This is a genomic window from Haladaptatus pallidirubidus (genome assembly GCF_020700235.1).
In the GTDB taxonomy this organism is placed as follows: Archaea; Halobacteriota; Halobacteria; order Halobacteriales; family Haladaptataceae; genus Haladaptatus; species Haladaptatus pallidirubidus.
Map to the genome: position 1 here is coordinate 288,358 of NZ_CP085303.1, position 57,671 is coordinate 346,028.

General features: G+C 48.5%; 42 protein-coding genes, 1 tRNA gene and 1 pseudogene (2 of these 44 only partly in view). 25 read left to right on the forward strand and 19 right to left on the reverse strand.

Annotated features, from left to right (window positions below; translation table 11 throughout):
* Nucleotides 1-1,604: the 5' portion of a S8 family peptidase gene (locus LIX15_RS25065; protein ID WP_227777628.1), read on the reverse strand. It extends 370 nt beyond the left edge of the window; the window shows 1,604 of its 1,974 coding nt (coding positions 1-1,604); the start codon lies at nt 1,602-1,604; its stop codon lies off the left edge, out of view.
* A gap of 3,359 nt (nt 1,605-4,963) precedes the next feature.
* Here LIX15_RS25065 and LIX15_RS25070 point away from each other — a divergent pair.
* Both LIX15_RS25070 and LIX15_RS25075 read left to right on the forward strand, forming a co-directional pair.
* A complete protein-coding gene (locus LIX15_RS25070; protein ID WP_227777629.1) occupies nt 4,964-6,637 on the forward strand; it encodes an outer membrane protein assembly factor BamB family protein in 1,674 nt (557 codons plus the stop codon).
* A gap of 147 nt (nt 6,638-6,784) precedes the next feature.
* Nucleotides 6,785-6,931: a DUF1328 domain-containing protein gene (locus LIX15_RS25075; RefSeq protein WP_227777834.1), complete on the forward strand. Its 147-nt coding sequence runs from the start codon at nt 6,785-6,787 to the stop codon at nt 6,929-6,931.
* 172 nt (nt 6,932-7,103) lie between these two features.
* On the opposite strand, the gene LIX15_RS25080 is transcribed toward LIX15_RS25075, so the two are convergent.
* The 4 genes from LIX15_RS25080 to LIX15_RS25095 all read right to left on the reverse strand — a co-directional run bounded on the left by LIX15_RS25080 (nt 7,104) and on the right by LIX15_RS25095 (nt 12,199).
* Nucleotides 7,104-8,027: an NAD-dependent epimerase/dehydratase family protein gene (locus tag LIX15_RS25080; protein ID WP_227777630.1), complete on the reverse strand. Its 924-nt coding sequence runs from the start codon at nt 8,025-8,027 to the stop codon at nt 7,104-7,106.
* Between the two features lie 362 nt (nt 8,028-8,389).
* Nucleotides 8,390-9,820, reverse strand: coding sequence for a sugar transferase (locus LIX15_RS25085; RefSeq protein WP_227777631.1), 1,431 nt, complete (start codon nt 9,818-9,820; stop codon nt 8,390-8,392).
* Between the two features lie 436 nt (nt 9,821-10,256).
* Nucleotides 10,257-11,081 (reverse strand): undecaprenyl-diphosphate phosphatase, encoded by an 825-nt coding sequence (locus LIX15_RS25090; protein WP_227777632.1) that lies wholly within the window; start codon nt 11,079-11,081, stop codon nt 10,257-10,259.
* A gap of 155 nt (nt 11,082-11,236) precedes the next feature.
* Nucleotides 11,237-12,199 carry an O-antigen ligase family protein gene (locus LIX15_RS25095; protein WP_227777633.1) on the reverse strand — a complete coding sequence of 321 codons (963 nt, stop codon included), beginning with the start codon at nt 12,197-12,199 and terminating at the stop codon, nt 11,237-11,239.
* A 699-nt stretch (nt 12,200-12,898) separates the two neighbouring features.
* Between LIX15_RS25095 and glmU the strand changes: the two genes are divergently transcribed.
* From glmU to LIX15_RS25110, 3 genes are all read left to right on the forward strand, one after another.
* Complete coding sequence (gene glmU / locus LIX15_RS25100) at nt 12,899-14,074, forward strand: bifunctional sugar-1-phosphate nucleotidylyltransferase/acetyltransferase (RefSeq protein ID WP_227777634.1); 1,176 nt, start codon at nt 12,899-12,901, stop codon at nt 14,072-14,074.
* Nucleotides 14,075-14,077: 3 nt separating this feature from the next.
* Nucleotides 14,078-15,880, forward strand: coding sequence for a glutamine--fructose-6-phosphate transaminase (isomerizing) (gene glmS, locus LIX15_RS25105; RefSeq protein ID WP_227777635.1), 1,803 nt, complete (start codon nt 14,078-14,080; stop codon nt 15,878-15,880).
* A gap of 114 nt (nt 15,881-15,994) precedes the next feature.
* Nucleotides 15,995-16,068, forward strand: a tRNA-Thr gene (locus LIX15_RS25110).
* A 464-nt stretch (nt 16,069-16,532) separates the two neighbouring features.
* Here the strand turns inward: LIX15_RS25110 and LIX15_RS25115 are convergent.
* Together LIX15_RS25115 and LIX15_RS25120 are read right to left on the reverse strand one after the other, a co-directional pair.
* Nucleotides 16,533-17,801, reverse strand: coding sequence for a hypothetical protein (locus LIX15_RS25115; protein WP_227777636.1), 1,269 nt, complete (start codon nt 17,799-17,801; stop codon nt 16,533-16,535).
* Nucleotides 17,802-18,889: 1,088 nt separating this feature from the next.
* Entirely contained in the window at nt 18,890-19,459 is a 570-nt protein-coding gene (locus LIX15_RS25120; protein WP_227777637.1) for a TATA-box-binding protein, read from the reverse strand.
* Nucleotides 19,460-19,704: 245 nt separating this feature from the next.
* Here LIX15_RS25120 and LIX15_RS25125 point away from each other — a divergent pair, with 245 nt between their 5' ends.
* Nucleotides 19,705-20,460: a DUF7260 family protein gene (locus LIX15_RS25125; RefSeq protein WP_227777638.1), complete on the forward strand. Its 756-nt coding sequence runs from the start codon at nt 19,705-19,707 to the stop codon at nt 20,458-20,460.
* Nucleotides 20,461-20,485: 25 nt separating this feature from the next.
* Nucleotides 20,486-21,466 carry a M14 family metallopeptidase gene (locus LIX15_RS25130; protein ID WP_227777639.1) on the forward strand — a complete coding sequence of 327 codons (981 nt, stop codon included), beginning with the start codon at nt 20,486-20,488 and terminating at the stop codon, nt 21,464-21,466.
* Between the two features lie 260 nt (nt 21,467-21,726).
* Here the strand turns inward: LIX15_RS25130 and LIX15_RS25135 are convergent, their stop codons facing one another.
* Entirely contained in the window at nt 21,727-22,827 is a 1,101-nt protein-coding gene (locus LIX15_RS25135) for a thioredoxin domain-containing protein (protein ID WP_227777640.1), read from the reverse strand.
* 297 nt (nt 22,828-23,124) lie between these two features.
* Between LIX15_RS25135 and LIX15_RS25140 the strand changes: the two genes are divergently transcribed.
* A complete protein-coding gene (locus tag LIX15_RS25140) occupies nt 23,125-23,988 on the forward strand; it encodes a DsbA family protein (RefSeq protein WP_227777641.1) in 864 nt (287 codons plus the stop codon).
* A gap of 121 nt (nt 23,989-24,109) precedes the next feature.
* On the opposite strand, the gene LIX15_RS25145 is transcribed toward LIX15_RS25140, so the two are convergent.
* From LIX15_RS25145 to LIX15_RS25160, 5 genes are all read right to left on the reverse strand, one after another.
* A complete protein-coding gene (locus tag LIX15_RS25145) occupies nt 24,110-25,345 on the reverse strand; it encodes an RNA-guided endonuclease InsQ/TnpB family protein (protein ID WP_227777642.1) in 1,236 nt (411 codons plus the stop codon).
* Between the two features lie 3 nt (nt 25,346-25,348).
* Nucleotides 25,349-25,477, reverse strand: a complete 129-nt coding sequence (locus LIX15_RS32995; protein WP_265338445.1) for a hypothetical protein — start codon at nt 25,475-25,477, stop codon at nt 25,349-25,351.
* A gap of 150 nt (nt 25,478-25,627) precedes the next feature.
* On the reverse strand, nt 25,628-26,413 hold the full coding sequence (locus LIX15_RS25150) for a M14 family metallopeptidase (protein ID WP_227777643.1): 786 nt from the start codon (nt 26,411-26,413) through the stop codon (nt 25,628-25,630).
* Between the two features lie 275 nt (nt 26,414-26,688).
* Nucleotides 26,689-27,096, reverse strand: coding sequence for a hypothetical protein (locus LIX15_RS25155; RefSeq protein ID WP_227777644.1), 408 nt, complete (start codon nt 27,094-27,096; stop codon nt 26,689-26,691).
* Nucleotides 27,097-27,939: 843 nt separating this feature from the next.
* The gene (locus LIX15_RS25160) at nt 27,940-28,347 is read right to left on the reverse strand and encodes a hypothetical protein (RefSeq protein WP_227777645.1); all 408 of its coding nucleotides are present in this window, start codon (nt 28,345-28,347) and stop codon (nt 27,940-27,942) included.
* 604 nt (nt 28,348-28,951) lie between these two features.
* Between LIX15_RS25160 and LIX15_RS25165 the strand changes: the two genes are divergently transcribed.
* Complete coding sequence (locus LIX15_RS25165; RefSeq protein WP_227777646.1) at nt 28,952-30,532, forward strand: outer membrane protein assembly factor BamB family protein; 1,581 nt, start codon at nt 28,952-28,954, stop codon at nt 30,530-30,532.
* 59 nt (nt 30,533-30,591) lie between these two features.
* On the opposite strand, the gene LIX15_RS25170 is transcribed toward LIX15_RS25165, so the two are convergent.
* Nucleotides 30,592-30,855: a hypothetical protein gene (locus LIX15_RS25170; protein ID WP_227777647.1), complete on the reverse strand. Its 264-nt coding sequence runs from the start codon at nt 30,853-30,855 to the stop codon at nt 30,592-30,594.
* A gap of 507 nt (nt 30,856-31,362) precedes the next feature.
* Here LIX15_RS25170 and LIX15_RS25175 point away from each other — a divergent pair.
* From LIX15_RS25175 to LIX15_RS25190, 4 genes are all read left to right on the forward strand, one after another.
* The gene (locus LIX15_RS25175) at nt 31,363-33,195 is read left to right on the forward strand and encodes a DUF8186 domain-containing protein (RefSeq protein WP_227777648.1); all 1,833 of its coding nucleotides are present in this window, start codon (nt 31,363-31,365) and stop codon (nt 33,193-33,195) included.
* Nucleotides 33,196-33,267: 72 nt separating this feature from the next.
* A complete protein-coding gene (locus LIX15_RS25180; protein WP_227777649.1) occupies nt 33,268-34,758 on the forward strand; it encodes a TrbL/VirB6 family protein in 1,491 nt (496 codons plus the stop codon).
* A 52-nt stretch (nt 34,759-34,810) separates the two neighbouring features.
* A complete protein-coding gene (locus LIX15_RS25185) occupies nt 34,811-36,205 on the forward strand; it encodes an ATP-binding protein (RefSeq protein ID WP_227777650.1) in 1,395 nt (464 codons plus the stop codon).
* Nucleotides 36,206-36,436: 231 nt separating this feature from the next.
* A complete protein-coding gene (locus LIX15_RS25190; protein WP_227777651.1) occupies nt 36,437-36,838 on the forward strand; it encodes a RidA family protein in 402 nt (133 codons plus the stop codon).
* 353 nt (nt 36,839-37,191) lie between these two features.
* On the opposite strand, the gene LIX15_RS25195 is transcribed toward LIX15_RS25190, so the two are convergent.
* Nucleotides 37,192-38,214, reverse strand: coding sequence for a threonine ammonia-lyase (locus tag LIX15_RS25195; protein WP_227777652.1), 1,023 nt, complete (start codon nt 38,212-38,214; stop codon nt 37,192-37,194).
* A 740-nt stretch (nt 38,215-38,954) separates the two neighbouring features.
* Here LIX15_RS25195 and LIX15_RS25200 point away from each other — a divergent pair.
* The 6 genes and pseudogenes from LIX15_RS25200 (at nt 38,955) to LIX15_RS25225 (ending at nt 49,251) form a co-directional block, all read left to right on the forward strand.
* Complete coding sequence (locus LIX15_RS25200) at nt 38,955-39,344, forward strand: PrgI-related protein (RefSeq protein WP_227777653.1); 390 nt, start codon at nt 38,955-38,957, stop codon at nt 39,342-39,344.
* Nucleotides 39,345-39,350: 6 nt separating this feature from the next.
* Nucleotides 39,351-40,400 carry a TraC-like domain-containing protein gene (locus tag LIX15_RS25205; protein WP_227777654.1) on the forward strand — a complete coding sequence of 350 codons (1,050 nt, stop codon included), beginning with the start codon at nt 39,351-39,353 and terminating at the stop codon, nt 40,398-40,400.
* Nucleotides 40,401-40,402: 2 nt separating this feature from the next.
* Nucleotides 40,403-42,622, forward strand: coding sequence for a VirB4 family type IV secretion system protein (locus tag LIX15_RS25210; protein ID WP_227777655.1), 2,220 nt, complete (start codon nt 40,403-40,405; stop codon nt 42,620-42,622).
* A 32-nt stretch (nt 42,623-42,654) separates the two neighbouring features.
* Complete coding sequence (locus LIX15_RS25215; RefSeq protein ID WP_227777656.1) at nt 42,655-46,851, forward strand: ATP-binding protein; 4,197 nt, start codon at nt 42,655-42,657, stop codon at nt 46,849-46,851.
* Between the two features lie 2 nt (nt 46,852-46,853).
* Nucleotides 46,854-47,749, forward strand: a pseudogene (locus LIX15_RS25220) (bifunctional DNA primase/polymerase).
* Nucleotides 47,746-49,251, forward strand: a complete 1,506-nt coding sequence (locus LIX15_RS25225) for a primase-associated protein (protein ID WP_227777657.1) — start codon at nt 47,746-47,748, stop codon at nt 49,249-49,251. The pseudogene LIX15_RS25220 and the gene LIX15_RS25225 overlap by 4 nt, the downstream one beginning before the upstream one ends.
* 808 nt (nt 49,252-50,059) lie before the next feature.
* On the opposite strand, the gene LIX15_RS25230 is transcribed toward LIX15_RS25225, so the two are convergent.
* A complete protein-coding gene (locus tag LIX15_RS25230; RefSeq protein WP_227777658.1) occupies nt 50,060-50,464 on the reverse strand; it encodes a CBS domain-containing protein in 405 nt (134 codons plus the stop codon).
* 194 nt (nt 50,465-50,658) lie between these two features.
* Here LIX15_RS25230 and LIX15_RS25235 point away from each other — a divergent pair, with 194 nt between their 5' ends.
* On the forward strand, nt 50,659-51,522 hold the full coding sequence (locus LIX15_RS25235; protein ID WP_227777659.1) for a glycerophosphodiester phosphodiesterase: 864 nt from the start codon (nt 50,659-50,661) through the stop codon (nt 51,520-51,522).
* A gap of 653 nt (nt 51,523-52,175) precedes the next feature.
* Here LIX15_RS25235 and LIX15_RS25240 read toward each other — a convergent pair.
* Complete coding sequence (locus LIX15_RS25240) at nt 52,176-52,553, reverse strand: hypothetical protein (protein ID WP_227777660.1); 378 nt, start codon at nt 52,551-52,553, stop codon at nt 52,176-52,178.
* A gap of 350 nt (nt 52,554-52,903) precedes the next feature.
* Here LIX15_RS25240 and LIX15_RS25245 point away from each other — a divergent pair, with 350 nt between their 5' ends.
* The gene (locus LIX15_RS25245) at nt 52,904-53,311 is read left to right on the forward strand and encodes a hypothetical protein (RefSeq protein ID WP_227777661.1); all 408 of its coding nucleotides are present in this window, start codon (nt 52,904-52,906) and stop codon (nt 53,309-53,311) included.
* A gap of 337 nt (nt 53,312-53,648) precedes the next feature.
* Here the strand turns inward: LIX15_RS25245 and LIX15_RS33000 are convergent, their stop codons facing one another.
* Nucleotides 53,649-53,783 (reverse strand): hypothetical protein, encoded by a 135-nt coding sequence (locus LIX15_RS33000; RefSeq protein WP_265338446.1) that lies wholly within the window; start codon nt 53,781-53,783, stop codon nt 53,649-53,651.
* 295 nt (nt 53,784-54,078) lie between these two features.
* Here LIX15_RS33000 and LIX15_RS25250 point away from each other — a divergent pair, with 295 nt between their 5' ends.
* Together LIX15_RS25250 and LIX15_RS25255 are read left to right on the forward strand one after the other, a co-directional pair.
* The gene (locus tag LIX15_RS25250) at nt 54,079-54,936 is read left to right on the forward strand and encodes a DNA-binding protein (protein ID WP_227777662.1); all 858 of its coding nucleotides are present in this window, start codon (nt 54,079-54,081) and stop codon (nt 54,934-54,936) included.
* A 168-nt stretch (nt 54,937-55,104) separates the two neighbouring features.
* Entirely contained in the window at nt 55,105-56,316 is a 1,212-nt protein-coding gene (locus LIX15_RS25255) for an aminotransferase class V-fold PLP-dependent enzyme (RefSeq protein ID WP_227777663.1), read from the forward strand.
* Here LIX15_RS25255 and LIX15_RS25260 read toward each other — a convergent pair whose 3' ends face one another.
* Nucleotides 56,317-56,568, reverse strand: coding sequence for a RidA family protein (locus LIX15_RS25260; RefSeq protein WP_227777664.1), 252 nt, complete (start codon nt 56,566-56,568; stop codon nt 56,317-56,319). It lies immediately after the preceding gene.
* A 101-nt stretch (nt 56,569-56,669) separates the two neighbouring features.
* Here LIX15_RS25260 and LIX15_RS25270 point away from each other — a divergent pair, with 101 nt between their 5' ends.
* A complete protein-coding gene (locus LIX15_RS25270; protein WP_303657541.1) occupies nt 56,670-57,248 on the forward strand; it encodes an NUDIX hydrolase N-terminal domain-containing protein in 579 nt (192 codons plus the stop codon).
* A 61-nt stretch (nt 57,249-57,309) separates the two neighbouring features.
* Nucleotides 57,310-57,671: the beginning of a sugar phosphate isomerase/epimerase family protein gene (locus tag LIX15_RS25275; protein ID WP_227777665.1), read on the forward strand. The gene runs 394 nt beyond the window's last position; only the first 362 of its 756 coding nucleotides appear in the window; its start codon is at nt 57,310-57,312; its stop codon lies beyond the right edge, outside the window.

Consider the following 57,671-nt stretch of genomic DNA (forward strand, 5'->3'; position numbering starts at 1 on the left):
CTCGAGACGTGCCGGTTGCGAGTGACGATCGGAGCAGCTTCATTGACCGTTTGGGCTTGGGAGATCACAACCGGTGTTGTGGTAAACGTCTGGAAGAAATTCTGGCGTGAGAATGTATTGTCTGTTTGAATATCTCCGACTTCAACTCGCATACCTGCAGGCATTGTGTACGCACCAGCATCCATGAACAAGTAGTGAGCAGTTTCAGCGGTATGACTACCATCTAGATAAGCCCATTCTTCAAGTTGATACTCAAAGCTCTCATTTGTGACTCCACGAACCCGCATGTGACTGGGTTGACCGCCATTCGTTGACGGTGGCCCCATGAGTGTGACTGGGTTTGTGAATGAGCCCTCCGACGTGATTGATTCCCATGTAGTGCGATTGGGTTGATTCGTTGAAATGCTGCCACGCTGGCCGATTGCAATGGCCGCTTCAGCATCAACGAGCCCGTATCCTTGTTGGTTTGCGGTGAGACCAATATCCTCAGCTGTTGTGCGCAGTTTGCCGCGGACACCACCTGGGTCGTCATAGCTCTCTTGCGTGAGCGATCCGCTGGCGTCGTATGCGATGTTGGTTGCGTTGAGGTAACCATTCGCCATAAGCAAGGCCGCTGTGGCGCTGACATGTGGTGCGGCTGCCGAGGTTCCCGTTACAACAGCAGGATTATTAGCAGAAAATGATCGAACGTATCGGCCAGGGGCAGTGAGTTCGACTTCGGGACCAGTTGACGAAATATCCGCGAGTGTATCGTTGCTGGCGCTTGCCGTAACCGCGATTACTTCTGGATATGCTGCGGGGTAGCTCACGCAACCTTCACACCCTCGATTACCAGTAGCGCCAACGAGGAGAACACCTTTTTGGTAGGCATATTTACATGCATCGCGCACTACTTCTATCTCTATTCCAGCGAAACTCATATTCGCGACGTCCCATCCCTGATCTGCAGTATATACAATAGCTTCAGCTGTCGCTAAATAATCTCCAACTCCTCGACAATCGAGAACCTTGAGCGCATGTAATGTTACCTCTGGAGCAACACCGACAACGTGGCTGTCATTGTTTATCGCGCCAGCAATCGCAGCAACAATAGTGCCATGATCTCTGTCATCATCCCAAGAATAATGACAAGTGTTTCCATTTGTATCCGTTTCTGAGCAGGATCTCCCATCGAAGAGTGTGTTACATGAATGATAGAATGCCTTGCCCTCGCCAAGATTTGCTTGGAGATCAGGATGGTCACTATCGATGCCACTATCAAGAATTGCGATGTGTGCGCCCTTTCCAGTGTATCCCTTATGATTTGCCTGTTCCGAGTTGATTCGATCTGCCCTCCATGAAAGCGTTTGGAGGCCGGTTGTACCGTGATTAATCGCTGTCATTAACCCGTTTTCTTCGACATATCGAACATCTTTACGACGGCGAAGGGCATCACGTGCCGGTGGAGGAAAGCGTCCTGCAACCGCCTGCCCAATGTCTCCAAAGTCTAAGACGCGTCCAACTGCTGTTGCATGTGATTTGGCTGCATTGACTGCGGCCGGCGATGCAGTGCCCACAATATACTCCGCCATTGGTTGCACAGAACTTTGTCCACGGCCCGTCATCGTCAGTGCTCCAAGGCTTCCAGCGGTACTACTCAGAATTTGTCGTCGAGTTAAATTTTGCTGCGCAGTAGATATATATTATTTGAATCAATGTATTTATCTAGTTTAATAGTAATAAATTAAAATTTGGATGGGATACCGATCGAAGTCCAAGAAGATGTGACCGTTATGTTTTAGGCAACACGTCCTGCCCAAGTGTGAACGTTACCGTGCGATCCTTATTCAGGTTAACTTGTTGGTGCTGGTTTTGGACATAGACATCGTATTTCCCCCGCGGCAGTTCGACAGCGATCTGCCCAGCACTATCGGTGTATCCAGTAAAGACTGTCTCTCCGTTTCATTATCCAATGGATCGCCAGCATTGTTCTGCACAACGGCAGTCAACGTGTGTATACCCACACAACGGTCAGCAGGGCTGAACTTGGTTATATTAGAGAGAGCTATGCGCGTGTCTACGTCAGGGCGAAGAGCACCAATATTCGGTGCTGTATCAGTATCATGGGAAGCAATATCGATCGCGGTTGCCCCACTGACGCCTATTGTAGCGAGGATTACGCTCACTAAGACGATGGATAGTATTCGTCCTACTTTTCTACTCGATCTCATCCATATAGTTTCACTTGCTCCAGTATATTTATAAATAATCATTATTATATATATTAAAGATAAAATGAGTAATTAAGAGGTGCCTACTGTAATTATTTACTATTTAGAACGCCATATTTATCTAGTAATAATATGCGAATCAAAACCAAATATCACGTTCAGTATCATATACTCACACCAGTCTAGCGATGGTATGGTTCCTTTGGTTCGTCTTTATTGCCTTCGTCACCCACTCCCTGAGTAAGGTACTTAAAACGAGAATCACTTCCCTCGCTCCATTTTCTCTCGCAAATGTTCAATCCGAGTGATTGCACTTTCTGCGTCGTTCCCAAAGCCAAATTCGACTTCATGATACTGTTTACTAGCGCGAAGGACTTTGCGAACAGTATGCCGTGAGAGGCGAGTCTGTTGGCAAACATCATAGAGGGTTGTTGCATCTTTTGCAATGCTGATGAGTTCTTCAACTGTAATATCACATGTTGGCGGAAGATATTCGTGTGGGGATTTGGGCATATTCTGCCTTGATCGGCTCATAGGCTGTTCTCTCATTCCAATTATTAAAATGTTTTCCGCCTAACTAGATCATTTCAGAGAAAAAAAACAAGATGAAGCATTCTGTCATTACAATCTTTTTTGTGCAGTCTTCGTATTCACCGTTGGAAAGTGATACCGTTGCCTGCCCAATATGCGGCCATCTTACCAACCATTGGGGGTCTAACAATCTATTTCGAGAATGTTTCCGATGTCCTGTTCGATTCCAAGCAGGGCTACAATGCAATTGTCATTGGGCCATAACTCGACTAATTCTTTGAGTACAAGTTTAGCAAATTTTGAAGGTAGGTACCGTATCTCCCTCGTTTTTAAACACGCCTATCTACCCCGTATTCATATGATATTAAGATATGAATCAAAACAATGTGTTCTTCTATGGGGCTCAATACCTGTAATCGAAATACGCGCAGTTATCGCAATTTATGGGTTATACGATTGGCCGTTCACCGTCCACCTTGCCGGTCCGCTTCCTGACGTCGAAGTGATTCCACCGGTAACGTAGAATGCATGTATTTGCCCAGCTGGGACAGTTCCTGTAGCGCGAGTCGAATTAGGCGGTCGCTTTGCCGAAACGGATGACGCCCATACCATTGTCAATGTGGCACCCCCGCCACCTGCTGGACCAATAAAGTTCCCCGCTCGGATATCATAGGATGACGCCGGACTATTCCCCTTATTGTTAATGCGAACGAGCTGAGCTGATTGAAGAGGTACCGATCCGAGTGCTGGTGGACTTGGGAGCGGTGGGTTTGTATTCGGGGCTGTAGGAGAACCGTTGGTTGTCATTCGTCCACGAACGTAAGATGAGTCGGTCTGAAGTCCGCTTCCTCCAATCGTCCCAGAGACCGTTCCCCAGGTGTCCGGTGTTTGCTCGATCGAAATTCCATACACGGTTCTGTGGTCGTTTCTGACCTGTACGTTCTGGAGCTGGAGATACGCCAAATTGGCAGATGACCCGTTAGACATCCGGCCATTTCGCATGTAGATTGCATCTTCGTTCAATTTGGTCGAACTATAACTGATCCGGGTATTTCGAACATCAATTCGCTCACACGGGATGCTTCCACCAATCGGAGCGCGACAGCTTGGATCCTGATAGCGGTGTAAAAAGTCGCTTTCGTTGATCGTGAGTGTTCCATTGTAACTATTGACACCAGTTGCAGAACTTTCAGTAGCTTCTACGCTCACACCCTTTTGGAGCGACCCATTCGACCATGCCGACCTCGGATGCTGAGCGTTCTTAATTGAAACGCAGTTACGAACTTCGGTATTTCCACCCAAGCGCATGCCGTTCTGCGTGTTGCGGAGGAAACAGTTGTATATATTTACCTTCCCCACGGGATTCTTAGCGTAAATTGTGTTTTCACCCCACAGCTCGAACCAACATCGATTGAGTGTGAGTGCCCCGCTTGATGAGTCGATCAGGATCGCTCGACGATTACTCGCCTCAGTTGGTGCACACGATCCTTCATGGAAATAACAGTCCTGTAAAAGACCATGTGTCCCCGATGCTGAAGAGAGCCGGAAGTACGTCCGTGCATCGCTTGAATTGTTGGAGCCGATCTTGGAATCAGTGTTTGCACGAACCTTTCCACGGGTGACGAGCCGTTTTAGCTCCCACCCTCCCGAATTAGAGTTCATCCGAACGAAGGGAGGAACTGTTACGTTGCGCATGTCGAGTTCAAAGCCATCAAGTATGAACCCCCGTGAAGACACACCGATCCATTGAACGTCGCCGGATCGACCGGGAACGAGCCGCGCTCCATTGGGAGCGGTCAGCTTGAGATTATCAATGCCGGACGGGACAACAAGATCGTTGAGTTTGTAGGTACCCGATGGGAAGACGATGGTTGTATTGTCTCCAATAAGTTGATCAAGAACTGAGTCGATAGCCGTGCCCCCAGTGTTGCTTGCACCTTCGGTGACGATGTTGTAGGTCGGCATTCACCGTCCCTCCAGAAACGCTTGTTTTATGCGCTGGCATGTAATGAGCTTCTGCGGTGTTTTTCTCTGATCTAGTCTCATTTTGATACCAATAGGGCCAACGTATTTGTTACTGGTTGTCATGGTTTATGGAATATTTTATTCTTCATGATAGGCTATAAAAACATGGTATAACCTTAGTAATTGCATCCTAAGAACAAGTGAATATGTAGTAATGAACGGTTAACTAATATGTATCGCGTAGTAATTAAATTACAATGGATAAAAAAGATTACTTAAATAAAACTGAAAACAATAGACGAACATTTCTAAAAACAGTAGGAATTGGAATAACAGCAGCCGGACTCGGAGGTACTCCTACGATTGCGCAACAGACGGACGAAGAGGATGAACAACCTGTTGGATGGACAACGCACCGAGCTAATCCAGAGCGAACTGGAACTATCGACGCGACTGGTCCAACTCCGTACCCAACAACGGACTGGACACTCGACCCAGATGGGACGTTATTCGGTGTCGAGCCGATTGTTACTGATGGAACAGTGTATCTTGCCACGACAACAAACAACACCCCATCAAAGTATGATGGCTACGTTGGTGCATTTGACGCACAAACGGGCGAACAGCAGTGGATTCAATCCGAAATTCCTGCACCCACAACCCCAACGATCGCTGATGAAATGGTGTATATTACGACAAAGAGAGTAAGGGGGACTAATTCTAGTAGAAGCGGTCTCTACGCGCTCGATGCCGAAAGTGGTGATATTGCATGGAAACAAACACAGCAGGATCAATGGACGGTTCCACTCATTGCGGAGGAAACAGTGTATGTGGCGAACGAAAACGGAGCGCATGCATTTGACCCTGCTACCGGCGACAATGTGTGGCGAAAATCAGGGGTTGGTGGTATTGCACACGGGTATGAGGGACAGGTGAGCTATGCTGACGGAACACTAATCTACGCTGACGGAACGGCGCTTAATGCAAGAGATGGGGCAATGGAATGGCAAACGCCAAGTGATCAACCAATGCTTGGGAACTCTACGGCCGATAATGAGCGAGTCTATTTCCTTCAAGGTGAGTATATACAAGGGAATGATCACCGGATATCTGTTGAAGCGCGGTCGATAGAAACCGGGCGTATCGATTGGACGCACACCAATTCAGACAATTTCTGGGATGGTCGCCTTGCCGTAGCAAACGGCCATGTTTTTCTATTTGAAGATTTCAACGGAACTTCCGCTGTTATTGCGCTCTCGGCAGAGACTGGAGCAGAAGCTTGGCGACAGGAGCTACATGGAGATTTTGTCAGCAATCCAACCGTCGCTAATGAAATGATCTATTTAGGCGGACGGCATGAACCGGAATCACCATTCGACGCTGGACGAGCGTTTATCGCTGCCCTTGAGCTGGAAACCGGCGAGGAAAACTGGAAATATCTACTCGATAGTAGCGATCTCGAAACGTCGCCGGAGAACCCACCCGCTGCTGGTACACCGGTTGTCGTCGGCGATCAATTGTTTACTGCGACTTATCCGGCTGGATCGACACTCGACTATGAGTACGTATATTACAGTAATGTCTTTTCACTGGGGTCGTGTGATACACGGCCAGATGCTGACGATTGTTTTCTCACTGACGAGCAACCAAATGAATCAGAGCTATCACAACCAGAAGCCTGTATCGATAGCATAGCACAGCAAGATCTGTCTGAGCTTCCTGCTGGTGAAACTGTCTGGCTTAATGGCTACTGTTCAACAGGACGTGAGTTGCAGTATGAATGGGATACAGACGACGATGGACAATATGATGCAATGGGCCCCACTGTGGTAGTTCCTACACCAACTTGTGGCGCAATACCAATCAGTCTCAGGGTGACAGACTTCCAAGGAAATACCGATCGAACAACTGTTACTCTCTCGACAGTTTAGATATTAATTCAATTATTTATAATTTCAGTTTACAAACTAACTGCACTGCGGGTTGTTACATAAGAATTCAGCAATAAGCTATTTGTTGGGGGAACAATTTTAGCCATTGTAATTTTATGTATTGAGGTTGTTTAGTGCAATATGGCATTGTTAGAACTGGCAGTGGCGTTCTTCGTCCTTGCAATCATCGCTGGATTTTTCGGACAGCGGGGAATCGCCGGGTTATCAATGCGTGCAGCGAAATGGTTAGTGATCGCATTTCTCGTGCTCGCGGTCATTTCGTTGGTGCTCTGATTGCTCCCGCGAGCGAAGCCATGGATTTTTCACTGAGAGTTAGAGCTACGTAAGAGAGTTCATCGCTTTACTGGTAAAGGTCCAGTCGTTAGCAAAGACTTCGATAATCTAATCCTTAAGCACGGTACGTTGAAATAAGCGCAAAGCCTCGCCCGTTAGGGCGGGGAAAATATCAGTGGTACTGTTCGCAAACTGATTCCAATCCCTCGCGGAGTGCAATTTTTGGCTCCCAACCTGTTTCTGCGTGTATCTGGGAGTAGTCCGCCATTGTATCATGGACATACACTGAGTCCGGAATCGGGTTTTCAATGTATTCGGGTTCGATATCGGTGTCGAGTTCTTCGTTGAGGAGCTCGACGAGTTCGTTGAACGAAATTTGTTCGCCAGTTCCGAGATTATAGACGCCCGTCAATTGGTTTTCTGCGGCAAGAACAAGCCCTTGAACGATATCATCAACATGGGTAAAGTCACGTGTTTGTGTGCCGTCCCCGAATAGAACAGGAGCTTCACCCTTCGCCATATCATCGGCAAATTGTGCGATAACATTGGCGTACTCTTTTTTGTGTCCTTCTGCCCCACCGTAGCCTTGATAGACCGAGAAGAATCGCATCCCGGCCATGTTCATATCGTAATGATTTGCAAAGTACTCTGCGTACTTTTCGCGCGCGAGTTTCGAAGCTTCATACCCCGTGTTGACTGTTACATCCATATCAACTGGTGATGGTTCTGTTCGATTACCATAGATGGATGAGGTAGATGCGTAGACAACGGTGTCACAGCCATCATTGCGGGCCTGTTCGACCGTATTGACGAATCCTTCGATGTTCACGCGGGCACCCTTTGTTGGGTTTTCCTCGTGCATCTTATATGACGAAAGAGCGGCGAGGTGGAACACGGCATCGACATCCGTTGGAAGGTCATTGTCAAGTACACTCTTTTCGTGGAGCTCAACCGCGTCATCGAGATTATCAGGGGTCCCAAGATACCCGTCGTCGACAACGATAACGTCGTTTTCTGTAGCGAGGTGGTTTGCGAGATTCGATCCGATGAAGCCTGCGCCACCGGTAACGAGGACTCGTTTATCAGTTAGGTGCATTTGGATCAGCTATTTTCAATTGACTCGGAGATGGGACTTATATGAACCGGTTATAGGATATGATGTCTACTAAATTACTAAATCAAATGGGCGAAATAGTCTGCGAAAATTTGGTCAGTGATTAGGTCCTCTTCTGATAGTCACACTTCTCACAGCTCAGCTCACGTGTTTTGGAGATTCAGAGGTGATTGACCGTGCAAAGTATTGTACAAGGATTCAAATCGAGATTTGAGGTATTCAATTCTCTAACGGAAAATTATATTAGCGTGTTCAAGAGCGATGTGACGAAGAAAGAATACTCTGACTAATTGATTAAATTTGTCAAAACGTGTTAGCGGATCAATAGTGGAGACAAACAAATTTTACGGTTCTTCGTTTTGCCTTTTAGTCAGCATTGATACTGTGTCTTCGACCACATGCCAGACTTGTCGTGTAACAATTTTAATATCGAACCAGAACGACTGTCTCCTAATATATTCTAGATCGTATCGGAGTTTCGTCTTTGGATCCGTGCTATTGATCTCGTGAATTTGGGCTAACCCCGTCAATCCAGGTTTGACAAACCATCGTTTGCGCCACGTCTCGACCTCTGCTTCCAGGTGTCGTTCTTCCTCCGTCCAAGTTGCACGTGGACCAACAACGCTCATTCCACCAGTTAAAATCGTCCAAAGTTGTGGAATTTCGTCTAAGTGTGTTTTTCGAAGCACGCGACCAACACGTGTTATCCGATCATTCGTTTTGTCCTCTTCCGGCTTTGCTGACTCACTGTCTGGAAGCATCGTTCGGAATTTGTACACCTGAAAAGTCCCACCTAGTTCCGCAGTTCGGACTTGACTGTAAAATACAGGTCCAGGGCTATCCAGTTTTATCGCTAGTGTGATAATGCTGAGAAGGGGTGCAAGTAATAGAAGACTGGCGGATGCAAACAGAATATCGAATGATCGTTTAAATAGATAATCCTGCCAATCCCACGGCTCAAGAGCAATTTCGACGAGTTCATCGTCCTCTGTTGCCTCCGTCTTTGTGAGGACGCTATCGATATGACGGCTCGGTGCTTTCGCAGTTATCCCATGTTTATGACATGTATCTAATGCACCGAAGAATTCCGCTCGGTCAGTAGTTGAAAACGCTAAAATAGCGACATTGACACTGTTTTCAAGTAATATGTTTTCCAGTCGAGAGAGCCCTCCAAGACGCTTGACACCCGATAACGGTTGTTCATCACCACCATCAGTGATGACTTGTCTCCGTTCCCAATTCCTAATTTCGTTCCCGCTTGGTGGTGAAACATAGCCTAAGACGGGTGTATTGATCACCTCCAGAATATCTCTTATGTGTCGAATATCGTCCCCGACAACGATCGCTCGTTCATTCGCATTTGGTCGTCTCCGAACAATAATGAATAGTAGTGGCAACAAAACTCCAAGAAGTGCTGTGACAATGATGAGTGTTGAACGAGGAAGCCGATACGAATAGTCGAAATAACCCATAGTCGCTAAGCCAAGAACTGCGATGAGAAGCCGCTTTTCAGTAATGAAAAGTGTATCCAGTATCCGCCGTGAACGAGGCTTGAACATTGGAATAAGACTTCCCATCACGACAAAGACAGTAATAGCGCCTGTAATGGCGATTTGCGGAGGAGAAAGAACAGTATCATAAAGCTGATTGACCACCGGAATTTCGGTTGTAACGAACGTCTGTACAGCAGCGTAGTTCGCGATCGCGACCGCAAGTATAACGAGCAATATCGTTCCAACAATACTTGTGAAGCGATACCGGAATTCAGCAGACATTGATTATTTTAAAATCGGTAGAGGGCTATAAAGCCTACGTCTTATTAAAAAACCTTGATTAAAAGAAAACAGAATAACGAATAATATTGGTAATTAAAATAGTACTCAGTTTTCAGGGTCTTGGCTCCATTCTATTGGGTATATGGTATATATACAGACATGAGAAATTAGCAAATTACCATTAGATTCTGGTTACTAACCTATAGGCACATCATTACAAAATCGTTAGAAAAGTATAGTTTGGTATGGTTGCGAAAATGAAAAATTTCAGTTATTTTTATATTCAAAACAGACCTCACAACAAATGAGTACAAATGCACTAACCTATTCAGTAGACGTGAGTTCGTTTTGGAAAGGATATTTAGTTGGTAGCCTATTTTCTATTATTTTTTGGATTATAATTATATATCTCGCATATGTTCTCTGACTTGCGCGATTAAACGAGGAGAAGAAAAACTCCTCCGAAAAGTGCCAATACTCCGATCCCGACACAAACTGTCCAAAAGGACACACGTTCAACAACGCGTAACAGTATGTCTATGGTGAGATACCCGATAATAGCACTAGTCGCGAGTGCGACGACTGCAAGCTTCGGTTCGACAGCGGGAAGACCACCGGTATCAAGGACAACCAGCACTCCTGCACCTGCCGCTGCTGGGATACTAAGTAAGAACGAGAGACGAAACGCGTTCGCACCACTGTATCCTCGGAATAAGAGCGTCCCTGCAGTCGTTCCTGATCGCGAAACACCAGGGAGAATGGCTAATCCTTGCATTCCGCCAACAAGGAGCGCATCGATCAAGGTGGGTGTTTCACGATTTCCTAATTCAAACTGATCTGCGGTTCGAAGAAGTATCCCTGTTCCAATCAACAACACGCCAATGAATGCAACAAACCCACCCCCAGCTAATTCGGAAACGACGGCGTCAAGAGTCATGTACGCGAGTATTCCAACAATCCCAGATGTGACAGTGGCGATTGCCAAAAATGATAATTCGGCTTGCCGGGTTTGAAACGCTGAATCAGGACGCCACTCTGGTAGTGATTCAACAACACCTTTGAGTTCATCTCTATAATACACTGCTGCAGCAATAGCAGTTCCAGTATGTAAGAAGAGAGAAAAACGGACTGCTGCTTCTGGATGGCTTCCCATCGCACGAAGAAAGAGTGTGATGTTTCCCTCACTAGAGATTGGTAGCCATTCGAAAATTCCCTGTAAAATTCCAGCAATAATCGCAATGAGGAGGGACTTATCGATCATGATAAAGGCGTTCTCACCGAGGAAGAAAGGTAATTCGGTTTTTGATTTGCTTAGACGCTAGTATAAATTCTGTACCAAATGAAGAGAATATACGTTTAAAATGATGTGGTATTTTGTCTTATTCACCTCAAATGTAGGATGCTAACCAGCTCTCACTACTTTCGATATCCACAGATCAGGTACCCGAAAACCAACGCAGAAAGTATTGATGCGACCGCAGTATTGAACAGTGTGTAAACTGAAAACATTTGGTGAACTGCGAAACCAAGAGCAAATCCGAGCATCGGGACATCAACAGTGTTCTTCCGAACGATCCCTTCAATAATACTACCAAATACTATCAGCACATACATCAATCCACCAATGATACCTGTGTTGAGGAATATCTGAACATATGAATTATGTGGGGAATATCCACGGAAGGCCGGATCTGGTACGTACGGAGCAATTGCTTCGTGTGTATTGATCAATCCATAGCCGAGGGGGGATGGGGCGTCTAAAAACGCGCGAAGCCCACCTGTCCAAAGAGCAAACCGACCGTGTGTATCTATTGGTATTATTGACAGGAATATCCCTGCGAAGAATAAAAATGTCAACAGTGCAAGGGAGATAACGGAGTACGGAACGCTCTCACGACCCAATAGAACATATCCAAGATATACGGTCGATGCCAAGCAAAACGCGATCCAGGATGCTCGTGCGTGAGTTAAATACATTCCGAAAGAATTTACAAATAATAACGCTGCCGAAACAGATATTGGCAAGAATTGTCTCTTCTGAGCGTTTTCTACTGTTAATACGAGTGCACCAAAGGCACCCGCAAAGGTGAGGACACCAAGGAGGTTTGGATTGACGAAAATCGACTGCAAAAATTGAATTTCTGTTCCAAATATTGGCAGTTGGAATTTAGCGCTATAGAGCTGGATTTGAAGCCAGGCTAGCTCATAGTCCCCAATTATATAGGCTGGCAACCCAATTAGGACCGCAAATGCTGACACAGTAGAAACGCCTAGAAGAAAGACATTACGAGAAACATATCTTGGAAGAAAAAGGAGGTTTAATCCAAAAATCAATGCCACATAGACGACGAACGATGCTCTAGTTGAACCGGCACTCATACCATTGACGTGATAGAAGTATACCCCAAGTAGTGTTACATATGATCCAATATATATGGCTCTACTTCGAAGAAACTGCAAGAAATTGTGACTAATGAGTGGATACATGGCATACAAGATGAAAATAAGGAGTACGTGTATAAACCGTCCTTTATCTGGAACTGGAATATATTTGTTATGCTGGCGGAAGAGAATAAAAGTCAGTAATATTAGGGCTGAAATTTGCGCAACATGAATCCACAAATTTCGGTTGTCGTCGTAATAGCTTCGCATTAAAAGTAATAGTGGGGCGAAATATAAGTAAAGTAGAGCCAGATGAAATGACCCATATTGTTCCGGCGAGTTCGTTGCACGGAGGAGAACATCGGCAAAGAGAAGAGGTATTAGAAGAATTTGGATTAAAGCAATTGGGTGAAATTGGTTCGTAAACGGATTTAGAGATAGCGAAGTAGATGTTCTTTGTTGATCTTGTAAACTCATTCTTGTTCCTCGGTAACTAGATGGGATATTGTGCTAGGGGCTAAAAAAAGTATTTCTTATCATTTTCAAATACTTGTTACACACTGTCAGAATTCTATATAAGTGCCCAATCTATAATGATAATTTACTATTCATCCGGTATTGGTAATATTTGCCAGAATTAATTGTGTCCTTTATAAATGAAAAGAACTATGCCCCAATATCATTATAGTGAACACGATGAAAGCGGTCATTCTCGCTGCTGGTGAAGGATCTAGGCTCAGACCCCTCACTAATCGTCGTCCAAAACCGATGCTCCCGGTTGGAAACAAACCACTGCTTGAATCGGTTGTTGAGGCAGTTTCTGCAGCCGGTGTTACTGAAATCGTTCTTGTCGTCGGCTATCAGCGAGAACGAATTCAAAGCTACTTCGGCAATGGCGACCACTGGGGCGTAGATATTACATACGCTGTTCAGGAAAAACAATTAGGGACTGGACACGCACTCTTACAGGCAGAACCGTTTATTGATTCGAATTTCATCACATTAAACGGTGATCGCTATATCGAATCACGGATCGTTGAGGATTTAATCGATAAACATCATGAAACTGAAGATTCATGTATTGCGGTGACGCGTGTTGAGACTCCGAATCGATTTGGTGTCGTCGAACTTGACGGTCAAATCGTCACTGAACTCATCGAAAAACCGAAGCCACAGACTACTTCCTCAAAGCAAATCAACGCTGGTGTGTACGCATTCACTCCAGATATATTTTCGGCTGTTCAGAATACAGAAAATTATGGTGAGCAAGAATTAACAACAACACTCCAGACACAATCTGCGATTCGCCCACTGCGGGCAGTTCAATGTAATTGTTTCTGGGGTGATGTCTCGTACCCATGGGATCTTCTCTGGCTCAATAACTATGTTTTAGATCAACAACAAGCCGTTCATGAGTCAGAGATACCTCAGTCAGTAGACATCGCATCGACTGCTGTTGTCCATGACAATGTTATGATAGAGGAAGATGTAACTCTTCAACCCGGAGCGACAGTCTCTCGGGGAACATCACTCGGCGAAAACGTTTCTGTCGGTGCAAATGCCGTCATTGAGGACGCCGTGGTATTCTCAGATGCTACCATCGCCCCTGGTGCTGTTGTCCGAAGTTGTATCGTTGGGGCGAATGTCACCATTGGCGCAAATACAACCATCGAAGGCGGTAACGCCGACATCGTACTCGATGACGAAGTTCATACAGATGTGACGTTCGGTGGTCTCATTGGCGATAACGCCCACCTCAGAGGAAATGTTACGGTTGAACCCGGTACCATTCTTGGCGAAAACGTGACCGCAGACAGTGGTACAGTTGTCAGTGGATTAGTTGCAGATAACACGATTATACAGCGAGGTTAATTCATGTGTGGAATAACAGGTTATATTGGAGACAGTGATTGTTCGGCGATCGTTGCACAGAGTTTGAAGAATTTAGAGTATCGTGGCTATGACTCAGCTGGCGTTGCACTCCTCGATGATGAACTCCATATTCATAAGCAGAGTGGACAAATCGATGATCTGACGATCCCACCGATGCCGGATGCTACTTGTGGGATTGGCCATACCCGTTGGAGTACACATGGTGCTCCAACGGACGCGAATGCTCACCCACACTCCGACTGTACTGGCCAGGTTGCAGTCGTCCATAATGGTATCATTGATAACTATGAGAGGTTTAAACGGGAACTTCGTGAGGACCACAGATTTACGAGTGAAACTGACACAGAGGTGATCGCACATCTTATTGAGGACGCTCTTGATGAGGGGTTTTCACTTCGGAACGCCGTTGAGAACGTTGTTTCGATGCTCGAAGGAAGTTTTGCAATCGCAGTTACTGCTGTTGGCTTTGATGGCATTATTGCCGCCCGTCAGGACAGCCCACTCGTTCTTGGTCACGGTGAGAATGAAAACTTCTTGGGAAGCGACGTTACGGCATTTGTAGAATATACTCAAACAGTCACGTTCCTTGAAGATGGTGATCTCGCACACATTACGGCAGATGATGTGAGGATTACAAATGGCGATACAGTGGTTGAACGTGATCGGCAGACCGTTGAATGGGATGCGGATGCGGCTGAAAAGGGTGGGTATGAACATTATATGCGTAAGGAAATTCACGAACAACCGCATGCAGTTCGACAGGCACTCTCTGGCCGTATCGACGAATTTGCTGGAACGGTTGACCTTGATTTATCCTTATCAGATGAATATTGCAAATCTATTGATGAGATTCAGATAATTGCATGCGGAACGTCGTACTACGCTGGTCTGTACGCCGCTGAGCTACTAGAACAGTACGCGGATATCCGTATCTCAGTTCATATTGCAAGTGAATATGAGTTCCGTGCGAACCGTGACCCATGGCGAACACTCGTCATTGCAGTCACCCAGAGTGGTGAGACAGCGGATACATTACGTGCACTCCGCAAGGCGGATGGCGCAGGTGCTCGAACGCTTGCGGTGACAAATACGGTTGGTTCAACGATGGCTCGTGAAGCCGATGATACGGTTTATATCCGATCTGGCCCAGAAATTGGTGTTGCTGCGACCAAAACATTTGCCTCACAAGTGATAACGCTTGCACTTTTGACTGTCTACCTCGGTCGACAGCGAAATGTCCTCTCTTCCAGCGAGGCCTCGACAATCCTGAATGAGGTGTCTGAGGTTCCTGGTGCCATTCAACAAGTATTGGATGCTGAATCAGTCGTCCATGAAACAGCCAAAGAGTTCGCTGACAGCGATGCCTATTTCTTCATTGGTCGTCGCTTCGGGTATCCTGTCGCGCTTGAAGGCGCATTGAAACTAAAAGAAATCTCCTATGAGCATGCAGAAGGATTTGCCAGTGGAGAACTCAAGCATGGACCCCTTGCACTTGTCACAGAGAACACGCCTGTCCTTGCTATCTTGACCGAGGGGACAAGCGCTGATGAAACACTGCACAACGTGAAGGAAGTCGAATCACGTGGGGCACCTGCTATTGGTGTTTCCTCAGAAACTGATCCAAACCCAGTGTTCGATACTGTATTCGAGGTGCCAAAAGTGGGCCTGATGGAACCGGTCGTTGCGAACGTTTATCTTCAATTATTCGCTTACCACGTTGCAAGCCAAAAAGATCGGTCTATCGACAAACCTCGAAACCTTGCAAAAAGCGTCACTGTCGAATAAAAGTAGTAATATCGCTGGATTCAACTCAGGGTTAGACAATCAGGCACTCGCCTTGTACTTCTGTAGAAGTAGAAAAGGGAACGCATTTGTTAGGTGCACTCTGATAACAGAGATGCCTTGGTAGCTTAGGCTGGCAGAGCAACTCCTTTGTAAGGAGTCGGTCGAGAGTTCAAATCTCTTCCAAGGCTTGCTGTACTTTTCAGGAGTTCTGAATCAATACCGAACTCTTCCAAATTAAAGAGTCATCTTCATTGGCCGGTCTGGCTGTCTAATTGATTGAAGATTTGAGTTAGGTGTCGCGATGATCTATTAATAGCGGTTTGAATAACACTTCTGAGATAGTTATGGGCGAAGTCGGACCGATGGCACGGCCTTCTCGGTTCAAGTGGAACAACCTTTCATGGTTAGGGTGATCACGCGCTTTCTCAACGAGCAGCGTGAGAACCCGCAAGTTGCTTCCATGAGTCGGTAGCTGAACATCTAATAGAGGAGTATCGCCTTATTAAGGGAGGATGTCAATCCAGGCGACCAGTTCGGTTTGTACTTGTTAGGATTAGATAGTAACTAGAACTTTATCTGACGAGTTCCGCATTCATACTGTCGAACTGTCAGTAATCAAGCTAACTAAATAAAAATAATGAATTACGAGCCGTTAATTATTATTCGCGTTGTCTTTGGGACAGCAGACACGGAACCAGTGAATCTTCGAGCAGCCATCACCAATCGTCGCACAATACTGGTCCGTCTCCTCATCAAACTCAGCGTGGGCTGTTAATTTCTCTCCATCGAGCTTGTACTGAACCACGAATGGGAAAGCTGCGCAGATGGTAACCTGCGTTTCGTCACCCTCTACCGAGAGTCCATCCGGATCGCCGGATTTAACGACCCATTCGCAGTCTTTGAACTTGTATTTGACGTTGATATCTGGACATTCGGGTTCCTTCCTGCACGGCGCATCATCCGCTGCCACGAACTGATCGAACAGCAACATACCGTCGTACTCTATGATGAGACGCGCTGGATCCCGATCGCCTGGTAGTTCGATCGTTGCAACACCGTTGGCGTCGACTTCTGGTGAGTATGTCTCCTCTGAGTCGTCTGTGAAGATCACCGTCACGTCTAGCGTTTCACCTTCGTCGATATTTGCGGTCTGAATGGTGATGCATTTGCAGGTAACCTCGACGTCGATCACCGCCGGTTCGTCCTCACACGGTGGATCTGCCATTACACCCGCGTCGAACAGAATCAGATTATCCTGATACGTAACCGTAACATGGACTGGGTTGGACTCTCCGGGCAACTCAACAGTCGCCTGTCCGTTCTGAACCTCCACATCTTCGAAGGTCTCTGTCGTCATGTCCGCGAATTCTACCGTCACGTCGAGTGTATCACCATCGGGAATGTTTGAGGTGGTAATGACGATTTCATCACAGGAAGCTTCCACATCATCGACTGATGGGGGATCCTCGTCTCCGCACGTGTAGAGAGTTGCGTTGCTGATATCCTGTGATCCTTCTGGTAGACACCACGTAACGTCACCCTCCGGATCTTCAGGAACTTCTCCCAGGAAACAGTTTTGCCCTGCTTTGAGCGTTATGTATTCCGCGTTGTCCGGAATGTCTTCTGCTGGAAGTGTGAAACAAGTGTCTGAAAGCCCAGTAAACAAGGCAACAGCAATCGGTTCATTTTCACACACTTCGCGTACACAATTGATACACTGTCCTGCTTGCCCGCCTGGGGGGTTCTCGGGAGGCGTACTGGCTTCATCACAAAACGGTGCCGGGAGAGGGTCGCCATTCTGTGCGAACGATGACGTTGAAAGTCCACCGAAGCCGGCGAGTGCCGCACCGCCTACTGTGAGTCCTTTCAGATAGTTTCTTCGCTTAATACTACTGCCGTTGCCATTATTTTCTTCCGACATGAAATTGCTAATATAGGAGTGTATGTATTTGTTATATGGGAGCTGTAGGATAAAAAGTAAATCTTACTGATTGGTAATGAGCGATTAAACCACTGATTTAGACGAATATCTATCCGATATTTTGAATATAGATAACAATATTCCGCATCTACTTCGCACAGGTTACTGCTATAGATCAACTAACAGAATGAGAGATTACCCAAAATAAATGAAATGAGTGCTACTTCAATGGCGGTGGCACTATCACGAGTATCTGGAGAAACATGAAATATAGGAAAGGATCACATCTGAATTCACTGTCTATCTGTTATATCCCATCAAATTAAATAGAACTATTCACATTAGAGTGGTTCACGCCAATCGGTCATAAGCCAATTCCTTGCATCTGTAAACCGACCTTTGCAAAGAAGGACGATAGTTATCATCACGACAAGCACAGGGGTTAGTGTAAATGTTAGAGTCTTTAAAACGACTTTTTCTGTCGTACTATAGTAATTAATCATATTCCCTGGGTTTGTCAAACTCACAACTCAACAATAGGTTCCTCTAAGTAAATATTTTCTGCTTTACAGTGGGTATTATGGTATGAACTTCCTTGTACTAGGGGTATCTTGTTAGATATTCTCTCACATGACCGATTGAAGGTATATCAGAATATATATCAGTCGTAGATAACTGCAATTGACTCCACTACTGTTTGGTCGACAGCACAATCTATGTCAGACCCCATCCAAGGGTAGCACCAAATCTCGGATGCGATACAAACAGATACTTGTTTTCCTCAGATATGAAAATACACTTACGTGTTGGACGGAGTTCAAACTCTGTTTTACGATACTGACATCGACATCAGCGATAACGCCAACATTTACCGAAGCTACACCGGCAGTAACTCCAACTAGAATTGGAACACCTCGTTTAGCAACGTTATCATTGACGTCACGAAGTGCAGGAATACGTTCTACAACTGCTGAAAAGAGACGACAACACCAATAGTAGTGGAGCAATTGCCCACACAGATATCAGCACTATCCCAACTTCTCTAATTTTAACGCAGATGAATATACATATATATGGGCTATATTATGTTAATATTCTAAAAACCCAAGCTCTGTGAGTCGAGTTTTGATTTGCTCGACACCAAGTTGTGTCTCTCTTTCTGTTTTTGCACCAGTGATAACGAGCTTCCCATTATTAAAGACTAGAATCACAACTGATATTTCTCCAGGCCGATAGACAAGTCCTGGGAATTGCTCTGGTTCGTATTCAATTTCTTCAATACCTAACCCGATGGCAAGCGCATTGAGGTCAAGCGATACCTGAAGATCAGCACTTGACACAAGATTCTGAATTGTAATCGATGGTTGCGCCGTTACTGCGATCCCAAGGTTGCGAAGACGATTGAAAAGAATACGGAACCCCGATTCAACATCCTCAATACAGTTTGCACCAGTGCTGATGATCTTTCCCGATCGGTACAGTAACATCGTGGCCTGTGTCGTTGATGATCGAAAGATTATACCTGGAAATTGTTCGTGGTCATATATCCCTCCCTCTAGATCAGCACCTAATTGATCAATATCGAGTTCCTGATCGATCTCGGTGGAGGCAACTATATTTTCAATTGTGGTCTGTGTCGATGCAGATTGCGCCGTCATTAGATGGCAATTACAGTTCAGGGCAAAAGTTCAATCGGTATATGACATTTAAATATTAATTATTTTTTATTGTTTTAATTATTAATATAACCAGCAGCTCTGGTCTACTTTGATGATAAAAATTTGACTGATACAGAGTAGTTTAAATCATACCAGCTTTGAAAATGAGCATTGAATATAATTTATCGTCGGAATATGGCCAATAAAGTATAAGAGTTCCAGATGCTAGGTAATAGTAGAAACCAATGGCACAGAACAAAAATCAACTTGTTGAACAGACGTTGCTTCCTAGTGCTCAGAGCCATCTCGCGGAAGAAGAATCTAGACTTCAACTCGAAATCGACGCCTTTGAGGAATTTTACAGCCGACTCGACGAAATACCAGAACAGTCATGTCGAACTGACGGCGGAACACTAACGAAGACATTCCGAACACAAGAATCACCCACTCACTCACCACAAGAAGCAGTCAAAACCGCATATCAAGAAACGGTTTTATCTGTTAAACATTGGCAAGATGCATATAATGAGGATACTCCTCTTGAAAGTATAGAAAATGAATTTGGTCCCGACGTTGCAACCGGGCTCAATGGCGGTGCGGAAACATGGTCATCGCTACTTTGGAACCAACTTCACGCTGCAAGTGAGGAGGCCATAGAAACCCGAGAGCAGACACTCAAAGTGCTCACAGCGGAACAACAACAACTTAGTGAATTGGTATGCTCACTTGATGAAATTGGTGACGAGCTAGCTCTAATTGAACGCGGTCACTACACATTTGATGATCGAAGCAACCGCCTCCAAACAATACGGGATCAACTTGAGCAGGTAACTCGTAGTCAGCAAGCGTATTTGCGACAGCGTGAGACGATGGATGGAAAATTATTCTTATCTATTGTATATGGGAACTTCAAAACAGATTATCCTGGTTTGTCGGCCCTCACGACAGCACGACAGGTGTTTGATCGCATTGAACTTCGTCATTGGGCAGGGATGAATTAATTTTAATTACTGGTATAAATTCTGTTTGATCATCGCGAGTATTGTCCAAGCAAAAATTGAGGATGTTATTAATGGATCATTACTGCAATTCAATCGGAGCGTAATTGTAAATCTAATTTTCAACCATCGAAAACAATATATTTTAATAGGTGGTGCTATTTCTCCGATGGCAGATAACAAAACTAAAAATAGCAGCGAAAAAATTAAGAGTAGTTCAATAAGTTCTCGCCGGAAATTCTTATCAAAGTCGGTAGGTGCACTTACATCCTTTACAGCAGTTACTGCTAGGATTGGAGTGGCCACTGCTGAATCACGCTGGACGTATACTATCCGTGAAGGAACAAAAGACGAAACTGAGGTGTACGTAATCAAATCAGGGAGACCAGGACCAACTGCATACGTTACCGGTGGATTCCATGGAAACGAGGTGAGCGGATATTACGCAGCGGATAATATCGCAAATTGGTCTATCGACCAAGGAAAACTCATTGTGTTGCCACGAGCAAATCCAGTAGCCATTGAGCGTAAAACATACGTAAATAACAGGGGAAATCTCAATCGACAGTTCCCACCTGACAAGCGACCAACAACACCGCTTGCGCGCGCGATCTGGAATAGTATTGACCGCCACAATCCAGATACAGTCTTAGCGCTTCATGCGTCAAAAGGTATTTTGTGGGAAGATGAAGGGCCAAATGGTGTCGGACAGGCTATTTATCCGACCCTTTCAGAAGGCTCGAGTGAAGATGCTGCTCGCACCGCAGCTTACTTAAACACTTACCAAATACCAAACTCTCTTCCTAAATACTATGACTTTAAACGCGGAAATACTCTTGATGGTAGCCGACCGCTTCTTCTCCACAAAGTATCTGCAGATATGCGGATTCCAGGATCACTTATTGAACCCACGAAGTATGGCACAGACGTAAAACAGCGCATCAACTGGCATTTAAATGCAGTGCGGCATTTACTCCGTCGTCAGGGTATCGATCGAACATATAGCTGACCCCTAACTCAAATCGATTTTTTCACTTAAGAAGCCTTGATACGGCTATACGCACTACAATTCATATATACAGTTATAATTGGGTAACAACTGCTAATATATAATATAAAAAATATTTACAAACTGGGGGATACGTACAAACTCAATATCCTCTTTGGTAAATTTTCGCCCTATAACATGAAAAAGCTAGCAACGATATCTGACGCAGCAGATATTTATGCAGTATTTCAAATCCTAAGCGGGCAAACAGGAGAAAGTAGCTATCTCAAAAACATTTTGCAGAATTCTCCGATAGAGATCGACTGACTTCCCGAGTCGTCAGTCGACTGTTCAGAGTCACTGTCTGTTTCACTACTGGATGTGGTGTTATCGGAAGAACTTGTGTTCTCTGACGGCGAAGAACTTGATGACTGTTCTTCGTCACTACTTCCTTCATCACTACTAGACGACGAGTCACTACTGGTCGAGCCACCACTGGAACCCGAGTCTTCAGATGCCGATGGTTCTGATGACGAGGAATCCGAAGATGTGGAATCTTCACTCGTATCATTGTCGGACGAGTCTGTTGAATTGCTATCATTATCAGACTCGTTGTTAGATGAGTCGTCCTTAGTCTCATCACTGGATGAGTCCGTGTTGTCCTCGGTATCAGATGAGGTGGACGAACTCGAGATTCGGTTACCAATCCACTCGAGTAATTCGTCAGTATCGTGATGTGGTGGGATAGTTTCGCCGTCGAGGACGAGTGTTGGGGTGAAGGTAACATCATGGTCACCAGCCGAATAGCGGTTTTGCTCAACCTCATCATCGAATTTACCAGACGAAGCACGATCAATGATCGTACTACGGTTGGACACACTCGTCGACTGCATCCGGTTTTCCATCTCACTGAACGAAACGTTCCCAGAGATGAGATCCGAGAACATGTAGTTGAAGAACTGCCAGTAATCGCCTGGCGAAACGTCCCAGACACCCATGGCAGCTTCCGAAATAAGAGGATCGCTATCGGAAATATAATAGGTTGAAGTACCATGCGAGGACGTCCCTGGTGGCTGGTATGCAAGCGCCCGGAACTGGAGGTTGAGATCACCAGAAGCGACATACTCGTTCAATACAGCTTCAAGATTGCCTCCACGAACAAATTCCTGTGTGTATGGGCATTTGAAGTTGCCGTACAGTTCTGCTGTAGGATTATCCTTGTCCGTTCCCATCGTCGCATACGTGAGTGCGTCTGTGTCGTCCGGAACTGGCGCATTAGAGATTTCTGCTGCACTAGCGGGAATTGTACTACCGAGGCCGACTGCTGCAACAACACCGGTTGTTTTCAAAAACGTTCTCCGCGAAGTGTTTCGCTCTGACATCGCTTTTAGCGTATTTACCAGGGGTTATAGACCCGGTTAATCGTTCGCTGGATTGCATGATTTTGAACCTTTGCACAACAGTTTTGCTTTCCTCAACTACGAACGTCAGGAATCAGTTGAGCTTAATTGGTAGTTAATACTAGGTGACATAGTAAAAAGATAGCCATATCCTGGAACTTTTACGAACTTTTCACCACTCATTAATAGAGTAACGTGTTGACTGTATTTACATTATCTACAAGACTTCGGTCAACAGTCATAAGTAGTCTGAATGTGAAAATAAGAAAGCTAGAAAATATGAACCGACGTACCCTCCTCACAAAAGCTGTCCCGATCGGTCTCTTACTCGCTGGCTGTACTTCGCAATCAGATGAGTCAGACAATACCAACACTACGCACAATACGACAACAACGACAGCACAACGAACAACATCTGTAACAACGACAAAAAGCTCATCAACAACAGAGACGACAAACCCCGAGACAGAAGAGCCCACGTCAACAGCTGAATCTACCTCAACCGCAGAGCCCACATCAACAGCTGAACCTACAACAGAGCAAACAACAAAAACCACACAAAGGACAACTACACCTTCTACTCCAGACCATCCGTCTACGAACGGTATTTTCGACGAACCAACGCATGGACCAACTCCATTTAGTGCGGACGCAACGTTAATCATCTTTGACGATCCGTCCTGTCCAAATTGTCTTCATTTCGAACAAAAAACGGCTCCAAAACTCAAGCGCAATTATGTCGACACCGGGAAGCTCTCACTGGTATATCGATCGTACCCAGTTCTCGAAGAATGGGGTGTGCGAGCGACCTATGCGCTCGAAGCTACTTATAGCCGGAGTGAAAAAGACTTCTGGGAGTTAAAGGCATTTTATTTCGAAAACCAAGATTCATTCACTACGGAAAATGTATTGTCAAAAACCAAACAATTTATTAATGAACAAACATCACTAAGTGGACGAGCGGTTGTTCGTGATGCGCAATCAAAAGCACAAAAAACACAAATACAAGAGGATTTGTCTGTTGGCAAGAAATCAAAAGTTCGTGGAACGCCAACATGTTTTGCATTCCGATCGGATAAATATATTACAGATATTGTAGGAAGACAGAGTTATAGTATATTCAAAAACGTACTCGGGCTGTAAACGTCACGACCTACGTTCATTCTGTAGTAACATTGCCGATTTTGATCCATTCAGCAAGAGTCGATTATTGAGAATCTGCTCTAAAAGTGTGATTTACTAACGCAGTGAACGAACCCCGCGGTCAAGCCGCGGGGCTTCCTGCTTCTACGACGTGCTTTGCATCCACCCGTCCCGAATAACGAGCGAACGCAGGGAGCATGGTCTGCACAGGCGTTGATTCGGACCGTCCCGGCCCTACATGAAGAGAATTGAGTCCCCTGTCGAGGATGTTCTTTGCCGCGTTCAAGTCTCGGTCTTCCGTGTGACCGCACGCCGGACACGAATGTTCCCGAACCCACAGCGGCTTTGACGTTTCCACACCGCACTGGTTGCACTCTTTCGTCGTACCGCGAGCATCGACACGAACAACGTGCGTTCCGTGAAGGTTGCCCTTGTATTCCAGCAAATCGAGGAACCGTGACCACGAAGCGTCTTGCTTGTTTTTCGCCGATTGACTCGTTTCGAGCATTTGCTTCACATCCAAGTCTTCGACCGCTACTACGTCGTACGCTTTGACAAGCCACGTCGAAAGTTTGTGCTGAAAGTCGAGCACCTTCCATCGGATGCGTCGTTTCGCACGGGCGACTTTCTGGCGCTGTTTCTCCCAGTTGGCCGAGCCGTGTTGCTTGCGGTCGAGCAAGCGCTGTTGGCGGGCGTACTGGTCGTACTCCGATTCCAAGTCCAAACATTCGACCGACAGGTTGTCGGATGTGTGAATGTATGACTGGATGCCGAGGTCTACGCCGATACAGTCGGCGCGGTCGATGTCTTCCGGGTCTGGTTTCGCGGGAGTATCCATTTCGACTACGAAACAAGCGAACCATGCACCCGTCCGTTCTTTCTTGAGAATGGCGCGTTTGACGTTTTTCGTGTCGGGCAAGTCGCGGTGTGCTCGTATCGGTATCTCGCCGATTTTCGAGAGGGTAAGCGTCCCGAAGTCGTGGCCCGTCGTGTGATTGACGTTGAAGCCTTCTGACTGGTACGCTACTGACCGGAACTCGCCCGTGCCTTGCCACTTGAGCCATCCCGTCTTGCGACCGTTCTCGCGGTGCTTTTTGAGCACCTTCTGGTCTTTTTGTATCTGTGAGACCGTCTGTTGGGCCGCGTGTGCCGACACTTCGGCGAACATCGGCCATCGTCGTTTCCAACCGGTGAGTTTCCGATGTTGGTCGTAGGCACTCGGACGGTCGTTCCGCGGTGATCGGTAGTAGTCGCGGACGGCGTGGTTTCGAATCTGTCGGTGAATCTCGATATGTCTCCACGCTTCGCTCGCTACGTCTTCGTCGGGATACGCGCGAAATCGAAACGTGCAGTCCATCGGCTACTCGGACTCCGCCTCTTGCTGTTCGCGAATGGCTTTTTGAAGTAGCCCGCTCGGGGAGAGGTGCGGCTGGTCGTCCAACCACTCGCCGAGTTCGTCTGGGACCGATACTGTATATCGTCTTGTCACAGCTACTGATACGTACTGTTGCGTAATATGTGCAACGGTAGCTACCCGGACGATGAAATAGCGTACGCGATTCACCCTCGGAGTCAAGCCCCGAGGCACTCTCGCTGTATTTTCTGTAGAAAACCCTCACGCTCTAGCGTGGGGAAGCTGTTATTGCTTGATTCCCATCCCGTTTTGTTCGAGAAGATGAGCAACAATTGCCTTTTCCCATTGTACTCGTGTCGCAAGGTTAGTCCCATATCGAGTGGCTTCAATAAGGAATCCAGGGATTTGGAGATCTGCCGCAACTTTGTGAGTGAGAAGCGGTCGGATTCCATGCAGAGTATTTCCAACCTTGAAGTCATATAGCGACCGGAATGAATCGAGTCGCTGGTTCATATATTCGACAGTACGACGAGCATCCTCGCGAGCGCCATCAACATATGTTGGATAAATCGCTTGTCCAACGCCATTTGGACCTTCACGTTCCCAGAGAATTCCGTGGGAACTGTGAAGACTGATGAAGACATCTGGATCAGCTTCTTCAATAACTTCCCACAATGCCTGGGCTAGTTTTGTTTTTGGTGTTCTTCCAGGTGGGAATTGATCATTCAGATCCCCATTTTCGTTAATGTAGGTGTTGTTTCTAATGGCAACAGGGTTTGCTTCTGGGAGAAGAACTAATTTTCCAGAGTTGATTGACCAATCGTGAACGTCGTATACTGTTTGCCAGGTTGCTGGTTCAATTCCCTGAAGCCCACCAACTACAACAGCAGTTGGCCCTGGAATTCGAGATTCAGTCGTGTGTACCTCAACTTCTTCTTTTGTTCCCTCAAGAATCGTTTCCTTTGAATGAGATTGTCGTATTGGACAGAACTCATCGTCATCTCCCAAGACTTTGCCAACTTGTGATACACCAAGTGTAGAGAATGCAGCAATCCCTGCGGATTTTGTCAAAAATGACCGACGCGATTTATCCGGAGCAGAGTTCGTCTGCTCATCGTTTTCTGCACTATACGTCTTCCTGGAGCAGTTCCTGTCTGACTTCATGACTTTAATATTAATACGAAATTATCCATTCCGTACTGTGTAGTGCAATAAAGGGAGTCTTTATTAATTTTGCGATCTGAAAGAGTAAGAATGAAGATGCTAGTGACAAATTGGCAGAAATTTGGCTCAATATTTCAATAGTAGTTGAATTTATCTAACTCAATCATATTCTGATTAGGTCATTAAATATCGACTGGACAGCCATTGATTGTACTATTACGCATTCCATCTGCGAGCCAATAAATCGAGAACAAGAAAACAACAAGAGCAAGTGCGGAAAAAGAGAGACCATCAAAAGGGAGAAGAGTAAGCACGCTTGTTGCGCCAACAAAGGAAAGAATTCCAGTAAGAACGACAGATCCACATGCTGCACACCCGGCACCGAGGGTTCCAAAAATGACACCAATCGCACTACCGGTTCCACCTTGAATATTCACCTGATTTTCACGGAAGTGATAAACTACCATCGCAAAGTTGATACCGAATAGACCAGAGCTTGCGATGAGAAAAACTTCCTTTACTGGAGAAAAGGCCGTCCCAATAATAGGATACAAGTGAATAAGTATCGAGAACTGTTGCTCTGGGGTCATAAACTCACCAAGGAGAGTTGTCCGAACGAGCTCAGTATTTTGCGAGAGAACAAAGACTGACAATCCAACGAAAAACGAACCCAGAAAGAGAACGGCGTATTGAGGGATTGAAAGAACAAGCCGAACTGTCCGGCCAGTTGCTCTAACATCGTTTATGTCCGTCGGAAAACGGGTTTGAATACGTGAAAATGGCATGATTATCTCTTTAATGGTTGTGTTACCGTAGTAGCGACTGGACTACTAACCATCCTTGTAACGGGTACTCGTAGTGGGAAATAAAGACTTTTTTGGTTTATCCACAACACGGGTCTATCCAACATAGATAACAGAAGCAATTCATCTATAAATTATGTGGTAATAATTTTCATCTCCACGTCTTAAATACGGTTTTATATCACATCCAGCGTTCACAATTCCCGCATGGCTGGAGACCCCGTCTTTTTGCTTCGCTCCGAGATATGGTTGAGATAGTACGATTTGTATCGCAACTGTGGCAAATAATTTCCTCATCAGTGATTTCGTGATATGCATACGAATCATTGCTCCGAAGAATTGCAACTAAATCACCATCACAGCGATCGTCCTTGGCCGCACGTTGTTGCCGTTTTTCTCTGGAAGGATACGTATTTTTTGACTGATTAATATCACTACATCTATGCCCACCGAGATTTACGACGAGTTTTCCACACTTTCCACATTCATTAAAAGGAAACGAAGCTTTCGATTCAGAGGGCATTATATCGATCAATGGCGCATCGTTATTTAACCACGTTGATTCAGTGTTTGACTATTGTACATCACTACCTACGTGCAAATTGCTGTAAGTGGCCTGAAAAATCCTCATTATTGGTTCTGTTTTGTATGATCTTCTTCGTGGTTCGCAACAATCTGTTCAATTGTATTGAGATTTTGAAGAACCTCATCAACATCTGCTCCATCCTGAAGTGCCTTTGTTGAGGCGGTAAGCGCTTTGAGGTGATGCAATGCTCCTGCATCAATATCGCCGAATTGAGCTCTGTACTCTTCATCTTCTTCATAGCCCTTCCTCAGTAGTGCGTCATGAATCTCTTCAAGACCCTGGGCTAACAAAATCGCGTCCTCTCCTTGCTGAATAGCATTTACTGCAGCGGATGCTGCGAGTGCCTGCATTTGAAATGTAGGATTGTCAATAGCCTTGGTCAATTCATCGGGTGAGAGATCGAAGAACTCAGCGATGTCGCAAAGCTCCTCTTCGTCGATGTCATACTTCATATGAATACCTCATTATTTTCCTAATTAAAACAAATTCCGATAAAAGAAATTTTTGGCGATCAAACACTGCGATTACTGAGCACGGAGACTACTGTCGCACAAAATCTTTCCAGAGCTTTGTTCTCTTGACATCCTCCCTGCCCTGAAGGACGAGGCTTTCTCTCTGTGTTGATAGTGCTCAAGCGCTCCCATTCGCTGATCTCATTTTCTGAGTCACCAGCGTTAACAAGATCGAGATACGACATAAATATCGATAAATACCACAACTAATTAATTGAATCTGAATGCATTCGCATATTATATTATTTCATTCTGCAAGCGAAGAATATATAGGTTAGTGTGTTTTCGTAACTAACGCCGAGTGATTAATTAGTCATGTTTGCTCGGTCACGTGGGGATTAGGTAGTCATTAGCTACTGTCCCCCCGTGTAACTGCGCCGAAGTCCACGGACTCTTGCGTCTACGTAATCAACTAGCAGAGAGATTATTATCTACAAAATATGTCATTAAGATATGAAATTGCAAATTTCAATATGACTTAGTTGTCTCTTCTGCCTATGTTTATCGTCACAAAGCTTATTAATACATGATATAGAATATAAGTATGAATGAAACAAATCGTCGAGGGTTCCTAAAATCGGCTGGGATTCTTGGTGCGACCCTTACAGTAGGGGCTCAGTTTACACCCTCTGTAAAAGGTGCTAATGGAATTGGCAACTCATGGACAACTTCTCGCGGAAATGCCAGTCGAACTGGGGCGACCACTGATAGTGGCCCAGGCTCGAATGTGACTACGAATTGGTCATTCGATATGAACGGTGGAATGCACACTACTGAACCCGTTGTCGAAAATGGGATTGTGTATCTATCTGTAGCAACGGTTCAGTCTCCTTCATCCAGCAATGGCTATGTTGCTGCCTATGACGTGAAAAAGCAAACCACGCTGTGGAAACATGAGAATATCTCTCGACCAGGGACGCCAACACTTGGCAATGGAACAATTTACTTTGGCACCTATGGCTCCGAGGACGCCAACTCAACTGGATTTTTCGCCCTCGATAGCACGAGCGGAAAAACGAAATGGCAGAAATCCTCTCAAGCTAATATTTCAGATCCATTGTTCACAGACGGTCGACTGTATGTTAGCACATCTAGTGGTATCTCTCAACTCAACCCCAACACGGGCGATGTTATCTGGTCGACTAACGGAATCAACAGCGGTGCGTGTTACGCCGATGGGAAGCTTTTCTGTGGAGAAGGCATTGCATTGAATGCTAACGACGGATCTGTCTTGTGGGACGTTTCTGGAGACAAAGACGAACTACAAACGGTAACGAACGGTACTGTGTATAGTGTTCACAAAGGGAATGGCGGTAAACCTGCGATTAAGGCACGATCAGTGAATGATGGAAGCGTTCAGTGGTCGTACTCACCAAACTTAGAAAATTCATGGTGGAATGCGACGCTTGCAATTGCTAACGGACACGTCTTTTTCTGTGCTGGAAATTCAGTACAGGCACTTGACGCACAATCGGGAACAGAGGCGTGGAGCCATGAGATCAACGCAGAACTCACCAATGCTCCTTCAGTTGGCAATAACACCCTCTACGTTGCTGGACGGACGACACGCACTCGGGATGATGGGGATGCAGTTGTCGTTGCCATCGATACAACGTCCGGCAAACGCAAATGGAAGTACTCATTCGGCAGTTGGGATTTCGATGAGTATGGCCCCGCCGCCAAATCACCGGTCATTGCTGACGGACGAGTGTATGTAGCCACATATCCAATGGGATCGACCCTCGATTGGATGTATACTGAATACGCTGATTTCCATATCCTTGGTTCAGGCAACCAAACGACTACAACGGATGGCCAAACAGGTGAAACTACTACAACAACCCCACCAGAAACGACCACAACAAACAATGGGCCAGGTAAAACAACTACTTCAAAAACAGGTCAAGGAACCACAACAACTTCGAACTCGCCCCCTGCTCAATCGACGCAGACCACATCAACGACTACGAGCATGAGTGAAACAACCACGACAGAGTCAATAATCGGAGCGACAGAAACGACGACAACGACCTCTGATGGCCAACCAGGTTTTGGAGTGCTTACTACAATTGGTGGACTTGCGGGTATCGGCGCCTATCTGCGGTCTCAACTCAAAGAAGAGTGATTACTCTCCGCAGTGAACTGCCCCACCCTCAAGCGCGAGGGCATCAACGCGGGAGGATGTTACTCGTGGTCTTCTAACATTGCGTCCAGTTCATTATTATCGAATAGATCATAGCGATCTCGAAGAACATCGAGACTGGATTCTGCAGCGACAAACAATCCGAGCTGATACCCATCCACAAACTCTTTCGAAGGCTCGGACGTTGAGCCTGCCTGTGGTGGGTATGCTGTATCAGAATCATACGAGAGGCTGTTGAGTTGCTTCGCAATTGCTCGAAGTGCTTCCCCGCGCTTTTCACTATCTGCGCCATCTAATCCAGTCATTCGTCAACTCCTTCGCGGTCAATGGTTATCAAAATACTCTACTACGCTATGCTAATTTCATATAGTAATCAAAAATGCTAAGTTTTTAGTTAATAGAATATTAAAATATTGCATGGTTCCTAAAAAACGACACTGGGCCATACACGTCCTAACCGCTTTGCTCACGGTTGGTGTGATGACTGGGACCGTTGCCGCTCAACAAAGTGAGATCAACAATTCGCTCACCGAAATCGAACAATTTGTTGCCACAACACTCGGCCAATTAGGGTAATCGTATTCCTCGTTGGCGCAGCACTGTGGTTTGTCTCCGGACGCAACGCTGGTCGTACGCAATGGGGCTGGCGTGCTCTCTGGGGTGGTGCTGGCATGATTGTTCTCTCGGTGAGTTATAATGTGTTCGTCACCTTATTCGAAAATCTTGCACCAGGGATGATCGTGCCTCCATTCATCTGAAAGACAGCGTTTCACCGCTTCCCAGTTCAACCACAGACACTCTTTGCACAAGGAATGTCGTCACTATCAGGTACACTCATTCGTCCACTTACGTTTGGCCTCGTTATTCTACTCCTTCTGACGAGCTCGTTTGTAACCGGTGTCCACACCTCCCATCCTCCGAACGCTACTGATGTCTTCATCTCTGATGACGCTGATCCCAATATTGGAGCGCTGCCACCGTTTATTCAGCCAGATTTGCGTAGTATCCTCGACTCGAGAAATATCTCGACAGCAAATGCCAGTCAGATTCGTGATTTCACCTACGTAACGTCCAAGCCACCCTACGAGGTTGGCGCTGGGAACCAGACGCTCGCCGAATATCGCTATAACAACCTCCAAAATCTCTCGCACAATCGCTCAACGAGCGTGTGGTTTCCAGACTCGAATCGCTCGAATGGTACTTTCGTCAAAAACGCTCATGTGACAATTCTTGGAACGCAGAACGGCACGCAAACACAGTTTGGACAGCCAAACACATCATCAAAAGATCTCTTTTTGCTCCCGCAGAACGGCACAATACTTGCGTCTCCCGATTATTCGACGGTGGTTCCAAATCAAACCTGTACAATCACGAATGGCACAAAAACCTGTATCAACTATTCCGTTATGAACCAATCAATCACTCGTTCGCTCCGAATTGGTTCACAAACCTGGTCAACTGGGAAGTCCGTACCAGAAGCTGGAGCATCGCGGGCGCTCACATACTCAAATGCACAGGCAACCGGACAAACGAAAATGGTCATTCGAGGAACAATCAAGACTCAACTGGCCATTCATACAACGAGCTCTATTCGGACGACTTCTGGATGGCGACAAACAAATGCAACCTCGAAGACGACTCTTCTTTCGCACACCGTTCGCGATACAGCGCCCGTCGTTATTACCTCAAACCAGCAGCTCAACGCGACACAGACGCTTATCACTGATAACGATGAACTCAAACGAATCGTTCTCCACCTGGATGGGCCAACGTCACTTACCGACCGGCGACACTGGAGTTACGCGTTATTTGAATCCAGTCAAATGCGTCTTCAGAACATCTGGGGCGTCTACTCTCAGCATCGATATCCCAACGCAACGATCGGTACTCAACAGCCGAATACCACACTGTCGCTCAATACGTCAGCACTGACGTCCCCCTCGCTGATCAGGCCGCTCAATCGGTCTTCAGCCATCACGACTTCCCAGGAGAGTGTCCCGCCACCGAATGTTCTCGAAAAACAGTTGATCGCAGTTCGAAACAAGCCAGCAATCACTCGCATAGCCCCACCGACAACGTCGCCGGCAACTGTCGGACATGTTCACACTATTCCACTTACCGCGAAGGCTACACCGCTCAGACCAACGGTCAACCTGTCATCGGTTTCACCACGAGTCTCTAATCGTATCGTCATTACAAACGTCAACCAGCCGCTGACAGCACTGTACGATATCCATGGCGATGAAGTGTCACTCACCACAAAGACTGTGACTGAACATCCAGTTTCCCTTACTCTGACCAAACAAGACAAGAGACACGTTCAAATCAAACTCACAGACACGTTGACGGGGGAGCCGGTTGCCAATCAATCAGTCGAACTCCATGGAGCGATTCAGAGTCGTGCCACAACAAACACTAGTGGTGTGGCAATCGTCACGCGTGATGATAGTGCTGTCACTGCGAACTTCGGTGGTAGTGTAAACGCCTCGCAAGGAGTGTACTATGCACCGTCCCATGACCAGGTTCGATTTGCACCGACGATATTCAGTATCTATCGTGCATTGTTACACCTAAGTAACGGGATCGTCGCTGTCATCGCGTTTATCCTGTTTTATCTTCCATTCCACTATCTTCGGCGACGATAATTCATTATCAGTGAGAAAATATTTTTATGAAGTGGCGCGGATATACAATTAAACACTATTTTCTGATACCCAATGATCACCGCCTCCCTCAAAACATACGGTGCATTCATCGCTTCCGGTAGCCCACTTACAGTCTCCAAGCTCACAATTGGAGCTGTACACCACCCTACAGAGATGATGGCAACCATTCTTGCCACTGGATTCACCGGGTGGATCGCAGATTTGTTTACGTGGTTGATGACGAGGCTGCTGGGCTTTGTTGGACTGTTGATGTCGGGCGGTGTGTACACCTTCCTGGTCTTTGACAGCCCCTATACCGATCCCCAGTATCTCCAAGCGTTCGATCATCTCCTCGGTATTTTTCCCCAGTTGCTTGTGGTAGTGGTGATGGCTGGCTTTGCTTCACAGCCATTCGCGAAGAACGCCGACGTTGATAGTGTTGTTCTCGTCTGGAAGGCACTCAAAGCCATCATCTTCGTTGCCGTCGGTCGCCAGCTCATGCATTTCGGCTTGCTGCTCGTGAACGCCGTCATCGCCTACATTTACCCCGAAAGCTATGGCGCATTCGGAACGGAGATGCTCAAAACCGGAATGGAGGGTGCAGCTGCCTCAGCAGGTGTTGTGGCGGTTGGTATGGTGATTCTCAGTGTGACCTCGATTGCTGGGATCCTTCTTCTCTTTGCAATGCTAGTGATCCGGGAGTTCCTTTTCGTGGCGATGTTTGTGACGCTGCCCATTCTAGCGGTGATGCTCTATCTTGACTTCGGCCCATTCGAGGATTCAGCGAAAGCTGCAAAGATGTTCATCAATGCAACGCTCTCGCTCTTGTTTGCGGGTATTTTCATGGCGGCGCTCATGTATGTTGGTGCGACTGCGATGGGGATCACTGGATCCGGCGCAGCCACGCGGGCAGCGGCCACTGCCGGGTCAGATCCAGGTTCGTTCAACGAAGTTCTCGAGTCGTTCCTCTTCTGGTTGATCGGCTTGGTGGCACCTGCCATCTATGGCTTGAAAACAGCCATGTCCTCAGGTTTTGTTCCCGGTCGGGTACGCAGTCGGCGGAAACGAACGTCTAGACGTCGGTCGACGGCATCGGCAGGGCAGTCACGGGAGTCCAGTCGTGCGAGTATCATGAAGCAGGCGCGCTTTGGAGGAAGAAAAGTCCGTAGAGGAATGGGTTTCGTTGATCAGCGAACTACCGGTGGAAAAGTAGGCGAGAAAGTTAATAGTAGCGTAAACAGAGCCACTTCAGCTAGTAGTGGAATAAAAGGCAGCCTTGGGTCAAAAGCTGAAGGAACAATTGTTGAAGACGCAAGTAGAGTCGGGAAAAGAGGAGCACAATATACGAAAAAAAGTGGAAAACGTGCAGCCAAAGATGCTCGCTCAGGAACGAATTTTGCATTGCGAAATCTCGACCGGTCTCCCATCGATTGGGCAGAGGCAGGTTTGGAGCACTATCGAGAAAACCCAGTTATTAATGAATCTCACGATGGGGTTGGCTCAAAACAGCAGACATTAGGGGAATGGACCGACTCGTCGACCAGCAACTATCGATCAAAATGACACCTGTTGGCAGAATGTATTTGGGTAGTCGAAGAGAATTCTAATACGAACTATGGACGATCAAGAAAAAATCACGTCCACGAGAACTCAAGAGAATTCTGGCTATGGTTCGAAGAACTTGATCATAGTTGCAGTCACAACGATAGTTGCATCGCTGTGCTATTTATTCGTACCAATAGGAATATTCCTCATCGGTAGGCAACTGTCGATATTTCTTGGTGGACTCGTTTCGACAATTCTAAGCTTATTAGCTATGTGGTTCCTGCCTCCCCTCATTACAGCTGTATTCTATGAGGTTCTAAGGTATTTATCTCAGGTAGAAAAAGAAAGCATGTATCCAGGGTGGTTTTTAGGAGCGATTATTGGGCTAATTTCACTCACTGGAGTTTGGTTTCTTCCTCTTTGGAACGACGTTTCTCCTGAATTTGCAACAATCTTACAACCGTTTCGAGTTGATCCGATGCTTGACAATCTGTGGCTAATGATTCTGAGTTGGCTAGCCTGTATTCCAGCCCAGATCATGGGGCTTGCGCACCTCAACCAAGGAAATAGCTCAACAGATTCAGTGACAAGTCAGCAGGAGCATTCAACACAGAATGGGATTAACCGATACGCTGGAATCAATTCTCGAAAAAATCAGCCTTCTACCAACAATACTGATGATGTTGAAGAGACTCGTAGTCCATCCCTATCATCGCTCACATTTGGTTGGGAGTCAGCACCCACCACGACGTTTCGTGATGTCGGTGGGATGGACACCCTCAAACACGATATCCTGCGATCGGTTCTTCGCCCGCTCTCACACACTGATGCAGCTTACGAGCGGTTCAACGTCTCGCCACCAAACGGCATCCTCCTATATGGTCCGCCCGGAACTGGAAAAACGCATTTCGCCCGAGCTATTGCTGGCGAACTCGGCCATCCATACCTTGAGCTGAGCGCTGGCGATATCAAAAGCCGGTGGGTGAACGAATCCACCGAGCAAGTCAACCAATTGTTCAATGAGGCCGAGCAGTTCGAGCGCTGTGTGATCTTTGTCGACGAGATTGACGCCCTGCTTGCTGGTCGTGGGAACGATCTTCACCGGGAACACGCTCAAGTCGTCAACGAGTTTCTGGCGCACTTAGACGATGAAGATCCGAGTTTTCTCCTCATCGCGGCGACGAATCGTGCAGACTTACTGGATGAAGCCGCGACTCGTCGTGGTCGCTTTGACCAGCAGTACGAGGTTGGTCTTCCAGACACAGAAGCACGCGAGAAAATCTTCAAAGTACGATTACAGTCGCTTCCGACCAAGCTCGATCAAGAGGAGTATGAGAAGTTAGCCGAGCTATCCACCGAGCTCAGTAGCGCGGATATTGTCGGAATCGTCGATGATGCTGCAATGCAGGCCGCCGAACGAGATGCACAAGCAATCACGTATGATGATCTCCTCGAGTGCCGTTGAACAAGCGGGGGTATCCTATCTCGGCCTTGTAGAAATCCTCACATGGTGATGGGTTCCAGTGCCCTTGCTGAATAGAGGGCGCGAGTCGTTCACACTAATCGGCTCGATTGCGTTATCTGCTGGGCTGATTATCCTGGATATTGAGGGAAGACAATATCGAACTTTTCGGAAGGATTAGAGCTCCTTGACATCGACCGAACTGTTATTGATACCATCGAAGATGACCTAACTATGGCACGGAGAGTTATAGAGCCAAAAAATCTAGCCGATACAACGCAACATCACTTCAGCCCTGCAATCGTCGCTGATGGGACATTTTACATATCGGGACAGGTTGGAACGGACGAGCACGGGAACTACGTTGGGGACGATATCGAATCGCAGACTCGACAGGCGTTCGAGAATGTCGGGACGATTCTTCAGAATGTAAATAGAGATCTTGAGGATGTTGTCAAAATTACAAGCTATATTGTCGATATCAGGGACCACTATGAGGCGTTTCAGTCAGTGTACCAAGAGGTCTTTTCGACCGAGCCCTTCCCCTGCCACACTGCCATCGGTGTCGAAAGCCTCGCGAGTGAGACGCCATTGGTAGAGCTGGAGATAGAAGTCCCTATTGACAAAGAGCAGTGACGAGAATTCCCCATCTTCATCATTTCCATCCATTTCCGTCCGCGAACACGACTGACGCCGAGGATCGGAACTTCCCAGCTGATGTGACCACTCTTCTCGAGACGGTCGTCCTACCGTGGGTGGAGACACGTCTTGGAACTATTTGGGCAGAACAAGAGGGAACATGAATACACGTCTGAAAGTGAGCAACAGATCCTCAATTCCGGTACACAATCATCATTGACCGAATTCACTAACGCTGAAGCATCGTCTCTAGAAAATACGGCAATACATCTACCCCATAGATGAGGATCTTCAATTGCGAACCACAAATTCGGATCTAAGAACGCATGAATTTCCATCCAGCGGTGCGATCACCGGTCAGCAAGCATGTTTTGAAGCTTTTCCGCCGAGAGATTGCTCCCTGTAATCGGCAACACAACAGTCTTTCCCGCAAGTTCACCACCCATTTGAAGCGCAGCCGCAATACCAGCGGCAGCTGCGCCCTCAGCCATGATTGCATCGTCAACGAGTAGTCGCTGGATGGCAGCCCGCAAGTCGTCGTCCTCAACAAGCATCATCTCTGTTAGGTGCTCCTGCATAATCTGCAGGGGGAGGGCAAACGGCGTCCGCGTCTTGATCCCCTCTGCGAAGGTGTCGGCTTGCGCTTGGAGTTCAATCGTTCCTTCGCTCCACGCTCGATAGACCGCATCAGCCCCCGTCGCCTGAACACCAATGACATCAGCACCGAGGAGCGCACCGACAGTAAGCGCATAGGCTGATGCACTACTCCCTCCGCCGACAGGGTTGATCAGAACGTCTACCTCAGGACAATCCTCCATAACTTCGAGGCCAGCGCTAGCGCGTCCAGCAATCAGGTGAGGTTCATTGCCACCGTGGACATACCGATATCCTTCTTCGGCTCCCTGTTGCTCGGCGTATTCGCGGGCTTCATCGAAATCCTGACCGTGCTTGATGACGGTCGCACCAAGGCGCTCCATGCTGTTGATCTTCGTCGGATTCTCGAGTGTAGCGGGGACGACGATAATCGCTGGAACATCGAACTCGCGGGCAGCTGTTGCCATCCCTTGGCCGTGATTGCCCATACTCGCCGTGATCAGTCCTTTCTCACGGAACTCCGGCTCAAGATCAGCAATCAGATTATAAAAGCCGCGAATTTTGAACGAGCGCGTCGGAAGCGTATCCTCACGCTTGAGATAGACATCGGCGTCTAACTCGGCTGAGAGACTTTCGCTACGCACCAACGGCGTCCGTGGAAGGTACCGCCGAACGATTCGTTGTGCTGCATAGATATCTTGGGTCGTGGGTGGGGTCAAATCGTGGTACGAGAAGATCGTTGTCTTGTCTGGAGATTCGACTGGTTCGTATGATGGCATCGATTCGTCGATAGGAGTGCAAGTGTGTTAAGCGTTCACGGTAGAGACCAACGGGTCACGTCAGAGTCACCGATGTCTTCCCAGACCGTCTCAAGCGAATCATAGTCTGCTTCCGCAAGTGCGTCAATCTGTCCTGGGCCAGCAACACCGTACTGCTCACGATACGCTTGCTCTTCTGCAACGAGGGTGGAAAGCTTGGTTTCAAGTTCAGTGTCGGTGTGCTCACGGCGCAGTTCGTTCGCACGAACCCACTCGAATAGGCATGATTTCTCAGGTATCGTTTCGGCCGCCCATCAATTGGTTCAACAATTCCACGGGCGATCAACCATTCTAAGTGTTCTCGTGCCGCTCCTTCCGAACAGTGAGCACAGCTCGCAACGTCGTCAACAGTTGCTGGTTCGTACAATTGGATGGCTGTGTCGTAGACGCGATCTTGAGTTGAGGAACCGTGATCCCATTGCTGTCGTTCTTTCCAACGGCATCTGCATCATCTGGATGGCCGGGATTGGACATAAGTGATCCTTCGTGCTCGAAGAGAGTATATTGATTCAGACTACTGCCGAACGAGGCCGACAAATATTCGTGGATACGTCAGTATTGTCCATCTTTATATCATTAGTATGCCTTGACTTCTGAGAACAATTTCTCAATTAGGACAAATCCTTAATGTTAGTGAAAATTAAAACAAAAGCCTACACGTAGAGTAATTATTAACTAGCTGTGGAATAATATAATACTAAATGGAAACGTTCCCAATTGCCGGCCAGATCATCAACACAAAGATCATTTTTGGTCTGACTGCCCGTGATATTGGCGAAGCACTCGTCATTCCGTTTCTTGGGCTTGGCATCGCGCAAAGTCTTGGTGCTTCTGGTGATCTTTTTTTCATTGCCACCGGGATTGCGCTTGCTCTCGGTGTCGTAATCCTCCTCATCACGCCTGCTGCACAACGGCCACTGAGCTACGCACGAGCCTGTGTTCATTACTACCTCGGTATCACGACGTATCGAAATCGCCGGACGCGACCCACCACGGAACCGATGAAAACCCAAGATATGGTCGGTGTTCGCCACGCCGGCCTTGACATTGAGACGATCGAAGCGAAAGACGACCCCGACTCCCACAAGTGATTAGCCATGGATTCACCACCGCCTGCTACCGACACCTCAACAGCCAGTTCTGGATTGTCTGGCACTCAAGACAAAGCTGAAACCGAGACGGCTGAATCTGACTCCACGACACCCACATCAGCACCAGATAAGTCACCTACTCAGCCATCTGCTGACTGCCCCACAGTACGGACAGCGCTCGGGATACCCGATCAAGCATTCGAAACCGATGCAGAACGGCCTGAATCGGATCTTGATATCCTCCGGACGATGGATGCAGCTCTCGCAGAAATTGATACAGATCTCCCGACAGCTCGGGAAGAAGCGCGTGCTCGTGACCAGTTCCAGCTCGAGGACAAGCTAAATAAGAAAACGACGGCGCAAGCCCAGCTCGGCTTTGACTATGTCCGTGATGATGGCATCACAGTCGACGATGAGGACTATATCGGACTTGTGAAAGTTCAGCCACGAAACTGGCTGACACTCAATCATGAGCAGCGTCGGCAGGTCATGAGCGACTACATTTCCTTTCTGATGGCGCTCGACTGGGCGATCGCCATCCCATGCTATCCCAGAGAGTTCGACCTCGGAGAGCACTATAACAAGTTCATTCGCGGTGGCACGAGTGTTGCTGCACGGGGGCAATCCCCAATTCTGCAGTATGGCCGACGATATTACATCCAGTGGGCGCAGGACAACATCGACGGCTCTGGGATCAAGACCCGAGACTACTACATTGTCATTCGCGTCAACGCCACGCAAGTTACGACAAATCTTGATACCGGAAGTGTGCTCAACCAGCTAAGCACACTCCCGCTTATCGGCTCTGCAGGCGCAACCATTTTCAAACGCCTTCCATGGGTTAAGCACCACGAAAAGGCAGAAGCCGAGCTGTGTATTCGCGAAGTGCACAACCGTCAGCGGCGCGTTATCGATAAGCTCGGACGAACAGATGTCATGACTGAATTAGTCAGTACTCGCCAGGAAACGATGGAAATTCTGTATCACTACTATAATCACGTGAAACCAGAGTTCGACAAATTTGATCATGCGACATTCTCCGAGGGGATGATCTAACAATGGGCTCTCGCCTCCGGTCACTCATTCCTGGGCTGGAGAGTGAGCCAGGATTGGGTGAGATCGATGATGAGATCTTCGATCAGGCGACTGCCATCCTCGAAGCGAATAACGATGAGTTGTCCAAGGAAAATATCCAGGCCCAAGCGAAACATCTGCTCGAGCTCGAAACAGCCGAGGACGGTGAGATTCGGTTAGGTGTTCTTCAAGACGAAACGGAACGCTCGCTTGCTGACCGAGATATCATCGCCCCACACGAAATTACCGAGAAATCACCACTCTTAGAGTCGGGGTACATGGTTCGTGGTGGTCAGTACGTGCGAACCATGACAATCCACGGCTATCCAGAGCGCGTTCCACTCGGCTGGCTTGATGACCTTTATACAACACACGACAATATTCGAGTGACTCAGCACATCCGCCCTCGCGATTCACACGAAATTCTGCGAAAACTCCGCAAGCGGCTCACACAGCTTCGCGCTCGTCTCTATCGAAAAGACGAGAAAAATCAGAGCGATACCCACGAACTCGAATCCGATCACGAGGCGGTCTCCGATCTCATTTGGGATATTATTCGCGGCGAGACAAAGCTATTCACCTTCGCCATCTATTTCGAGATCATTGCCGATTCGAAGCAAGAATTGAATGAGGCGACCGAGCGTGCTTTGGAGATCGTTGCAAAGGCCAATACAAAAGCAGTTCCCCTTGAGAAGCGCCAAGTTGAGTCACAGGATGCTTTGGCGCCGCTTGGGAGTGATCCGATTATGGCGACACAACTCATGCAGGAAACGGCTGTTGCGACCATGTTCCCATTCATCGAGCCAGCGTTGGCCGATGACGAGGGTGTCTATTATGGGTTCGATGGGACCCATACGCCGGTTCTCCTCGATCGTTACCGATTCTCCTCATACTCGAAGGTGATTGCTGGTGAAATGGGCTCGGGCAAGACGTTCGCGGAGAAGTATGAGATGTTTCACCGGATGATGATGGATCCCGAAATTGAACTTCTTGTGCTTGATCCGCTTGCTGACTTTGTAGACTTTGCAGAGGATCTCGGTGGGCAGGTAATCCGATTCGGTGGTGAGAACACGATCAACCCACTCGAAATCCGTCGTGGGATTGACGATGTCGTCGAAGATCCGTTCCTCAAGAAGTATCGCTCGGTGATGGAGTTGTTCCGATTGCATTTTGCAGCCGGAGATGGGCAGGCACTTTCGAATGAACAAGAGGGGATTCTTCGGCGTGCTGTCTTGCTTTCCTATTACCAGTACGGAATCACCGAGGATCTAGCAACGCACGAGAACACGAGTCCAGTTATCGGAGATATCATCGAGATCCTCGAACACATCGCTGATGGCGATGATCCGACTGAGTTCCTTGAGTACCATGCGGGAGCCGAGGAGCCGCGAGTTGCCCCGAAAGTTCAGGATATCGCCGATCGATTTCGAGAGACAGACGAACGACTTGCCTACCAACTGTTGCTCGGGCTCGAAGCCTTCCAGGAGGGCGGCGAAAATGCGAATCTGAACGGGCGGACGAACGTCGAACTCGACAATCGGCTCGTGACTATCGATATGTCGATGTTCTCGGACACAGGGCAGGCACCTCTGTTTATGCACGTCATGTTTGACTGGATCTACCAGCGGGCTCAAAGCAGTGATCGCCGCACGCAAGTGACGATCGATGAGGCACATTACCTCTTGCGCCGAGGCGCCACGACAGATCTGATCGACCTATTCATCCGACATAGTCGCCACTTCAACACCGGACTGACGCTAATCTCCCAAACGGTGGATGAGTTCCTGGTTGAGTCAACGGAGCAGTCCGCGGATGCACTCGAGAAGGCCCGCGAGATCTACAATCTCTGTAATATTAAGCAGATTTTCCGGCACGAATCGGTGAGCGAGGAGATGATTGCCGTCCACGATCTCACGCATAACGAACAGCGATTTATTGCCTCTGCACAGACCGGTGAGGACGGTACCCACTCGGAGAGTTTGCTGCTCGTCAACGACTGGAAGAAGCGCATCCAGCTGCATGTCGATGAGTTTGCTGTCCACGTGCTCGATGAGGATCTCGATCCATGGGAGTACCTAATCGAACAGAACGTACTCGACACAGGCGATGTTTCCTATTTGCTTGCGGACGGACGCGCTAAGGAGTACGACATCCCGCCGTCGATGATAACGCAAGCGCGCGAATCCATGTCTCCAACGAGCTAACACGCCAACTCACAGGAATCAATTCATCACTCATGACCGCCACTCGTCGCTACATTCGAATCGAACCAGCTCACGAACGGGTCACACCTTCCGACATCATCTCCCGACTCGCCGGTCTGCGTAAGCTAAAATCTGGTTGGAAGATCAAATACGATCCTCGAAAAAGTGCGCCCACATTCGAGTTCCTTGCGCTCACACAAGGGAACCAAACGCCTGTCCGGTTTTATCTCGGTGCCGTTGATGAGACGCTCTTGTCGACAGTCTGCTCGGAGTTGACTACTGCATATCCGGCGAGTTACAACCTTTCAGAAGAGGAACTCGCGCTTCCCGACGAACTACTCGAACCATCCACGGTGAGCATCGATACAGATGGCGACGAAGATACTGTCAAATATCAATCTAGTGATGATGTGCGATCGGAACTGTTGAACCGAACACCAATCGCGGCCCGATGGCAGGGCGTGGGAACGCGTTCTGACGACTGGATGACGCCACTCACGCAGTATTCACAGTTTCACGCTACACATCACGGTGACAGTGTATCGGCGAAAGCCCCGCTTGCAACGGCGGTCGAACGGCTTGCCCAAGCGAGTGCTCCCACCGTGTTGCAAGTGCTGTTCACTCGGTATGCCGACTGGGAGAAGCTCGCCACGACCCGCAAAGAGAATATTCAGACCAAACACGACGGCGTCGTCCAGTCTGCGAAAACTAGCTTCAATGATATGCTCCGGGGCTATGACGAGGAGCATATTCGCGATCGACGGCGTGGACGAGACGCCCCCCAAATCGGGGAGAATATCCGCCAGACATCAAACGCCACGAGTGGTGGGGTTGCCTCTCGACAAGCGCTCATCGACCAGAAAAGCCCTTCCCAAACGTTTCTGGTAAACATGCGTGCAGCTGGGGTTCCATCCGCTGGCGCAGACGATACCACGATCAACAGAGTACAGAGTGACGTTGATGCGCTGGCAAACGCATTCAATCATCTGGACGGCAGTTTCTACGAACTCAACGGAAGTCGACTCACGAAAGGACTGATGAATATCCGCGATCCAGCGAAAAAGGAGCTAAAACGGCTTCTTGATCGGTCGATCAAGATTTCAAACCGGGGACGCAGACGTCCGCAACTGATTTTGAATGCAGATGAACTCGCTAATTTCGTGACCGTGCCAAGTGCGCATGCACTAACGACAGAAGGTGTCCGTGGTACTCGCGGCAAAGAGCGGCTACGCCAGCCGCTCCCTCTCCCAGCACCTGAAATGCTGGATCAGTTGTCAGAATCAGGGATGGCGATTGGCCTACCACTCCAAGACCGGGATCAACCACTTGACGACGCAATTCACGTCCACCGATCAACGCTCGTTACACATTATATTCGCGCCGCCTCAACTGGCTCTGGAAAGTCTAAAAGCGTCCAAAATGACATCCTCACGCTGTTTGAACACGTTGGTGGTCCAACAGTGCTGCTCGAATCGAAAGGTGATAAGATGGTTGATAACTATCTCAAAGCACATTACGCCAAATTCGGGACGCTCGAAAACGTCTATCACTTCGATGTGCCGGATATGCTACCAGCATTCTCCTTTTTCGATATCCGCCCCGCCCTTACGATGGGTCGGCGTCGCGAAGATGCAATCCAGGATACTGTCGAGCACTTCCACGAGATCATGCGGCTGATCCTTGGTACGGAAACACACGATCGAGCGTTCGTCGCGAACGAGATTCTGACGTTCTTGATCAAAGCACTGTTTGACAAGGAGTACGGCCAGGATGTGTTTAGTCTCGATACGCTCATTGAGGCCGTCTATCAGATGCGCCATGAACGCATTATCCCGGAAATTTGTGCAGAGAATGCCCACATCGAGCGGGCGTTACTCCAGCAATGTGAGTTGGATGAGACACAGTTCCAGCAGCCGATGGGTGGGGCCGCGAATCGACTGAACAAGCTAGTCGAACTCGAACACCTCTATCAGATCTTCAATCACGTCCCTGAGTGGGATGATGAGGCTGGCGAGTATGTAGGGAACGTCTTCGACTTTCGGCACTTCCTTGATGAAGATGTAGTAGTTCTGTTCGACATCGGTGAATTGCGTGCCGACTCGCGCAACGCGTTGACGATGCTGCTGCTGAGCAACCTCTGGGATGCCGTTCAAGGGCGCACCGATGAGAGCACGACAGGGGAGGACAAAATTGCGAACGTCATTATTGAAGAAGCAGCGGCGGTCGCGACATCCGAACTCGTCTATGAAGAGTTCTTACCCCAAGGACGGGGCTTCGGCGTGAGTCTCGGCCTGATCATGCAGTATCCCGACCAAGTGAACGATCATACGGTATCCGATCGACCGTATAAAGAGATATTGAACAACGTGAAGACGAAAATCATCGGAGACATTGCGGTCGATGACGACCTCGTGAAGTCGATGGCACATGAGAATTTGTCCAAACAAGACCTCCACAAGCGGATACAACGATTGCCGTCTGGCGAGTGGATCGTGCAACTTCCAAGTCCCAGGTTTGGCGAAACAGATCCCACGACATTCTCGCTCGCACCATTACCCATTCCAGAAGGGCACCCGGAAAGCGACCGTCTACTTGCCGGTGATGCGCGCCACCTCTTTGAGGAGATGGCCCGCCCGCAGGTCAGACGACGAACCCAGATCGAATGCAGTATCTCCAATCGCCCGAGCAAGATCGGGCATGACGATGCACGGGATACGCTTGCGGAGATAGGTGATGCGGACACTGCAGGCACAGACGGGTTTCAAGAGCACACAGCCGCCGCTGAAGCTGCCGACGGTGGTACTCCAGTGGAGACTCCCTTCTTCGGTGGAGGCAGTGTGAGTGACGACACACGCACAGCTGCAGACGACAGGGCAGCAACGGGTATGGAAGACACACCAGTTAGCGACCGTCCGAGTGATGAACAAGATCTCGGAGGTGCTTCCATGTTCGGCGCTCCGACGACGGAGCAGTCACCACCCGAAGACACACCGACATCCGCCTCACCCGATCAGACACCGATCGATGGCCACAATGGACAAACTGGCGAAGAAGAGCCAGAAACCACAGACGCAGACGAAGATGCAGCGGACACGGACGACGAGGCCGAACGATCGAGTGATGCTACACTCTCCGAACACGTCCATTACGATGCAGATGTCGACGGCTATGTCTGCGATCTCTGTGGTACAGAGTATACAGCGTCTGAGAAGCGACGAGCGAGCGTCTGCTGTCAGTTTGCGTCGAAAGACGAGGTCTTCGTTGCTGCTCGTCGGGCACACAAAACGACTGACTCTACGAGTGATCTCCTTGATCGACTTCGGAAAATTGCTGCCCATGCCGAAGACTACGGCATCGAAATCTCCCTCCAAGACTTTACATCGCTTGATGTATCTGCCGCTGCACCGCCCACGGATGGTAACGAAGACGAATCAGAAGACATCCTCGAGACGAAACACCCCCACTCGTCCGATGACGGCACAGCGACGCGCTTCAGTGAGGCAACGACACATGTTCCAGACGCAACGCTTCGGGCAGAAGGAGTAATGCGTGATGAGGCAGCGTTTCTCGAGGTCGTACTGGATGCAATGAACCACCAACTCGACGAGTATTCGCTCCAAGAGAGCATGACTGTGCTCGAAGAACCATTCGCTGATCTCGATGTCGAGGCACTCATACAGAAAGGATTTCTCGAGGAACACCGCTCGTTCCGCCAGAAGTACTACACCGTATTGCCAGTTGGCCGGCAGTTTCTGGATCGCTCGCTAGAGGCCGGTCCAGGTGTCGGCGATCTCGGTGAGAAAACGCCGCACAAGGCTGGAGTCGTCTTTCTCGACGCCTGGCTCACCCAACAAGAAGACGTCGCCCGGACGGAGGTCTACTATCAACACCGGGAGGATACAGTCTTCGACGTCGCTGGCTTCGACACTGCAGACGACCTCATCTGGGTCGGTGAGGTCGAAACCCCGAGCAATAATTCCGAGGCGTTGGTTGCGGATTACGAGAAACTGGCAAGTGTCGAGGCCGCTGCTGTGTGGGCCGGTGAAGATAAGACATTCATCCTGGATGCAATCGAGACACTCACCGATGCCGGGAAGGTCGAGTTCTCGCTGAGTTCGACCCAACGACGGACGATCAGCTCGCTTCGTGCAGCGATCAGCGAATACGATGATCCGGGGATGACGGCACTCCACACGTTCCGAAGTCTCGAAGCGGAGGTCTTCGACTAACAATGCCCCCACCATGGCGACCCGCGACACGTGAGGACCTTCACACCTACTACACAGAGACGTTTCCCGAGTACGTCGACGCGCTACCGTCATTCGTAACCCTCGATGGACCGAAGCAGTACGCCATCGCGTTCCGCGAGCCATACCCGATCCGGAAGCAGCACGCCCCCGAGCGGTCGTTCATCCGCCGTGATACATGGCAGACCAAGGGATCCAGCGACCGCACGAACCACCAGTTCGATTCACAGGACCATCTCGTCGAGTTCATTCAATATCCGGCACGATACGACCCCGCTCAAGGGAGTGACTATGCACTCGCCGATCCGGATCTCCTCGAACGTCCAGAGCCACGTCCCGAGGCCGTCTACTATGCGCTCGATCACTGGGAGCGGCCGTGGGTGCTCGCGGTTGATATCGACGCAAAAGACATCGCAGCACAGCGCGCTTCCCGTGAAAGCACCGCTAATGAGACCGACGACGATGCTGATATTGAGCAGCTTCAATCAGCGGGGATCCTCAACAGTGCGCCTGAAGGCTACCCGTACGCGTTCACGGATATCGAGGACGCCTTGGAATACGGATTCACCGTTCAGGAAATCTTCGAGGACGACTTCGCGGCCACGGAGACGTTGGTGGTCTACTCGGGCAAGGCTGTCATATCTACCTGCTCGATACCGATCCAGAACATCGCTACGACGAGCAAAGTCGCGAGGTGATCAACGACTTGTTGCTTGAGGAGTATGAGATCCCCATCGACCCGGTCGTCACGGCTGATCGCCGTCGCGTGATGCGCCTGCCGTATTCGCTCCACGCCGATGTCTCACGTATCGTCCAACCGATCGAGAGCCCCGATTTCGACTTTAGAACCGAGGCCGTTCCCAGTTTTCTCGAACCATGAGCCAGAAGACTCCACTGAACGACGAGTACATGGCGTATCGAGTGGCAGCGCTCCCGCGCGGTGAAGGCCAGGTCCAACTCACACAGCTGTTCGAACGTGGATATCAGCGGTGGACAGTCGATGATACGCAAGAAACTGAGAAACTGCTTGCGGATATCGAGCGGTTCACGTTTGATGCATTTGTTCCAAGCACACGTCGGAAGGCCGCAGAGCGACCCTATGTTGATGATCCAGGAATGCTCGCCGTTCTCGCCACTCTTGGTGCAGTCTGTATTATGGATCACCCGAAACTCGAAGAGACACCCCCGCGTCATCTCGCACTTCTCGATGATTTGCGGGAACTCTATGTGAACAACATTGCCTCGCTTATTCGTGAGTATGATGATTTCACACTTCATCAGGAGATCGCCGAAATTCTCTATGCGAAAGAATCGGGTGAAGGCGGCCCCCACTCAGGACGTGTCTGTACAGACATTACGACACGTCCAGAGTTCAGTGGAGGTTACTATCTTGAGATTCCACTTGTTGCTGCCTCACGGAAATGCTTGGCACGGACGGATCGTGATGGCGATCAACAAGGCGAGATCCAAACACACGTCGCCGACAACCATCTGTATGCCCCCGTCTCGGATTTCATGCAGAAGTATCGGTCGTATGCCGAGGACGCGTTCTCACGGTTGCTCGCGGCACAGGAAGAAGCGCTCACGCCAAAGCAACGGAGCTGGTTGACTGCGAATGAGTCGGCGATTACCGAACGGATCGACCGGTTCTTCGCCGCTGGGCAAACGCATCGGATCTGGCGGAACTGGAGCCGCCAGAAACAGCGACTCCGGACGATCATTAACGCTGTCCACGCGGTGGACGACGATGTTGCCCAACTTGGCCAGACACATACCGCACGCGAACTCTATGCCGCTCTTGAGGCGTACGACCCGGAGCGATCGTGGGAGCAACACGTGTGTGACTCTATATCGACACCACGCAGTCTCGGGACGATTCTCTCTACGAACCGAGATTATCCAAGCGTCACTGTCGAAAACGATCGCTTGAACCGGTATACGCTCACACAGTATAGCGACGGCGCACAAGCGATTCACGTCGACGATCTCGAGGACCTCTTCGAACTCCCCTGTCTAGCGGCGATGGACGAACGCCTTCAGGAGAAAAAACCCGTCCGGAAAGATCTCTACAATCTTGTGCGAATGGCGTGGTGGCTGCCCCAGTACCGAGACGCGAGTACGGGCGAATTCGTCAATGATATGAAAGAGGTGTTCGCCCGGTGGTCGTGGTATGATGAGGAGACTACGGAGTACCAGATTCAATACGAACTCAACAATGATATTGGCGGTGAGATCCCCCTCCCCATGAATTGTTCGAACGATGATATGCAGCGCTATTGCATCGGGTGTGATCAATGTCCATACTCGATCTATGGCAGTCTTCCATTTCCTGATGAGATGTATGATCTGCTTGAGGAGCGGTCTGAAACCTCCCTCATCTAGACCCCTGCCATCCGATTGAATGTCCTATTCTATCAAATTTCATAATATTATTTAACCTCGCTTTTCACTCCATAGAGACCCAGTTTTTGCAAACACGATTTAGCGGCTCTAACCCGAAAGGATGACGGTTTCAGCGGTTTTAACACTGTATTTTTCATATAGAATCTGTAACATTTTTCATATAGCATGTCGAACATGAGTAGCCTTCAGACCTGATATGCTGATTTTGGCACGTAAAGCCTCTCAAACGCTACATTTATCATTTTGCGGTTCGATTTTGATTTGCAAACACGATTTTACGCCCTTAGAACAGCTTAATCCAGTTTGTATGACTTCTCCGCTAGTATCAAGGCTTTGCGCACCTCCAAAATCGTCCAAAGAAAGAGGGGGGTACGAAGACGAACCGAACGTGAGTGACCGTAGGAAAGCAAACGGAACGAGAAATCACAGTAAATCGCGGAACTATAAGAAATATGTTATATATTCACCGAGCAATTTGAACTCTGAAAACGGCGTGGTGATGCGACAGCACAGAAGAACAATGAGCAGTCAAACAGCGAATAGTACTGATGTGATAGTGACCTCTGGTTTCCACAAATGACTTTTTCAGAATCCAGAGAGGTTGGAGAGAGGACGTGTATCTAGTGCTAGTCGATCAACGGATGCAACGAGGGGAATAAATCGAGTGATACCCACCTCATGAGCAGCATGTAATTAGAATTTCTTATCGTCATCTATCAGAATAAGATAATCATTCGAATGCAAATCCACTTCGTGGAATCCTCGCGCTAAAGCACGGGAGAGGAGATCAGGACGGACTCGGCGTCTGGATGTGTGAAAGGTATGCTGTCAGATCCGTCGATGAAATCATTCCGATGACTCCCGTCGTTTCGTCTACGACCGGTATGTGATGGAATCCGTGTTCAATCATGGTATCTGAGACATCACGAATGGAGTCCTGCGCCGACGCTGTGACCACGTCTGTCGTCATGTAGGTTTTGACAGGCGTCTCGTCCTTCGGTCGCCGTTCGGCGACAATGCTGACAAAATCGGTGGTGGTCAGTATTCCGGCAAGTTGATTGTCACTCTCGATTACGACGAGTGAGCCGACATCGTTGGCGAGCATTTTCTGTGCTGCCCTCTCTACGAGTGTCTCTGGTGAAACGGTATGGAGGGTGGTCGACATAAGCCGTCCAACAAGGATATCGTCCATGGACAATGGTATCTCGGAACACGCTTAAGAGTTATCATCGTTCGAACCGGTTTTGCTGTGTTATCATCTCTCAAATCGAAAAAAGTAATGTCGACTCATTACAGCTATATTGCTAACTCACAACTTCATGCGCTTATTTATAAGTAATTAAATTAATATAAAAGTTTATGTTGATTTAATCCTTGACTTAATTGATGACACGATATAGTAAACGTGTTGTGAATCGAATATCACGACGAAATGTTCTTAGAACCACTGGACTAACACTTGGTATCTCATCGTTGAGTGGTATAGGGACTGCACATAAAGAGCAAAACGATACTCAAAGAGCACAAGATAACATCCATATCGCGGCACATCGCGGATTTAGAGACGTATTTCCACAAAATACGATTGCCGCTGTCAAGGGTTCATCGCGCTTGAAAGCAGACCGGATCGAAATTGATGTTGTAGCGACAAGTGATGGAGAACTGGTTGTTTTCCATGATGCACGCCTTGATGATCTCACAAATAAAGAAGGCCTCATAGCAGAAACTCCTTCGGAAATCGTATTGCAAGCAGAAATCCTTGACTCCGGTGAAACAATTCCAACGCTTGCTGAAACCCTTGCTGCAACGAGACCGAGTGTGATGATGAATCTTGAGTTTAAAGCATCGGATCCGCTCTCTTGGAAAGAGTTTGCAGAGCGGGCATTACCGATTGCATCACAATACCCTGGTGAATACTATGTCTCTTCATTTGACCCGGACGCACTTAGAGCAGTGAAGGATGTAGATCCCAGCGTAGATGTGGCACCGATTTTCGGAAGTAATAAAGACGAAAATCTAGAGATTGCTCGCGAACTCGATGCTAAAGCAGTCAATCCATCGACTGGTGTTCTTGATCGCGATCTTGTAGAAACCGCTCACGAAGAAGGTCGAGAAGTGAACGTTTGGACGATCGATAGTTGGAGAGAGGCACAAGAACCACTTGAGCTGGGCGTAGATGGGCTAATCGCAGACTATCCGCATATGGCTACCTTTACCACGAACAACACATATCGCACTCAACCGAATTAGTGAAAATCTGATTAAAAGAGTAAGCTAATTTTATTTCAAAGAGTAAATCTCTATTTAATAATGACAAATATGTTTGTTGAATGGTTTTATCTCTCACAATAGATGCCGAATAGTACTTCCTGCAATAACTATCACCGGCTGGTGGAAAATATACTATATAAATTCAGAAACGCAGTTGGTGTCGCAAAGCACCGACTCTTCGACGAGGTCATCTGCTTCTCCTTGCCGGCGAATAATGGAGACATTTTTGTGTTGACGATTGAGATTGACTTCAGCACCACAATTAGCGCAAAGATCTGTTCTTGAGGTCATCAAAACACGGGTGGATACATTTACTAGTTCAGCTCGTTTTTCTCGTTGTGATAGAACACTCATTGGTGTCTCCTAGGAGAGAATTCCTATGAAATAAGTGGTCGTGTCACTATTTGCCACGTTTATATTTGTCACTCTATTCACAACGACTGCTGTGAGATCTTCACCGTGATTCGTGCACGTAATATCCTTGTGAGAGTGGGCAACAGAACAAACCAATATTGGTCTCGTATATCTCTATGCTCCGTCCATCGGTCACAGCAACGGTGTGCAAGTGGCCGGGATCAATGTCTGGATACCACCCATCTATGTATTTGATACATTATGTTTAATATATGAATCTAACGCGTATCAAGGACGTACATCCCCACAATGGCCAACAGGACGAGACAGATGGCGATCATCGCCCCCTGTGAGACAGCAGCGATGACCGACTCAACTGGTTCTCCGGTTAATAAAGCGATTATGTCTGGAATCCCGCGAGTTGATCCCAGCACTCCAAGTGCCGCTAAAATCCCGATTCCATAGACAGCAGGCCGGTCGCGTTCCGTCTGACGTCCTATGACGCCCAAGAAGGCGATAAGGACGCCGAAGAACGAAGGAATGAGTGCTGTGATGCTTGCAAAGTCGGAGAGCACGTAGGCACTGGTGCCGAGAATAATGAGGATGAGTCCGAGCACGATACAGAGCGTGAATGGTGACTTTCCGGAACTTGCCATATATGGAAACTTGGACGAGAATCCGTATAGGTTTCTATACTCGGCATGTAGATTATCAATAGTTTGGATTGCTTCTGAGCTAAAGAGGCAAACACGAACAACGATTGGGATGAATTTCTATCGATACATTCTCCCAAGAGACATCTATTGAACGTAGCTGGAGTCAACGCACTCGGCAAACAAGTGAAATGTGTTGCCAACCAAGAGTATTCATAGGGGTCGTCATAGGTCTTTGACTGACATCTGTTAGTTTCTCTCACCGATACCGGCTCATCTGTTGTGCTTTCACCCTACTGGCAGCCGACAAGTGAAGGAATCTTCAAGATGACATACGAAGAGGTACACATGCCATGGCCGTGTTCCATCGAGCGGGCCACGAACAGGTCAACGTCTTCGATGTCGACGGAATCTACTTGTTCAAACACTACTTTGAGGGCGAGGAGGTATTCGCTCGTCTTAAGCAATATTATAACAACCAGCAGTACCGATTCGAAGTATCACCCGAGGACTTCGACGAAATTCAGGCGTTTCTCGACACGCATGGGTACGGGCTGGTACTGGTAGATGCGCTTGATCTGTTCGTTGTGGTGGTTAGAAAGTACACTGCCCACCCAGACAACATCTTCAAGAAGTCGGTCATCCAGCGGAGTGTCGACGATTATAATTGCTTTCTAATGGTGGATCAGGTCGCCGTCGTACAGGCCGTATACGAGGGCGCGACCCGGCTCACCGACACTAACCTTAAAAATCCATTTTGAGCCTGGTGAACTCACCAAAGTCGAAACGAATGAAGGCACCTGCTACAAACTAGGTAGCGTTACACAATTTCTTCGCGAGGTGCGCTAGCTTGCAGAGGATCACTCGAGAGACAACCTTACCGCAGGACTCCACGCAATCGGTGATGAGATCGATTCGTGGCAAGCGACGTACGAGGTCGACTTGCTTGACGACCTGCGCTGCAGTCTCGGGAGTGACGAGCTTGGAGGTAAGGAGCGATGTAAGGATCCTCACTCTGTTGTGGAGCTTGCGTCGTCTCGCTCATCGAGAAGATGGCCCCTTTCAATCCCACTCAGTATTGTTTATCCGGAGTGTAGCTCACTGGTTGCCTGGTGTGTCGATTCTGTCCGCCCGCTCGCCGCGTCCTATTCGGTCGGGCCATCGTTCGCTCGCTTGGACCGCCAGCGGGTTAGTCGGTCGGTTCCTGCGCGCCGTCGGTGCTCGGAACTCCACCTCATTGCCTCACGGCGGTGCCGTTCGGCTAGCTCGTGGTCGGCAAGCGCCCGCGCATCGTTCGGCGACAGACTAACTCCGCTGGCCACTCAACCCGACCGGAACGTCGCGCGTGCTCGATTGTGTAACCTTCTATAACGCGCTCGCTTCGCGCCCAAAAGGCGCTCGCGAAGGCGCAAGCGAGCGCGTGGAGGAGAATGGGTGAGTTGTGCAGTGTAGAGTTGTAACTTGTGTAGATGTGAGTGTTGGAAAAGACGCGGTAGTGGACGCGCCTTCGGAACAAGGTAGAGTTCCAATGAGTAGTAAGCACACGATCGGTCAAAAGGTTTCGGTTGACGAACAGGCAATTAAATGTGACAAAGAGCAATTCGAGGGTGTTGAGGAAACACCCGAGCTGCGCCCCTCGGTTGCGCAGATGATCCAAGGAAAGGTGGATACGAATCATCCGGATGGGGTCGGACGTGGACTGACGTTGGCGGCAGAAGAGCGGGTGGTGGCACGAGAGATGGAGATTGCACAAACACGTGAACGGTGGGATCGATCACAAGATGCAACCCGGGAAGTACAGTGTCGAGAAGTTACAAGAGTAGTGAGTCAAGAGCGGCGCTGTGCGTTTCAGGAGCGGGCGGCGAGCGTGGATCCGTGGTGTGATCCGGACAGAGCAGATCCGCGTGAAGCACTCTCTCAAGAGCAGCTGGCGGCAGTGAACAAGCAAGTGATGCGATTAGTGGAGAAGTTGAGTGGGTGGTCGCGAGCGGTGATCAGTCGACGGTTGGCTGAGCGTGTCGTGGATGGTACGAGTGTGATGGGTGCAGTTGTTGGAGTGTATGAGGAATTGCGGACGGCCCCCGGGCAGGTGATTCCGATCGCGGACATACAAGACGTGAATCGCAAGGAAGTGAGCATCCAAGGAACGATTACGCAACTGTGGGAGCCATCAAATCCGAATATTGCTCAGGTTGGTCTCATTGAAGACGAAAGTGGGCGCACGAAATTCACAAGCTGGAAAGCGTCAGAGGTTCCATGGATGGACGAAGGCGAGCAAGTGAGCATTCTTGGGGCAGCGAAGAACTGGTACAACGGACGCGTCTCGGTGGCGCTGACAGGTTGGAGCACTGTGCATTTCCCCAAGCGCGATCGGTGGTGGGAATAGAGGGTCGTTGTGACTCTTTTTTGGTATATGCCGGACCCCCGACCCCGCCGCCCCACCCTCCGCTCCGTGCTCGCTACGCTGTGCGCGCAGCCACGACCCCGATAGTCTTCTGGATGACCACCACCTTTCATAAGGAGTAGGTACGCAGAGAATATCAACAGATACCTCATGAGCGACAAAACTACGATTTATGATGAACTAGGCGTTCCTCGTGTAATTAATGCGGCAGGCACGAAAACACGCATTGGAGGGAGTCTAATTCGTCCGGAAGCTATCGAGGCAATGAGTCAAGCAGCGGAATCGTTCGTCCGACTCTCGGATTTGCAGGTTCGTGCGAGCGAACTAATTTCGGAGGTAACTGGCGCGGAGGCGGGCTATGTTGGCAGCGGAGCGGCTGCCTGCATGACGCTCGCCGCAGCCGCCGCGATTGCTGGCGATGACCTTGGAGTGATGTCACGGTTGCCGGACACCGATGGAATTCCGGACGAAATCGTGATGCCGAGAACCCACCGCAACGGTTACGATCACGCATTTCGGGCAGCGGGTGCACACATGGTCGACGTCGGAAACAACGACAACTACCTCGGCACCGGATCCAACAGTACCGAACCGTGGGAAATTGCCGATGCGATCACTGAAAACACTGTCGCCGTCGGGTATATGCAGAAGGTGTACAGTACGCCGCTATTGGAGGAGGTTGTCGAAATTGCCCACGAGCAAGGCGTTCCAGTCATCGTTGATGCAGCTGCAGAAGTACCGCCACGGGAAAACCTCTCAACGTTCATTGATCTGGGCGCAGATATGGTCATCTTTAGTGGTGGAAAGGCCATTCGTGGCCCTCAAACTACAGGTATTCTTGCAGGCAAGCGCGAATACATTCGCTCGGCCGCGCTTCAGCATTTGGACATGCACGTCGCCGAGTCAGTTTGGGAACCACCAACCGAACTTATTAACAAGGCAGATTTAAACGGCGTTCCCCGGCAGGGTATTGGCCGACCACTGAAAGTTGGGAAAGAAGAACTCGTTGGTCTTATCGCGGCGTTGAACTCGTTCGTCGAGGAGGATCAAGAGACGCTAAACAAAGAGTGGGAATCCCGACTTGATATTGTTGACACGGAACTCGCAAACCTCGTCGGCGTAACGACACAGAGAGAACCTGGTGGAAAGGTAATGGTGGCTCCCGAGACGTACGTCGAAATCGACCCCGAGACGGCCAAGGTCGACGCTGTCGAACTTGTTGGTTCACTCCGGACGGAGACTCCTCGAATTTTCGTCGGCTCTGATGATCTCCTCGAAGATGGGTTTACTATCAACCCGATGTGTTTGACCGACGAGGAAGCCGAGTACGTCACCAAGCGGATTCGAAGCTATCTCGAGTGACTACAATTCGCGTGGTGCGATACTGTCGATTTCAACGCCACTATCGACTGGGAGGTTGGCGACTTCAACGGCGCTTCGAGCGCGATATGGATCGTTCATATATTCATTAGACACTTTGTTAATCCCGTCACACTCCACCGTATCCGTGACGAACACCATTGCTTTCACAACGCTAGTGAGCGAGACCGCCGGCTTCAAGGAGCAAACGGAGGCAACGGCGAGTGAGTAGGGTAGTTCACTGGTTTCGTCCACATTGTAGTCTTGCCTATTAGAACAGTCAACGTAGTCGTGGTCTCCAATAGCCCTAACCCGTCCGGATACGAATTAACCTTTGAAATCGAATTATGGATCTTATGCGCCTGCTTGACGAGTTGCGTATCCTTAGTCAGAATGGAATAGAGTACGCCGACAACCCGTACGATAAAGAACGCTACGAGCGGATACTTACGCTGACGAGTCTGTACTATGGGAAGGCGCTCTCGCTTCCGGCGACGGAAGTTCGCACCCGGTTTGACGACGAACTCGGGCATATTACACCGAAAGTGGGTGCAGAAGCTGCGGTCTTTGATTCAGTGGGACATATTCTGTTAATGCGACGCGCCGATGACGGCACGTGGTGTCTGCCCTGTGGCTGGGTCGATCCAAACGAGTCACCCACTGACGCTGCAGTTCGAGAGACCAATGAGGAAACAGGCCTCGAAGTCGAAGTCACTAAATTGATTGATGTATATTACCACGCTCCAAGTGCTGAATTCGGTCCACACGGTCGTATCGACATCTTGTATCACTGCTCTGCCGTCGGCGGATCGCTTGAGCTCTCTGACGAAGGAGAGGCGCTCAAATACTGGAGAATAGATGATGTTCCTGTTTGGCACAAGCAGCACGAAAGGTATGCACGGGATGCCAAGCAAACGCAGAGCAAGAATCCGTAGCGTATAGTTTAAATTATGATGGCGGAACGTCTATGTCAATTGCTCACATCTCTCCAGTAACATGGTTCGACCGGCGATTCAGCTGTATACGCTCCGTAATTTCGAAGAACCGTTGACCGAAACACTCCACCGCGTTGCCGAAACAGGCTATGAAGGCGTTGAATTCGCCGGACTCGGCGATGAGACACCGAAAGCTATCGCCGACGCGCTTGACGAGACTGATCTCAAACCCGTCGGTGCCCACGTCAGCCTCGATGTACTTCAAACCGACTACGTGGAAACGGTTAAGACATACCGGACGGTAGGGTGTGAGCGTATTGTTATTCCCTCCTACGGCGAAGATGGCTTTACTTCTAAATTTGCGGCTTTGGAGGCTGCAAATCGACTCTCATCGCTTGCCGATTGCCTGGTCGATGACGGCTT

Excerpts from the sequence above, each read along its gene's own strand:
- LIX15_RS25240 (WP_227777660.1), bottom strand. The coding sequence starts at position 52,553 with ATGGCAAGTTCCGGAAAGTCACCATTCACGCTCTGTATCGTGCTCGGA.
- LIX15_RS25195 (WP_227777652.1), bottom strand. The coding sequence starts at position 38,214 with ATGCCATCATACGAACCAGTCGAATCTCCAGACAAGACAACGATCTTC.
- LIX15_RS25125 (WP_227777638.1), top strand. The coding sequence starts at position 19,705 with ATGGCACAGAACAAAAATCAACTTGTTGAACAGACGTTGCTTCCTAGT.
- LIX15_RS25085 (WP_227777631.1), bottom strand. The coding sequence starts at position 9,820 with ATGTCTGCTGAATTCCGGTATCGCTTCACAAGTATTGTTGGAACGATA.
- LIX15_RS25165 (WP_227777646.1), top strand. The coding sequence starts at position 28,952 with ATGAATGAAACAAATCGTCGAGGGTTCCTAAAATCGGCTGGGATTCTT.
- LIX15_RS25170 (WP_227777647.1), bottom strand. The coding sequence starts at position 30,855 with ATGACTGGATTAGATGGCGCAGATAGTGAAAAGCGCGGGGAAGCACTT.
- LIX15_RS25210 (WP_227777655.1), top strand. The coding sequence starts at position 40,403 with ATGGGCTCTCGCCTCCGGTCACTCATTCCTGGGCTGGAGAGTGAGCCA.
- LIX15_RS25090 (WP_227777632.1), bottom strand. The coding sequence starts at position 11,081 with ATGATCGATAAGTCCCTCCTCATTGCGATTATTGCTGGAATTTTACAG.
- LIX15_RS25235 (WP_227777659.1), top strand. The coding sequence starts at position 50,659 with ATGACACGATATAGTAAACGTGTTGTGAATCGAATATCACGACGAAAT.
- LIX15_RS25230 (WP_227777658.1), bottom strand. The coding sequence starts at position 50,464 with ATGGACGATATCCTTGTTGGACGGCTTATGTCGACCACCCTCCATACC.
- LIX15_RS25175 (WP_227777648.1), top strand. The coding sequence starts at position 31,363 with ATGTCGTCACTATCAGGTACACTCATTCGTCCACTTACGTTTGGCCTC.
- LIX15_RS25115 (WP_227777636.1), bottom strand. The coding sequence starts at position 17,801 with ATGTCGGAAGAAAATAATGGCAACGGCAGTAGTATTAAGCGAAGAAAC.
- LIX15_RS25250 (WP_227777662.1), top strand. The coding sequence starts at position 54,079 with ATGAGTAGTAAGCACACGATCGGTCAAAAGGTTTCGGTTGACGAACAG.
- LIX15_RS25190 (WP_227777651.1), top strand. The coding sequence starts at position 36,437 with ATGGCACGGAGAGTTATAGAGCCAAAAAATCTAGCCGATACAACGCAA.
- LIX15_RS25145 (WP_227777642.1), bottom strand. The coding sequence starts at position 25,345 with ATGGACTGCACGTTTCGATTTCGCGCGTATCCCGACGAAGACGTAGCG.
- LIX15_RS25135 (WP_227777640.1), bottom strand. The coding sequence starts at position 22,827 with ATGTCAGAGCGAAACACTTCGCGGAGAACGTTTTTGAAAACAACCGGT.
- LIX15_RS25245 (WP_227777661.1), top strand. The coding sequence starts at position 52,904 with ATGGCCGTGTTCCATCGAGCGGGCCACGAACAGGTCAACGTCTTCGAT.
- LIX15_RS25080 (WP_227777630.1), bottom strand. The coding sequence starts at position 8,027 with ATGCACCTAACTGATAAACGAGTCCTCGTTACCGGTGGCGCAGGCTTC.
- LIX15_RS25140 (WP_227777641.1), top strand. The coding sequence starts at position 23,125 with ATGAACCGACGTACCCTCCTCACAAAAGCTGTCCCGATCGGTCTCTTA.
- LIX15_RS25120 (WP_227777637.1), bottom strand. The coding sequence starts at position 19,459 with ATGACGGCGCAATCTGCATCGACACAGACCACAATTGAAAATATAGTT.
- LIX15_RS25095 (WP_227777633.1), bottom strand. The coding sequence starts at position 12,199 with ATGAGTGCCGGTTCAACTAGAGCATCGTTCGTCGTCTATGTGGCATTG.
- glmS (WP_227777635.1), top strand. The coding sequence starts at position 14,078 with ATGTGTGGAATAACAGGTTATATTGGAGACAGTGATTGTTCGGCGATC.
- LIX15_RS25225 (WP_227777657.1), top strand. The coding sequence starts at position 47,746 with ATGAGCCAGAAGACTCCACTGAACGACGAGTACATGGCGTATCGAGTG.
- LIX15_RS25205 (WP_227777654.1), top strand. The coding sequence starts at position 39,351 with ATGGATTCACCACCGCCTGCTACCGACACCTCAACAGCCAGTTCTGGA.
- LIX15_RS25155 (WP_227777644.1), bottom strand. The coding sequence starts at position 27,096 with ATGACCCCAGAGCAACAGTTCTCGATACTTATTCACTTGTATCCTATT.
- LIX15_RS25215 (WP_227777656.1), top strand. The coding sequence starts at position 42,655 with ATGACCGCCACTCGTCGCTACATTCGAATCGAACCAGCTCACGAACGG.
- LIX15_RS25200 (WP_227777653.1), top strand. The coding sequence starts at position 38,955 with ATGGAAACGTTCCCAATTGCCGGCCAGATCATCAACACAAAGATCATT.
- glmU (WP_227777634.1), top strand. The coding sequence starts at position 12,899 with ATGAAAGCGGTCATTCTCGCTGCTGGTGAAGGATCTAGGCTCAGACCC.
- LIX15_RS25070 (WP_227777629.1), top strand. The coding sequence starts at position 4,964 with ATGGATAAAAAAGATTACTTAAATAAAACTGAAAACAATAGACGAACA.
- LIX15_RS25160 (WP_227777645.1), bottom strand. The coding sequence starts at position 28,347 with ATGAAGTATGACATCGACGAAGAGGAGCTTTGCGACATCGCTGAGTTC.
- LIX15_RS25255 (WP_227777663.1), top strand. The coding sequence starts at position 55,105 with ATGAGCGACAAAACTACGATTTATGATGAACTAGGCGTTCCTCGTGTA.
- LIX15_RS25180 (WP_227777649.1), top strand. The coding sequence starts at position 33,268 with ATGATCACCGCCTCCCTCAAAACATACGGTGCATTCATCGCTTCCGGT.
- LIX15_RS25270 (WP_303657541.1), top strand. The coding sequence starts at position 56,670 with ATGCGCCTGCTTGACGAGTTGCGTATCCTTAGTCAGAATGGAATAGAG.
- LIX15_RS25185 (WP_227777650.1), top strand. The coding sequence starts at position 34,811 with ATGGACGATCAAGAAAAAATCACGTCCACGAGAACTCAAGAGAATTCT.